This window comes from Streptomyces sp. NPDC004065 (assembly GCF_044903565.1).
Classification (GTDB): domain Bacteria; phylum Actinomycetota; class Actinomycetes; order Streptomycetales; family Streptomycetaceae; genus Streptomyces.
This window is the reverse complement of record NZ_JBJDQT010000017.1, coordinates 1-57671: the sequence shown is the minus strand read 5'-3', so window position 1 is coordinate 57671 and position 57671 is coordinate 1. Positions and strand designations below refer to the sequence as shown.

39 protein-coding genes, 1 tRNA gene and 2 pseudogenes (1 of these 42 running past the window's edge) are annotated in these 57671 nt (G+C 73.3%); 20 read left to right on the top strand and 22 right to left on the bottom strand.

All coding sequences use genetic code 11. From position 1 onward, the window contains the following. Positions 1–69, top strand: the 3' end of a protein-coding gene (locus tag ACI2LW_RS19105) for a thioredoxin domain-containing protein (RefSeq protein ID WP_404732371.1). Its footprint begins 705 nt before the window's first position; only the last 69 of its 774 coding nucleotides appear in the window; its start codon lies beyond the left edge, outside the window; the stop codon is at positions 67–69. A gap of 109 nt (positions 70–178) precedes the next feature. Next, positions 179–1252 carry a prolipoprotein diacylglyceryl transferase gene (gene lgt, locus ACI2LW_RS19100; RefSeq protein ID WP_404732370.1) on the top strand — a complete coding sequence of 358 codons (1074 nt, stop codon included), beginning with the start codon at positions 179–181 and terminating at the stop codon, positions 1250–1252. A 105-nt stretch (positions 1253–1357) separates the two neighbouring features. Here the strand turns inward: lgt and ACI2LW_RS19095 are convergent, their stop codons facing one another. The 6 genes and pseudogenes from ACI2LW_RS19095 to ACI2LW_RS19070 form a co-directional block, all read right to left on the bottom strand. Further along, entirely contained in the window at positions 1358–2245 is an 888-nt protein-coding gene (locus ACI2LW_RS19095) for an HpcH/HpaI aldolase/citrate lyase family protein (protein WP_404732369.1), read from the bottom strand. After that, positions 2242–3549 carry a CaiB/BaiF CoA transferase family protein gene (locus ACI2LW_RS19090; RefSeq protein WP_404732368.1) on the bottom strand — a complete coding sequence of 436 codons (1308 nt, stop codon included), beginning with the start codon at positions 3547–3549 and terminating at the stop codon, positions 2242–2244. Before ACI2LW_RS19090 ends, ACI2LW_RS19095 begins: the two co-directional genes overlap by 4 nt. Beyond that, positions 3546–4988 (bottom strand): ADP-ribosylglycohydrolase family protein, encoded by a 1443-nt coding sequence (locus ACI2LW_RS19085; protein ID WP_404732367.1) that lies wholly within the window; start codon positions 4986–4988, stop codon positions 3546–3548. The genes ACI2LW_RS19090 and ACI2LW_RS19085 overlap by 4 nt, the downstream gene beginning before the upstream one ends. Further along, positions 4976–6151, bottom strand: coding sequence for an ADP-ribosylglycohydrolase family protein (locus tag ACI2LW_RS19080; protein ID WP_404732366.1), 1176 nt, complete (start codon positions 6149–6151; stop codon positions 4976–4978). Before ACI2LW_RS19080 ends, ACI2LW_RS19085 begins: the two co-directional genes overlap by 13 nt. 7 nt (positions 6152–6158) lie before the next feature. Next, positions 6159–7346, bottom strand: coding sequence for an ADP-ribosylglycohydrolase family protein (locus ACI2LW_RS19075; protein ID WP_404732365.1), 1188 nt, complete (start codon positions 7344–7346; stop codon positions 6159–6161). Between the two features lie 500 nt (positions 7347–7846). Then, positions 7847–8821, bottom strand: a pseudogene (locus ACI2LW_RS19070) (ADP-ribosylglycohydrolase family protein); the annotation flags it as partial. A gap of 1264 nt (positions 8822–10085) precedes the next feature. Between ACI2LW_RS19070 and ACI2LW_RS19065 the strand changes: the two are divergent. The 3 genes from ACI2LW_RS19065 to ACI2LW_RS19055 all read left to right on the top strand — a co-directional run bounded on the left by ACI2LW_RS19065 (position 10086) and on the right by ACI2LW_RS19055 (position 17254). Next, positions 10086–10817, top strand: a complete 732-nt coding sequence (locus tag ACI2LW_RS19065; RefSeq protein ID WP_404732364.1) for a VIT1/CCC1 transporter family protein — start codon at positions 10086–10088, stop codon at positions 10815–10817. Between the two features lie 469 nt (positions 10818–11286). Further along, the gene (gltB, locus tag ACI2LW_RS19060) at positions 11287–15798 is read left to right on the top strand and encodes a glutamate synthase large subunit (protein WP_404732363.1); all 4512 of its coding nucleotides are present in this window, start codon (positions 11287–11289) and stop codon (positions 15796–15798) included. Continuing rightward, positions 15791–17254, top strand: coding sequence for a glutamate synthase subunit beta (locus ACI2LW_RS19055; RefSeq protein WP_404732362.1), 1464 nt, complete (start codon positions 15791–15793; stop codon positions 17252–17254). Before gltB ends, ACI2LW_RS19055 begins: the two co-directional genes overlap by 8 nt. A 254-nt stretch (positions 17255–17508) precedes the next feature. Here ACI2LW_RS19055 and ACI2LW_RS19050 read toward each other — a convergent pair whose 3' ends face one another. Then, on the bottom strand, positions 17509–18423 hold the full coding sequence (locus tag ACI2LW_RS19050) for a hypothetical protein (protein ID WP_404732361.1): 915 nt from the start codon (positions 18421–18423) through the stop codon (positions 17509–17511). A 226-nt stretch (positions 18424–18649) separates the two neighbouring features. Between ACI2LW_RS19050 and ACI2LW_RS19045 the strand changes: the two genes are divergently transcribed. The 9 genes and pseudogenes from ACI2LW_RS19045 to ACI2LW_RS19005 all read left to right on the top strand — a co-directional run bounded on the left by ACI2LW_RS19045 (position 18650) and on the right by ACI2LW_RS19005 (position 29535). Then, positions 18650–19063 (top strand): chorismate mutase, encoded by a 414-nt coding sequence (locus ACI2LW_RS19045; RefSeq protein ID WP_404732360.1) that lies wholly within the window; start codon positions 18650–18652, stop codon positions 19061–19063. A 255-nt stretch (positions 19064–19318) separates the two neighbouring features. Further along, complete coding sequence (gene pepN, locus ACI2LW_RS19040) at positions 19319–21820, top strand: aminopeptidase N (RefSeq protein WP_404732359.1); 2502 nt, start codon at positions 19319–19321, stop codon at positions 21818–21820. A 542-nt stretch (positions 21821–22362) separates the two neighbouring features. After that, a pseudogene (locus tag ACI2LW_RS19035) lies at positions 22363–22551 on the top strand (DUF3817 domain-containing protein); the annotation flags it as partial. A 946-nt stretch (positions 22552–23497) separates the two neighbouring features. After that, complete coding sequence (locus ACI2LW_RS19030; RefSeq protein WP_404732358.1) at positions 23498–24883, top strand: pyridoxal phosphate-dependent decarboxylase family protein; 1386 nt, start codon at positions 23498–23500, stop codon at positions 24881–24883. Next, the gene (locus ACI2LW_RS19025; RefSeq protein ID WP_404732357.1) at positions 24880–26289 is read left to right on the top strand and encodes a lysine N(6)-hydroxylase/L-ornithine N(5)-oxygenase family protein; all 1410 of its coding nucleotides are present in this window, start codon (positions 24880–24882) and stop codon (positions 26287–26289) included. The genes ACI2LW_RS19030 and ACI2LW_RS19025 overlap by 4 nt, the downstream gene beginning before the upstream one ends. A gap of 29 nt (positions 26290–26318) precedes the next feature. Continuing rightward, positions 26319–26663, top strand: coding sequence for a hypothetical protein (locus ACI2LW_RS19020; protein ID WP_404732356.1), 345 nt, complete (start codon positions 26319–26321; stop codon positions 26661–26663). A 174-nt stretch (positions 26664–26837) separates the two neighbouring features. Continuing rightward, a complete protein-coding gene (locus ACI2LW_RS19015) occupies positions 26838–28304 on the top strand; it encodes a trypsin-like serine protease (RefSeq protein ID WP_404732355.1) in 1467 nt (488 codons plus the stop codon). 198 nt (positions 28305–28502) lie between these two features. Continuing rightward, positions 28503–29078, top strand: a complete 576-nt coding sequence (locus ACI2LW_RS19010) for an ALF repeat-containing protein (protein ID WP_404732354.1) — start codon at positions 28503–28505, stop codon at positions 29076–29078. A 103-nt stretch (positions 29079–29181) separates the two neighbouring features. Beyond that, on the top strand, positions 29182–29535 hold the full coding sequence (locus tag ACI2LW_RS19005) for a DUF6086 family protein (protein ID WP_404732353.1): 354 nt from the start codon (positions 29182–29184) through the stop codon (positions 29533–29535). Positions 29536–29678: 143 nt separating this feature from the next. Here the strand turns inward: ACI2LW_RS19005 and ACI2LW_RS19000 are convergent, their stop codons facing one another. Continuing rightward, complete coding sequence (locus ACI2LW_RS19000) at positions 29679–31502, bottom strand: bifunctional metallophosphatase/5'-nucleotidase (protein WP_404732352.1); 1824 nt, start codon at positions 31500–31502, stop codon at positions 29679–29681. A gap of 137 nt (positions 31503–31639) precedes the next feature. Here ACI2LW_RS19000 and ACI2LW_RS18995 point away from each other — a divergent pair, with 137 nt between their 5' ends. Then, positions 31640–32353 (top strand): SIMPL domain-containing protein, encoded by a 714-nt coding sequence (locus ACI2LW_RS18995; RefSeq protein WP_404732351.1) that lies wholly within the window; start codon positions 31640–31642, stop codon positions 32351–32353. A 137-nt stretch (positions 32354–32490) separates the two neighbouring features. Next, positions 32491–33927, top strand: a complete 1437-nt coding sequence (gene pyk / locus ACI2LW_RS18990) for a pyruvate kinase (protein WP_404732350.1) — start codon at positions 32491–32493, stop codon at positions 33925–33927. 6 nt (positions 33928–33933) lie between these two features. Here the strand turns inward: pyk and ACI2LW_RS18985 are convergent, their stop codons facing one another. After that, positions 33934–34689 carry a helix-turn-helix domain-containing protein gene (locus tag ACI2LW_RS18985; RefSeq protein WP_404732349.1) on the bottom strand — a complete coding sequence of 252 codons (756 nt, stop codon included), beginning with the start codon at positions 34687–34689 and terminating at the stop codon, positions 33934–33936. Positions 34690–34795: 106 nt separating this feature from the next. Further along, a tRNA-Leu gene (locus tag ACI2LW_RS18980) sits at positions 34796–34870 on the bottom strand. Between the two features lie 105 nt (positions 34871–34975). Here ACI2LW_RS18980 and ACI2LW_RS18975 point away from each other — a divergent pair. Then, positions 34976–35656 (top strand): ANTAR domain-containing response regulator, encoded by a 681-nt coding sequence (locus ACI2LW_RS18975; RefSeq protein WP_404732348.1) that lies wholly within the window; start codon positions 34976–34978, stop codon positions 35654–35656. A gap of 160 nt (positions 35657–35816) precedes the next feature. Here ACI2LW_RS18975 and ACI2LW_RS18970 read toward each other — a convergent pair whose 3' ends face one another. The 9 genes from ACI2LW_RS18970 to ACI2LW_RS18930 all read right to left on the bottom strand — a co-directional run bounded on the left by ACI2LW_RS18970 (position 35817) and on the right by ACI2LW_RS18930 (position 46103). Next, the gene (locus ACI2LW_RS18970; RefSeq protein ID WP_404732347.1) at positions 35817–36533 is read right to left on the bottom strand and encodes an ABC transporter ATP-binding protein; all 717 of its coding nucleotides are present in this window, start codon (positions 36531–36533) and stop codon (positions 35817–35819) included. Beyond that, positions 36530–37441: an ABC transporter ATP-binding protein gene (locus tag ACI2LW_RS18965; protein ID WP_404732346.1), complete on the bottom strand. Its 912-nt coding sequence runs from the start codon at positions 37439–37441 to the stop codon at positions 36530–36532. Before ACI2LW_RS18965 ends, ACI2LW_RS18970 begins: the two co-directional genes overlap by 4 nt. Positions 37442–37445: 4 nt before the next feature. Continuing rightward, positions 37446–39281, bottom strand: a complete 1836-nt coding sequence (locus tag ACI2LW_RS18960; RefSeq protein WP_404732345.1) for a branched-chain amino acid ABC transporter permease — start codon at positions 39279–39281, stop codon at positions 37446–37448. Between the two features lie 5 nt (positions 39282–39286). Continuing rightward, positions 39287–40219 carry a branched-chain amino acid ABC transporter permease gene (locus ACI2LW_RS18955; protein ID WP_404732344.1) on the bottom strand — a complete coding sequence of 311 codons (933 nt, stop codon included), beginning with the start codon at positions 40217–40219 and terminating at the stop codon, positions 39287–39289. Positions 40220–40328: 109 nt separating this feature from the next. Continuing rightward, complete coding sequence (locus ACI2LW_RS18950; RefSeq protein WP_404732343.1) at positions 40329–41558, bottom strand: branched-chain amino acid ABC transporter substrate-binding protein; 1230 nt, start codon at positions 41556–41558, stop codon at positions 40329–40331. Positions 41559–41847: 289 nt separating this feature from the next. Next, positions 41848–42483, bottom strand: a complete 636-nt coding sequence (locus tag ACI2LW_RS18945; RefSeq protein WP_404732342.1) for a Tat pathway signal sequence domain protein — start codon at positions 42481–42483, stop codon at positions 41848–41850. Then, positions 42480–42929 (bottom strand): hypothetical protein, encoded by a 450-nt coding sequence (locus ACI2LW_RS18940; RefSeq protein WP_404732341.1) that lies wholly within the window; start codon positions 42927–42929, stop codon positions 42480–42482. Before ACI2LW_RS18940 ends, ACI2LW_RS18945 begins: the two co-directional genes overlap by 4 nt. A gap of 325 nt (positions 42930–43254) precedes the next feature. Continuing rightward, a complete protein-coding gene (locus ACI2LW_RS18935; protein WP_404732340.1) occupies positions 43255–43743 on the bottom strand; it encodes a hotdog fold thioesterase in 489 nt (162 codons plus the stop codon). Between the two features lie 80 nt (positions 43744–43823). After that, positions 43824–46103 (bottom strand): FdhF/YdeP family oxidoreductase, encoded by a 2280-nt coding sequence (locus tag ACI2LW_RS18930; protein ID WP_404732339.1) that lies wholly within the window; start codon positions 46101–46103, stop codon positions 43824–43826. Between the two features lie 453 nt (positions 46104–46556). Between ACI2LW_RS18930 and polA the strand changes: the two genes are divergently transcribed. Continuing rightward, positions 46557–49283 (top strand): DNA polymerase I, encoded by a 2727-nt coding sequence (gene polA / locus ACI2LW_RS18925; RefSeq protein WP_404732338.1) that lies wholly within the window; start codon positions 46557–46559, stop codon positions 49281–49283. Positions 49284–49500: 217 nt separating this feature from the next. Then, on the top strand, positions 49501–49905 hold the full coding sequence (locus ACI2LW_RS18920) for a hypothetical protein (protein ID WP_404732337.1): 405 nt from the start codon (positions 49501–49503) through the stop codon (positions 49903–49905). 189 nt (positions 49906–50094) lie between these two features. On the opposite strand, the gene ACI2LW_RS18915 is transcribed toward ACI2LW_RS18920, so the two are convergent. Continuing rightward, the gene (locus ACI2LW_RS18915) at positions 50095–51009 is read right to left on the bottom strand and encodes a DUF4184 family protein (protein WP_404732336.1); all 915 of its coding nucleotides are present in this window, start codon (positions 51007–51009) and stop codon (positions 50095–50097) included. Between the two features lie 283 nt (positions 51010–51292). Here ACI2LW_RS18915 and ACI2LW_RS18910 point away from each other — a divergent pair, with 283 nt between their 5' ends. Continuing rightward, positions 51293–53125 (top strand): lytic murein transglycosylase, encoded by a 1833-nt coding sequence (locus tag ACI2LW_RS18910; RefSeq protein ID WP_404732335.1) that lies wholly within the window; start codon positions 51293–51295, stop codon positions 53123–53125. 179 nt (positions 53126–53304) lie between these two features. Here ACI2LW_RS18910 and ACI2LW_RS18905 read toward each other — a convergent pair whose 3' ends face one another. Beyond that, on the bottom strand, positions 53305–56304 hold the full coding sequence (locus ACI2LW_RS18905) for an ATP-dependent RNA helicase (protein WP_404732334.1): 3000 nt from the start codon (positions 56302–56304) through the stop codon (positions 53305–53307). A gap of 4 nt (positions 56305–56308) precedes the next feature. After that, positions 56309–57244, bottom strand: coding sequence for a class I SAM-dependent methyltransferase (locus tag ACI2LW_RS18900; RefSeq protein WP_404732460.1), 936 nt, complete (start codon positions 57242–57244; stop codon positions 56309–56311). Positions 57245–57671: the final 427 nt, after the last annotated feature.

The following is a 57671-nucleotide window of genomic DNA, read 5'->3' as shown; positions in this document are numbered from 1 at the left end:
ATCGTCGAGGACCGGTCCATGACCCCGGCGAAGCTGAAGCAGGAGGTCGAGCAGGCCGACAAGGGCTGAGCGGCCGCGGCGCCGCGGCGCCCCGGCCGTGCGGACGGCCCCCGTTATGGACCCGTAGCCGGGCCGCCCCGCGTGGGGCCGGTCCGGCTGCGGTAGCGTCGACCCTGCCATGGAACTTGCCTACATTCCCAGCCCGTCGCGCGGGGTGCTCTACCTCGGCCCCATCCCGCTGCGCGGCTACGCCTTCTGCATCATCATCGGCGTCTTCGTCGCCGTCTGGCTCGGCAACCGGCGCTGGATCGCGCGCGGCGGGCGGGCCGGCACGGTGGCCGACATCGCGGTCTGGGCCGTGCCGTTCGGCCTCGTCGGCGGCCGGCTCTACCACGTGATCACGGACTACGAGCTGTACTTCAGCGAGGGCCGTGACTGGGTGGACGCCTTCAAGGTGTGGGAGGGCGGTCTCGGCATCTGGGGCGCGATCGCACTCGGCGCGCTCGGCGCCTGGATCGGCGCACGGCGCCGGGGCATCCCGCTGCCCGCCTACGCCGACGCGGTGGCGCCGGGCATCGCCTTCGCGCAGGCCATCGGCCGCTGGGGCAACTGGTTCAACCAGGAGCTCTACGGGCGCGAGACGCATGTTCCGTGGGCGCTGCACATCACCTCCTCCGCCGACGGCCGGATCCCCGGCTACTACCACCCGACGTTCCTGTACGAGTCGCTGTGGTGCGTGGGCGTCGGCCTGCTGGTCATCTGGGCCGACCGCCGCTTCCGGCTGGGGCACGGCCGGGCGTTCGCGCTGTACGTGGCCGCCTACTGCGTGGGCCGCGGCTGGATCGAGTACATGCGCGTCGACGACGCCCACCACGTCCTCGGCCTGCGGCTGAACGACTGGACGGCCCTGGCGGTCTTCCTGCTCGCGGTGGCCTACATGTGGGTGTCCGCGAAGAAGCGGCCGGGCCGGGAGGCCGAGGTCGAGCCCGGCACCGAGCAGGCGCCCTCCGAGCCGGCCGTCCCCGGGAAGTCCGGCTCCGCCGCATCCGCGCCCGAGGAGTCCGGGAAGGCCGGCGCGCCGAAGGACACCGCGGGCCGGGACACCACGGGCGACGCCGGTGCCGGGAACGGGGACGCCGTCGAGGCGCCGGAGAAGACGGACGCCGCCCCGGCGGACGGGAAGGACGCGGACGCCGCGTCCGGGGCGAGCGAGGCGCAGGACGAGACGGCCGAGTCCGCCAAGCGGGGCTGACAAGCGGGTTCCACGACGGCGAGGGCGCCCCGGCCTCCGGGGCGCCCTCGCCGCGTACGGGGGGGCTGGATCTTCGGGGCGCCCTCGCCGTGTGCGATGTCCCGGTCAGTATCTGCGGGCCAGTGCCAGGGTCCGCCGGGCCGCCGCCACCACCGCCGCGTCGACGAAGCGGCCGTCCGGCAGGGCTTGGGCGCCCCGGTCCGCGGTGGCCGCCTTCACGATCGTCTCGGCCTCCTCCAGCTCGCGGTCGGTCGGCAGATAGGCCCGCTCGATGATCGGGAGCTGGCGGGGGTGGATGGCGGCGCGGCCGAGGAAGCCCAGGGTCCGGCCGTGCGCACAGGAGGCGGCCAGCCCCTCCAGATCGCGGATGTCGGGGTGCACGGACTGGGGCGGCGGGGCCAGCCCGGCGGCCCGCGCGGCGACCACGACCCGGGCGCGGCACCAGTCGAGCCCGGAGTCCTGCCGCATGCCCAGATCGGCCCGCAGATCCGCCTCACCGATCGAGACGCCCCGCAGACAGGGGTGCGCGCGGGCGACGGCGAAGGCCTGCTCGATCGCCAGCGCGCTCTCCAGCAGGGCGTGCAGCGGAGGCCCGGCGACCCCGCCCGCCGGCCCCGCCTGCCCGTCCCCTCCGTCCCGCCGCTGCCCCGGGGCGGTCTCCGTCGCCGCGGCGATGCGCACGATCTGCTCCGGTGAGGTGACCTTCGCCAGCCGTAGGCCGGCCAGCCCGGGCCGGAACGCCACCGCGGCCAGGTCCGCGGCGGCCAGCGGTCCGTCGACCGCGTTGATCCGCACCTGGACCGGGACCGGGGGAGGCTCGGTCAGCAGCTCGGCGGTGGCGGCGCGGGCGTACTCCTTGCGGTCCGGGGCGACCGCGTCCTCCAGGTCGACCACCACCACGTCGGCGCCCGACAGCAGCGCCTTCGCCACGATGTGCGGGCGGTCGCCGGGGACGTAGAGCCAGGTCAGCGGGAAGGGGGCGGTGGCCGTCACAGGGCGCCCTCCGCGCGTAGCGCGGCCAGCTCCTTCGGGGTCAGGCCCAGCTCGGTCAGCACCGCGTCCGTGTCCGCGCCGTGCGGCCGGCCCGCCCAGCGGACCGCGCCGGGGCTGGCGGAGAGCCGGAAGAGGACGTTCTGCATGCGCAGCCGGCCCAGCTCCGGGTCGTGCAGCGTGGTGAGGCTGCCCAGGGCCTGGTACTGCGGGTCGGCCATGACGTCCCGGACGTCCTGGACCGGCGCGATCGCCGCCTCCGCCTTCTCGAAGGCCGCCATCACCTCGGTGCGGGTGTGCCGGGCGATCCAGCCGCCCACCGCCTCGTCGAGCACATCGGCGTGGGCGGCCCGCTCCGCGCCGGTCGCGAACCAGGGTTCGTCGATCAGCTCCGGCCGCCCCACCAGCCGCATCACCCGTTCCGCCACCGACTGGGCCGAGGTGGACACGGCCACCCAGGTGCCGTCGCAGGTGCGGTAGGTGTTGCGCGGGGCGTTGTTCTGGGTGCGGTTGCCGGTGCGCGGCTGGACGTAGCCGAGCTGGTCGTACCACAGGGGCTGCGGGCCGAGGACCGTCAGGATCGGCTCGATGATCGCCATGTCGACGATCTGGCCGGCGCCGGTGCGCTCGCGCGCCGCGAGCGCCGTCATCACCGCGTACGCCGTGGCCAGGCCCGCGATCGAGTCGGCGAGCCCGAACGGCGGCAGGGTCGGCGGCGCGTCCGGTTCCCCGGTGATCGCGGCGAAGCCGCTCATCGCCTCGGCCAGGGTGCCGAAGCCGGGGCGGGAGGCGTACGGGCCGAACTGGCCGAAGCCGGTGACCCGGGTGAGGACCAGCCGGGGGTTGGCGGCCGACAGCTCGGGCCAGCCCAGCTCCCACCTCTCCAGGGTGCCCGGGCGGAAGTTCTCGACGATCACGTCGGCGGTGGCGGCCAGCCGCAGCAGGGTGCGGCGGCCACCGGGCTTGGACAGGTCCAGGGTGATGGTCCGCTTGTTGCGGCCGAGGAGCTTCCACCACAGGCCCACGCCGTTCTTCGACGGGCCGTGGCCGCGGGCGGGATCGGGCTTGGCGGGGTGCTCCACCTTGATGACCTCGGCCCCGAAGTCGCCGAGCATCATGGCCGCGATCGGCCCGGCGAACAGGGTGGCGAGATCCAGGACGCGGAGGCCGGCGAGGGGCGCGACGGGCTCGGGGTCGGTGCGGTGGGCGGTGGGCTCGTCGTCGGGGAGGGGGGCGGTGGGCCCGCGGCCCGTGCGGTGCGCGGTGGGCTCGTCGTCGGGCTCGGGGCCGGGCGGGTGCGGCGTCATGGGCGCAGCGCCTCCCGGTGGGTGAGCCGGGCCAGCTGGTCGAAGCCGCTGCCGTCGAAGTCGCCGACGGACGTGGTCAGCCGGTTCTTGAGCGGGGCCGTCCACCGCTCGGGCAGGGCGCCCGGGGAGCCGGCGAGCAGGCCGGCCACGGAGCCCGCGGTGGCGCCGTTGGAGTCCGTGTCCCACCCCCCGGACACCGCGCGGCAGACGGACCCGGCGAAGTCGCCGTCCGCGTGGGTGAGGGCGGCGGCGATCAGCGCGGTGTTGGGGACGGCGTGCACCCAGTGGTAGGTGCCGGCGTGCGCGGCGTGGAGGTGGTCCACCACCGTGTCGAAGTCCTCGTGGGACCGTGCCAGGCGCACCGCGTGGCGGACGGCCCGGGCCAGCCGCGAACCGGGCGGCACCACGGTCAGCCCGGTGGCCAGGCAGGCGTGCACGTCGTGGGCGCCGGTCGCCGCGCAGGCGATGACGGCGGCGGCGAACATCGCGGCGTAGACGCCGTTCGCGGTGTGGGTGAGGACGGCGTCGCGGTGGGCCTGTGCGGCCGCGGCGGCCGGGTCGCCCGGATTGGTCCAGCCGTGCAGGTCGGCACGGATCAGCGCGCCGATCCACTCGCGGAACGGGTTGCGGTACCGCGCGGTGTGCGGGGGCCCGATGCCGAGGAGGAGGTTGCGGTAGGCGACGCGCTCGGCGGTGAAGACCCGCCCGGCGGGAATCTCCTCCAGCCAGAGGCGGGCCACGTCGGTGGTGGTGAACTCCCTGCCGTGGCGGTGCAGCAGGAGCAGGTTGACCAGCGGGAAGTCCAGGTCGTCGTCCGCGGGCATGCCGTCGATGTTCTCGGCGAGACAGGTGGCGGCCGAGCGGCGGTTCCAGGGGTGCCTGGCCAGGAGGTCGTCGGGGACGCCGCGGGCGGTGAACCAGGTGCGCAGCGGCCAGTTGCCGGAGGCGCGGGCGAGTGCGCGGATGCCGTCCAGGGGCAGCTTCTCGACCGGCTTGCCGAGCAGACAGCCCGCGGCCCGGCCGAGCCAGGCGGCTTCGAGACGGGCCTCGAGGGCGGGGGCCGCGCGGGGGGTGACCTCGCGGGAGGACGCGGCAGGGGAAGACGCGGCAGCGGAAGGCGCCGCGGAGGAGGAGGCGGCCGTGGCGATGGGGGCGGCGGGCCAGTCCGGGCACAGGGCCCTGATCGCGGCCAGGTCCGTCGGTTCGGCGTCCGCCAGCCGGCTGGGCAGTTCGGCCAGCTCGTCCAGGAGGTCCTCCGCCAGCAGGCGCAGATACCGCGAGGCACGCTCGGGGGAGGCGCCCGCGCGCGCCGGGGCGTCGGGGCCGCCGGCGGCGCGCCAGCGCGCGGCGACCGCCGAGGGCTCGCGCCCGTCCTGCGCCGCCTGGCGCAGCTCGTGTCCCAGCAGGTCCTCCGGCTGGACCCAGGTCAGTCGGAGCATCCCGGACCTCCCATCTCGGCGAAGGCCCGCTCGTGGGCGCGTCGCCGTCGTACGTCCCTGGCGAAGATCTCCCGGGTCACCCCGGTCAGCGTGCGCGCCGGTTCCCACAGGTCCAGGCGGCTGGCCTCGGCCACCGTCTTCGCCCAGTCCTCCGGCACCGGCGAGCCGAGCGCTCCCGCCAGGGCCCCGGCCATCGTCGCGATGGAGTCGCAGTCGCGGCCGTAGTTCACCGCGCCGAGGACGGCCTGGCGGTAGTCGCCGCGCGCCACCGTGAGCATGCCCAGCGCGACGGGCAGTTCCTCGATCGCGTGCAGCCGGGACGGGCGGCGGGCGCCCAGCGAGGGGTTGCGGTAGTCGGGGCCCACCGTGTCGTACGGCTCCACCGCCTGCCGCAGCGGACCGAGCGCCGACTCGAAGTCCGTGCACCGGCCGGCCGCCTCGCACACCTTCTCGATCGCGGTCCGGGTGCCGTCCTTGGCCAGCGACAGGCACGCCGCGACCACCGAGTCCGCCGTCGCGCCGGGCGCGCACGCCGCCGCCACGGCGGCCGCGAGGACGCCGGCCGCCTCCCGGCCGTACGAGGACTGGTGGGCACCCGCGACGTCCAGCGCCTCGGCGTAGGCGGCGGCCGGGTTCGCCGCGTTGACCAGGCCGACCGGCGCCATGTACATCGCGGCACCGCAGTTGACGATGTTGCCGGTGCCGGCCTCGCGCGGGTCGGCGTGGCCGTAGTGCAGCCGGGCCACCAGCCACTTCTCCGCCAGGAAGATCCGCTGCAGCGGCAGGGCCTCGGCCTCCAGCTCCGGGATCCAGCGCGGCCGCGTCATCAGGTCGGGCACCAGATGACCGGCGATCGCGTAGGCGTCCAGATGGTCGCGGACCCGCGCGTACACCCGTACCAGGGCGTGCGTCATCAAGGTGTCGTCGGTGACGTGGCCGTCCCCCTTGTGGTACGGCGCGAGGGGGCGTGCGGTGCGCCAGTCGTCGCCGGCCCAGGGGCCGACCACGCCGTGCACGCGGCCGCCGTGGCGCTGCAGGATCTGGTCGGGGGAGTACCCCTCGACGGGCCCGCCCAGCGCGTCGCCGACGGCCGCGCCGACGAGTGCACCGGTGATCCGCTCCTCCAGTCCCGCACCGCGACTTCGTTCTCCTTTGGGCGTCATGCCCGAATCATCCTCCTGGGGCGGCCGGTCGCGCGGCTTCCAGGAGACCGGCGAGTTCCACCAGGTCGGTGCCGGTCAGCCGGGGCAGCACACAGCCGGACAGGGTGCGGCAGGCCTCCCGCCAGGACGCCGGGACCGCCTCGCCGCCGCCGAGCGCGCCGGTGAGCGCCCCCGTGAGGGCCGGCGCCGAGTCGGCGACCCGGGACAGGCAGGCCGCGGCCGGCAGCGCCTCGGCGATCCGGCCGTCCGCCGCCGTGGCCAGCGCCAGGGCCACCGGCACGGTCTCGGCGGCGGCGACGCCGTAGCTGTAGACGTGGTCGACGATCCGGTGCTCCAGCAGAGGCACCAGCGCGAACGCCCCTTCACCGCCCCCGCGCCCGCCCCGGCCCCCGGCCGCGCTCCCGTGTTCGCCGTCGGCCCCGTCCCCACCCCCGCTCGCCGCCCCGGCCAGGGCGAGGGCGTGGCGGGCGTTGCGGCCGATCTCCGTCTCCTCGGGCAGCTCGGCCAGCGCGGCCCCGGCGCACTCCCGGACGTCCGCGCCGTCCAGGGCCAGCGCGATCGCCGCGGCCATGGCCCGCGCGCCGTGCACGCCGTCGCCGTCCTGGGTGTAGCGGGCATCGAACTCGGCCAGCCGGGCGGCCCGCCGGGGGGCGCCGGGGTGTGCCACGGCCAGCGCGCACGCCCGGACGCAGGCGGCGTCGTCGAAGTAGTGCGGGTTGTCGTGTCCGGTGGCGGGCGGACGCAGACCGGTGGCGAGGTTGCCCAGCCCGGCCCGCACGGAGATCCGGGCGCGCAGCGGCAGCACCGCCGACTCGATCTCGGGTGCGCGCTCGGCCGCCGCCGCGACCTCGCTCGCCAGCGCGTTCCAGCTCAGGTCGATCGCCGCCCGCATCCGCCGCTCGCGGTCCAGGTCCCCGAGCAGACCGTCGTCCCCGGCGAGCAGTACGGCCTCCGCGGCGAACGCCGCCCACTCGGCGTCGTCGGAGGGGCCCAGGCGCAGCGGCTCCGGCGGCTGGTTGAGGGCGATGGGGACCGGCAGGGTGGTGGTGGCGTTCTGCTCGGCGAAGGTGTCCAGTTCGCGGGTCAGCCGGCGGGTCCACTCGGGCATCCGCGCGGCCCGGTGCCGGGCCGCGGGCCACCCGGCCGCGTCCCCGGCGGCCAGCCCCAGCAGCAGCCCCTCGATCCGCCGGGTCACGGCCGCGCCTCGGTGTCGTCACCGGTCAGCACATAGGCGGCGGGGTCCGCGGCGGGCCGCGCGGCGGTCCTCACGGGGGAGGGGGCGGGGGCGGACGCGGCGGGTGCGGGGGCGTTCGCGGGTTCGGGGTCGTCCGGCTGCCCGCGGGTGCGGGTGGAGTCGGGCCCGGGGGCGTCCGCCTGTGGGGGAGGGGTGGGTTCCGGGTCGTCCGCCCGCAGGGGACCGCGGGCGGCCGCCGGGGCCACGGGCCGTACGGCCGGGGCGGGCCGCGTGGGGGCGCCGGCGGGCGCGGGGGCCGGCTGCCGTACGCGAGCGTCCGGGCGTACGGCGTCGTCGGGGCGTACGGCGTCGTTCGGGCGTACGGCGTCGTCGGGGCCTACCTGGTCGTTCGGGCGTCCCGGGTCGTCCGGGCGTACGGGAGTCCCGGTGGGCGCCGGCGGAAGCGACCGCGCCGGAGTGGTGTCCGGCCGTACCGCCGCCCTCTCCTCCAGGGCTCGCTCGACCAGCAGGTCGGCCAGTTCCAGCACGTGCCGGCCGGCCATGGACGGCAGGCAGCTGCCGCGTGCGGGCCCGATCGCCGCGGCCCATTCCGCGGGGACGGCGGCCACCCCTCGCGTCGCCCCGGCGAGGGCGCCGGCGACCGCCGCCGTGGTGTCGGCGTCGCGGCCCATGTTGACGGCGGTGAGCACCGCGTCGCGGAAGTCGCCGTCGGCGGCGGCGTACGCGCCGAAGGCCAGGGCCACCGCCTCGGGGGCGAGGTCGGTCCAGGGGTAGCCGCCGATGACCACCGCGGAGCGCACCGCGTGGGCCCCGCGCCGCGCCGCGGCGGCGGCCCGGCGCAGTGAGCGGGCGGTCCAGGAGTCGTCCGGGACGACGGCGAGGGCGGAGGCGACGACCGCGACCGGTGACGCGCCCGCCATGGCCGCCGCCACCCCGGCCGCCACCGCCTGTCCGCCGTAGATGCCCTCCCCCTCGTGGCTGACCGAGCCGTCGACGGCCACCAGGCGGGCCGCCTCGGCGGGCCGCCCGGCGGCGAACACCCCGAAGGGCGCCGCGCGCATGGCGAGACCGTCGCTCCAGGCGTGCCGGTGCTGCGCGGTGACCGGGGCGGCCAGGCCCCGGCGCAGGTTCTCCAGGGTGCCCCGCTCGCTGAAGCCGGCGCCGCGGAAGGGGCCCTCGGGCCGGTCGGCGATCCACTCGTGCCAGGCCGCCTCCACCCGCCGCGGGGTGAGCGCCGAACCGTACCGGGCCAGCAGGAGACCCGAGAACAGCGTGTACTCCGTGTCGTCGGTGCCGGCCGGGTGCTCGGTGACATAACCGGTGATCCGGCCCCAGCGGGCGCGGATCTCGGACGGCTTGAGGTTCTCGGCGGGCGCCCCGAGCGCATCCCCGACGGCAAGGCCGAGCAACGCCCCACGCGCCCGCTCACGCCACGCGGCGGCACCCTCACGCGCAGCGGCCGCGCCTCCGCGCACGGGGGCGGCACGCTCGCCCGCCGGGGCGGTGCCTCGCCGCGTCGGGGGGCGGGGTCGGCTGGTGGGGGCTGGGCCCTGGCGCACGGAGAGGGCGGACCCGCCTGTCGGGGCTGGGCCTTCGTGTACGGGGGTCGCGTGCCCGCTCGCCGGGGTGGCGCTTCCTCGCGTCGGGGGGCGGGGCCGGCTGGTGGGGGCTGGGCCCTGGCGCACGGAGACGGCGGACCCGCCTGCCGTGGCCGGGCCTTCGTGTACGGAGGTGGCGCGCCCGCTCGCGGGGTCGGCACCTCTTCGCGCCGAGGCGCTGGGCCGGCCCGTGGGGGCTGCGTCTTCGCGCAGGGGCGCGACTGCTTCGCGGCCCGTGGTGGCGGGCCCGGCGGGAGAAGCGTCGCCTTCGCGTACGGAGGCGGCGCGTCCGCCCGCCGGGTTCGGGCCTTCGCCTACCGGGGCGGCGAGCCGGCCGGCGGGACCCGGGCTTTCGCGCAGCAGGGCGGCATCTTCGTGCGCGGAGGCGGCGCGCCCGCCGGGAGGCGTGGCTCCCTCCGGCGCCAAAGCGGTGCGCCCGCCGGAAGGCGCTGTTCCTTCGCGCGCCGCGGCGCCGTGCTCGCGGGGAGGGGCGGCGCGCCCGCAGGCGAGAGCGGCACCTTCCTCAGAAGCGGCACCGCCACCGGCCGAGGGGATACCACCTCCCCCGGAGGTGGCCGCAGCTTCGCGGCCCGATGTCGTGGCGTGCTCGCGCGGGGCCGTGCCGCCGTCGCGGGGTGCGGCGGCGGAGGACGGGGCTGGGGCCATCGCGGCCCTCCTCTCCGGGCGCCCCGCCCGGACGCGCCCGCGAAGGCCCGGAACCCGTGGGCGCGGGACCGAAGACGCGGGACCGGCAGGTCCCGGAGCCCGGAGCCCAGAGCCCGGAGCCCAGAGCCCGGAGCCCAGAGCCCGGAGCCCCGAGCCCTGGGACCCGGAGATCCGGAGGCGCGGGATCCGTAGCCCCGGGACCCCGACGCGCGGGACCCGGCGGCGGTCGGGACCGGGCGGGAAACCCTTTGCGGAACTGTCCCCGGATCCCGGCACGGTGCAGCCTCGTACGGGCCCGCGTCACCCGTACGACATCTGTGCAAGCACGCTCACGAATGAGCGCCGACGGCATAACCGCAGGTTAGCCGAGCCTTTCCTTGCTGGCGGGAGCGGCGCCCGGGGCGTAGATTTCAAGTTGTCGAAAAGTAGAACTCGTCCAAAAGTAAGCCTTGCCTCATCTCTCAGGGGGAGACCCGTGGCCATCCTCGACACCGAAGCGACGCTCCACGAGGCGCACCGCGACAACCACACGCACCGCGACGTCAACGGCGGCTGGCTGCGCCCGGCGGTCTTCGGCGCGATGGACGGCCTGGTCTCCAACCTCGCCCTGATGACCGGTGTCGCGGGCGGCGACCTGAGCCGGCAGGCCATCGTCCTCACCGGACTCGCCGGGCTGGCCGCCGGCGCCTTCTCGATGGCCGCCGGCGAGTACACCTCGGTCGCCTCCCAGCGCGAGCTGGTCGAGGCCGAGCTGGACGTCGAGCGGCGCGAGCTGCGCAAGCACCCGCAGGACGAGGAGGACGAACTCGCCGCCCTGTACGTGGCGCGGGGCGTCGAGCCGGGGCTGGCCCGCGAGGTCGCCCGGCAGCTGTCGAAGGACCCGGAGCAGGCCCTGGAGATACACGCCCGCGAGGAACTCGGCATCGACCCGCAGGACCTGCCCTCGCCACTGGTGGCCGCCGTGTCCTCCTTCGGCTCCTTCGCCCTGGGCGCGCTGCTTCCCGTGCTCCCCTATCTGCTCGGCGCCACCGTCCTGTGGCCGGCCGTGCTGCTCGCGCTCGTCGGGCTGTTCGCCTGCGGTGCCGTGGTGGCCAGGGTGACCGCCCGCACCTGGTGGTACAGCGGCCTGCGCCAGCTCGCCCTCGGTGGCGCGGCGGCCGGTGTGACGTATGCCCTGGGCTCCCTGTTCGGAACGGCCGTAGGATAGGGCGCAGGGCACTTATGCCAGGGACCGCATAAGTAACCGTTACCCGCTGGTTTCGACGGCATGACCACCGGGCATGAGCCGTAAGCGCTGTGGGCAATGAGGCCTGCCGCGCACTCCCGGGACGGGCGGACACCGCTCTTCCCGCCCCCTCGTCGACCGGCGCACAGGGATCCGACCGATCCCGCCCGCGCCGGCCACCCACAGCCTCCACCGCCGGGCGCGGAACCCCCGCCGACGACCCCGCGGTGTCCGCATGCTGGAACGGAGTATCCGGTTCCCGATCCCCGTTCCATCATGTAACCTGCACGAAATTTCGCACTTACGCAGAGGGCCAACGTCGTCCCTCGGCACCAGCACATGCCAGATGACGACGACGGGAGAGCCGATGCGTACGCCGCGCCAGCCGTCCCAGCACTCCACGAATGACCGGAACTGGTCGTTCATGGATGCTCGCCCTGCTGCGCAGGGTATGTACGACCCCCGCGACGAGCACGACGCCTGCGGCGTCGGCTTCGTGGCCACCCTCACCGGCGAGGCGAGCCACGCGCTGGTCGAGCAGGCGCTCACGGTTCTGCGCAACCTCGAGCACCGCGGCGCCACCGGCTCCGAGCCGGACTCCGGCGACGGCGCGGGGCTGCTCTCCCAGGTGCCCGACGCGTTCCTGCGGGAGGTGGCCGGATTCGAGCTGCCGCGGGCCGGTGCCTACGCCGTCGGCATCGCCTTCCTGCCCGAGGACGGAACCGAGGACACCGTCTCGCATATCGAGACGATCGCCGCCGACGAGGGCCTGACCGTCCTCGGCTGGCGCGAGGTCCCGGTCGCCCCCGAGCTGCTCGGCGCGACCGCCCGCTCGACCATGCCGGTCTTCCGCCAGCTCTTCGTCACCGACGGGGCCAGCGAGGGCATCGCCCTGGACCGCAAGGCGTTCCTGCTGCGCAAGCGCGCCGAGCGCGAGGCGGGCGTCTACTTCCCGTCGCTGTCCGCCCGCACCCTCGTCTACAAGGGCATGCTCACCACCGGGCAGCTGGAGCCCTTCTTCCCGGACCTGTCCGACCGCCGCTTCGCCTCCGCGATCGCGCTCGTCCACTCCCGCTTCTCGACGAACACCTTCCCGAGCTGGCCGCTCGCCCACCCCTACCGCTTCGTCGCGCACAACGGTGAGATCAACACCGTCAAGGGCAACCGCAACTGGATGGTCGCCCGCGAGTCCCAGCTCGCCTCCGACCTCTTCGGCGGCAAGGACAAGCTGGAGCGGATCTTCCCCGTCTGCACCCCGGACGCCTCCGACTCCGCCTCCTTCGACGAGGTGCTGGAGCTGCTCCACCTCGGCGGCCGCTCGCTGCCCCACTCCGTGCTGATGATGATCCCGGAGGCGTGGGAGAACCACGACTCCATGGACCCGGCCCGGCGCGCCTTCTACCAGTTCCACTCCACGATGATGGAGCCCTGGGACGGCCCCGCCTGCGTCACCTTCACCGACGGCACCCAGGTCGGCGCCGTACTCGACCGCAACGGCCTGCGCCCCGGCCGCTACTGGGTCACCGACGACGGCCTCGTCGTCCTCGGCTCCGAGGTCGGCGTCCTCGACATCGACCCGGCCCGCGTCGTCCGCAAGGGCCGGCTGCAGCCCGGCCGCATGTTCCTCGTCGACACCGCCGAGCACCGCATCATCGAGGACGACGAGATCAAGGCGAGCCTCGCCGCCGAGCAGCCCTACGCCGAGTGGCTCGAGGCCGGCGAGATCGAGCTGGGCGACCTGCCCGAGCGTGAGCACATCGTCCACACCCACGCCTCGGTCACCCGACGCCAGCAGACCTTCGGCTACACCGAGGAGGAGCTGCGCGTCATCCTGGCGCCGATGGCCAAGGCCGGCGCCGAACCGATCGGCTCCATGGGCACCGACTCGCCCATCGCCGCGCTCTCCGAGCGCCCCCGCCTGCTCTTCGACTACTTCACCCAGCTGTTCGCGCAGGTCACCAACCCGCCGCTGGACGCCATCCGCGAGGAACTGGTCACCTCCCTGCGCAGCTCCCTGGGCCCCCAGGGCAACCTGCTCGAGCCGACCGCCGCCTCCTGCCGGTCCGTCGCGCTGCCCTTCCCGGTCATCGACAACGACGAGCTGGCCAAGCTCATCCACATCAACGCCGACGGCGACATGCCCGGCTTCAAGGCCGCCACCCTCTCCGGCCTGTACCGCGTCTCCGGCGGCGGCCAGGCCCTCGCCGCCCGCATCGAGGAGATCTGCGCCGAGGCCGACGCCGCCATCGGCAACGGCGCCCGGCTGATCGTCCTGTCGGACCGCCACTCCGACGCCGAGCACGCGCCGATCCCCTCCCTGCTGCTCACCGCGGCCGTCCACCACCACCTCATCCGCACCAAGCAGCGCACCCACGTGGGCCTGCTGGTCGAGGCCGGCGACGTCCGCGAGGTCCACCACGTCGCCCTGCTCATCGGCTACGGCGCCGCCGCCGTCAACCCGTACCTGGCGATGGAGTCCGTCGAGGACCTGGTCCGCGCCGGCACCTTCCTGCCCGGCATGGAGGCCGAGAAGGCCATCCGCAACCTCATCCACGCCCTCGGCAAGGGCGTGCTGAAGGTCATGTCCAAGATGGGCATCTCCACCGTCGCCTCCTACCGCGGCGCCCAGGTCTTCGAGGCCGTCGGCCTGGACGAGGGCTTCGTCGAGAAGTACTTCAACGGCACCGCCACCAAGATCGGCGGCGTCGGCATCGACGTCATCGCCGAGGAGGTCGCGGCCCGCCACGCCAAGGCCTACCCCGCCAGCGGCATCGCGCCCGCCCACCGCGCCCTCGACATCGGCGGCGAGTACCAGTGGCGCCGCGAGGGCGAGCCGCACCTGTTCGACCCGGAGACGGTCTTCCGCCTCCAGCACTCCACCCGCACCGGCCGCTACGACGTCTTCAAGCAGTACACCTCCCGGGTCAACGAGCAGTCCGAGCGGCTGATGACCCTGCGCGGCCTGTTCGGCTTCAAGTCCGACCGCGCGCCGATCCCCCTCGAGGAGGTCGAGCCGGTCTCCGCGATCGTCAAGCGCTTCTCCACCGGCGCCATGTCGTACGGCTCCATCTCCAAGGAGGCGCACGAGACCCTCGCCATCGCCATGAACCAGCTGGGCGGCAAGTCCAACACCGGTGAGGGCGGCGAGGACCCCGAGCGCCTGTACGACCCGGCGCGCCGCTCGGCGATCAAGCAGGTCGCCTCCGGCCGCTTCGGCGTCACCAGCGAGTACCTGGTCAACGCCGACGACATCCAGATCAAGATGGCCCAGGGCGCCAAGCCCGGCGAGGGCGGCCAGCTGCCCGGCCACAAGGTCTACCCGTGGGTGGCCAGGACCCGGCACTCCACGCCCGGCGTGGGCCTCATCTCCCCGCCGCCGCACCACGACATCTACTCCATCGAGGACCTGGCCCAGCTGATCCACGACCTGAAGAACGCCAACCCGGCCGCCCGCATCCACGTGAAGCTGGTCTCCGAGGTCGGCGTCGGCACGGTCGCGGCCGGCGTGTCCAAGGCCCACGCCGACGTCGTGCTCATCTCCGGCCACGACGGCGGCACCGGCGCCTCCCCGCTGACCTCGCTCAAGCACGCGGGCGGCCCCTGGGAGCTCGGCCTGGCCGAGACCCAGCAGACCCTGCTCCTCAACGGGCTGCGCGACCGCATCGTCGTCCAGACCGACGGCCAGCTCAAGACCGGCCGCGACGTGGTCATCGCCGCCCTGCTCGGCGCCGAGGAGTTCGGCTTCGCCACCGCGCCGCTCGTCGTCTCCGGCTGCGTCATGATGCGCGTCTGCCACCTGGACACCTGCCCGGTCGGCATCGCCACCCAGAACCCGGTGCTGCGCGAACGGTTCGCCGGCAAGGCCGAGTTCGTCGTGAACTTCTTCCAGTTCATCGCCGAGGAAGTCCGCGAGCTGCTGGCCGAACTGGGCTTCCGCTCCATCGACGAGGCCGTCGGCCACGCCGAGGTCCTCGACGTCACCCGCGCGGTCAACCACTGGAAGGCCCAGGGCCTCGACCTCGAGCCGCTGTTCCACGTGCCCGAACTGCCCGAGGGCGCGGTGCGCCACCAGGTCGTCGCCCAGGACCACGGCCTGGAGAAGGCGCTCGACAACGAGCTGATCCGGCTCGCCGCCGACGCCCTGGCCGCACCCGGCGCCGCCGACGCCCAGCCGGTGCGCGCCCAGGTCGCCATCCGCAACATCAACCGCACCGTCGGCACCATGCTCGGCCACGAGGTGACGAAGAAGTTCGGCGGCGCCGGCCTGCCCGACGACACCATCGACATCACCTTCACCGGCTCCGCCGGCCAGTCCTTCGGCGCCTTCCTCCCGCGCGGCATCACGCTGCGCCTGGAGGGCGACGCCAACGACTACGTCGGCAAGGGCCTGTCCGGCGGCCGGATCATCGTCCGCCCGGACCGCGCGGCCGACCACCTCGCCGAGTACAGCGTCATCGCGGGCAACACCCTCGCCTACGGCGCCACCGGCGGCGAGATGTTCCTGCGCGGCAAGGTCGGCGAGCGGTTCTGCGTCCGCAACTCCGGCGCGCTGGTCGTCTCCGAGGGCGTGGGCGACCACGGCTGCGAGTACATGACCGGCGGCCGCGCGGTGGTCCTCGGCGAGACGGGCCGCAACTTCGCGGCCGGCATGTCCGGCGGCATCGCCTACGTGATCGACCTCGACCGCGACAACGTCAACGCCGGCAACCTCGCCTCGGTCGAGGCGCTGGACGACGCCGACAAGCAGTGGCTGCACGACGTGGTGCGCCGGCACCAGCAGGAGACGGGCTCCACCGTCGCCGAGAAGCTGCTGGCCGAGTGGGACACCGCCGTGGACCGCTTCAGCAAGATCATCCCCAGCACGTACAAGGCAGTGCTCGCCGCCAAGGACGCCGCCGAGCGAGCCGGTCTGTCCGAGACCGAGATCACCGAGAAGATGATGGAGGCGGCGATCAATGGCTGACCCGAAGGGCTTTCTGAACCACGGCCGCGAGGTCGCCAGGACCCGCCCCGTCGGCGAGCGCGTCAAGGACTGGAACGAGGTCTACGTCCCCGGCTCGCTGCTGCCCATCATCAGCACGCAGGCCAGCCGGTGCATGGACTGCGGCATCCCGTTCTGCCACAACGGCTGTCCGCTCGGGAACCTGATCCCGGAGTGGAACGACTACGCCTACCGCGAGGACTGGGCGGCGGCCTCCGAGCGGCTGCACGCCACGAACAACTTCCCGGAGTTCACCGGCCGCCTGTGCCCGGCGCCCTGCGAGTCCGCGTGCGTCCTCGGCATCAACCAGGCCCCGGTCACCATCAAGAACGTCGAGGTCTCCATCATCGACAAGGCGTGGGAGACCGGGGACGTCGCCCCGCGCATCCCCGAGCGCCTGTCCGGCAAGACCGTCGCCGTCGTCGGCTCCGGCCCGGCGGGCCTGGCCGCCGCCCAGCAGCTGACCCGGGCCGGCCACACCGTCGCCGTCTACGAGCGCGCGGACCGGGTCGGGGGCCTGCTCCGGTACGGCATCCCCGAGTTCAAGATGGAGAAGCGGCACATCAACCGCCGTATCGAGCAGATGCGCGCGGAGGGCACCCGGTTCCGCACCGGCGTGGAGATCGGCCGCGACCTGAAGGCCACGGACCTGAAGAAGCGGTACGACGCCGTGGTGCTGGCCGTCGGCGCCACCACCGCGCGCGACCTGCCCGTGCCCGGCCGCGAGCTCAAGGGCATCCACCAGGCGATGGAGTACCTCCCGCTGGCCAACAAGGTGCAGGAGGGCGACTACGTCTCCCCGCCGATCACGGCCGAGGGCAAGCACGTCGTCGTCATCGGCGGCGGTGACACCGGCGCGGACTGCGTGGGCACCGCCCACCGCCAGGGCGCCGCCTCCGTCACCCAGCTGGAGATCATGCCCCGCCCGAACGAGGAGCGGGACGCGGTGCGCCAGCCCTGGCCGACCTTCCCGATGCTCTACAAGGTCACCAGCGCCCACGAGGAGGGCGGTGAGCGGGTCTACTCCGTCTCCACCACCCACTTCGAGGGCGACGAGGACGGCAACGTCCAGTGGCTGCACATGACCGAGGTCGAGTTCGTCGACGGCAAGCTGGTCCAGAAGCCGGGCACCGAGCGCAGGATCCCGGCCCAGCTGGTCACCCTGGCCATGGGCTTCACCGGCACCGACCGGGACAACGGCCTGGTCGAGCAGTTCGGCCTGGAACTCGACGAGCGCGGCAACATCGCCCGCGACGCCGACTTCCAGACCAACGTGCCGGGCGTGTTCGTCGCCGGCGACGCCGGACGCGGCCAGTCGCTCATCGTGTGGGCGATCGCCGAGGGCCGCTCGGCCGCCCGCGGCGTCGACCGCTTCCTCACCGGCGCCAGCGACCTGCCGGCCCCGATCCGCCCGACGGACCGCGCGCTGATGGTCTGACGCGCGCACCGCAGAACGTCCCGCACAACGGCGTGCGGAACACCTGACGGCGCCTGCCCATCGTCCCCGACCGGACACCAGGGCAGGCGCCGTCGCATGCCTGCCCGCCGGCCGATGCCATGGCCTCCGCGGGAGCCGGGGATCGTACGGCCCGGCCGGCTCGCCCACCCCGCCCGGGGCCGGTGAGGTGCTTGTCGCCTGCACCCGGCCGGTGAGGTGCCGCACCCGGCCGGTGGTGTGCCCCGCCCGGCCGGCTACGTGTCGCACTCCAGCACCGTCCGGCACAGCGCGCACCGCGCCCGGATCCGCCCGCGCACCGGCACCCTGATCCGCTGGTGGCAGGTCGGGCAGGGGAACGACACGCGCAACGGCTCGTGCCCGGCGGGTACGGCCGGGCTGAACACGTACGGCACGCCGGACGCCGCCGTCCCCTCCGGCGCACGGCCGTGCTCCTGGGCATGCCGGCGGTCGCGGGCGTAACGGCGGCGGCCCGCCCAGCCGGCCGCCGTCAGCGGCGGCTGCCGCCCGTCGCGGCGGGCCAGCATCATCCCCTCGGTGTACGCCTCGTAGGCCTGCGGGCTGGTGAACCAGACCGACGGATCCTCGCCGAACGCCAGCGCCCGCTTGGCCAGCACATAGCCGAACTCCTCCGGGGTGAGGTAACCGAGCTTCTGCGACGACTCGCCGAACTCCCGGAAGGCGTCCAGCAGCAGCCAGCCCGCGCCCAGGTACGCCGCCACCGTGTCGGTGAGGATCTCGTTCTCCCGCAGACCGGGGAAGGACAGGCCGAGCCGGTGCAGATACACGTGCGCCACCTCGTGCGCGAGGGCCGCGCCGATGTCCTCGCGGTGGGTGCGGAAACGGTCGTTGAGCTCGATGAAGTACTCCGGCCCCGCCGTCAGCTCCACGTTCGCCGCATGCGTCATCTCGCGGAAGCTGACGATCAGCCGGGCGTCCGGCAGCCGGTAGTGGCGCACCATCTCACGGGCCACCCGCTGGGCGCCCAGATGCAGGTCGTCGGTGTCGGCGAAGGCCACGTCGGCCGGGGCCACACTGGTCGAGAAGGTCCGCACGGTCTCGTACGTCAGCCTCCTGTAGAGCGCCGTGACCGCGGCCCGCACCGTGTGAAGATGCGGGAACCCGTGCTCGACCGGTCCGTCGTTCGCCACGTCCGCACCCCCGAAGACGCCCAGAACTGTCTCCCACTGTAGGCGCACCCCCGGCAGCCGACGGGGGAGCGGCGCACCGGGCTGCTCCCCGTGGGCCGGGCGGGTGCGCCGGTGTGCCGGACGGCTCCGGGTGCGCCGGGCGGGTGCGCCGGTGTGCCGGACGGGGGGCGTCCAGACGTCGGACGGGGCGTCACGGAAACGGCGCACCGCCGTAGGGTAGGCGCCCATGACCACCAGTGACACCGGTACCGGTGACGTCGATCCCGCCGTCCTGGCGGAGCTCACGCGGCTGCGCGCCAGCATCGACAACATCGACGCGGCCGTCGTGCACATGCTCGCCGAGCGGTTCAAGGCGACCCAGCAGGTCGGGCACCTCAAGGCCGCCCACCATCTGCCGCCCGCCGACCCGGCCCGCGAGGCCCGCCAGATCGCCCGTCTGCGCGCCCTCGCCGAGGACGCCAGACTGGACCCGGGGTTCGCCGAGAAGTTCCTCAATTTCATCATCGCCGAGGTGATCCACCACCACGAGCGCATCGCCGAGAACTCCGCCGAGAACTCCGCCGAGAACTCGGCCGAGGACTCCGTCCGCGACTCCGTCGAGGACTCCGCCGAGGGCAGCCCGTCCCGATCCGCCGGCTGACGAGCCCACCCCCCGGGGCGGACACCCCACCCCCCTGGGGCGGACACCCCGCCCCGGGGCGTCCGCCCGCGCGGAGCGCGTGCCGCGTCCACCGGCGCACGCCGTACAGGCCGGCGCGATCCGGCAGGTGAGCGTGCGCCGGAGCGGGCGGAAAGGGCGCGGGGCGTGGCGCGGGTCACGGGCAGGCCGGCGATGGATCATCTGTCGGTGAAACCCCCTCGTGCCCTGTCGGTCGCATCAGGCAGCATGGCGTCCATGTCCGTACTCACGCGCGACGAAGCGCAGACCCGTGCCCAGCTCCTCGACGTCCACCGCTACACCGTCGGCCTCGACCTGACCGGCGGGGACGACACCTTCGGCTCCGTGACCGTCATCCGGTTCGCCGTACGCGCCGGCCAGGACGTCACGGACACGTTCGTCGAGCTCAAGCCCGCTCAGCTGCGTTCGGCCACCCTGGACGGACAGCCCCTCGACCCCGGCGCCCTCGCCGAGAACCGGCTGCCGCTGAAGAACCTCACCCCCGGCGAGCACGAGCTGCGCGTCGACGCCATCATGCGCTACTCCCGCACCGGCGAGGGCATGCACCGCTTCACCGACCCCTCCGACGGCGAGACGTACGTCTACACCCAGCTGTTCATGGAGGACGTCCAGCGCGTCTTCGCCGCCTTCGACCAGCCCGACCTCAAGGCCGTCTTCGACGTCACCGTCAAGGCCCCCGCCGGCTGGACCGTCCTCGCCAACGGCGTCACCGAGCACACCGGCGACGGCGTCTGGAAGGCCGCGCCCACCCCCCGCGTCTCCACCTACCTGGTCGCCGTCGCCGCCGGCCCCTGGCACTCCGTGCGCACCGAGCACCGCGGCCTGCCCTTCGGCATCCACTGCCGCCGCTCCCTCGCCCCCCACCTCGACGCCGACGCCGACGAGATCCTCGACATCACGCGCGCCTGCTTCGACCGCTACCACGAGAAGTTCGACGAGCCGTACCCCTTCGACTCCTACGACCAGGCGTTCGTCCCCGAGTTCAACGCCGGCGCCATGGAGAACCCCGGCCTGGTCACCTTCCGCGACGAGTTCGTCTACCGCTCCGCCGTCACCGACACCGAACGCCAGACCCGTGCCATGGTCATCGCCCACGAGATGGCCCACATGTGGTTCGGCGACCTCGTCACCCTCAAGTGGTGGGACGACATCTGGCTGAACGAGTCCTTCGCCGAGTACATGGGCTACCAGACCATCACCGAGGCCACCCGCTTCACCGACACCTGGACCGACTTCGGCATCGGCCGCAAACCCTGGGGCTACGACGCCGACCAGCGCCCCTCCACCCACCCCGTCGCCCCCGACGCCGTCGACGACACCGCCGCCGCCCTGCTCAACTTCGACGGCATCTCCTACGCCAAGGGCGCCTCCGCACTGCGCCAGCTCGTCGCCTGGCTCGGCGAGAAGGACTTCCTCGCCGGCATCAACACCCACTTCACCCGGCACCGGTTCGCCAACGCCACCCTCGCCGACTTCATCGACTCCCTCGCCTCCGCCACCGACCGCGACGTGCACGCCTGGGCCGAGGCATGGCTGCGCACCACCGGCGTCGACACCCTCACCCCGCACATCACCCCCGCCGCCGACGGCACCTGCGCCCTCACCGTCGAGCACCGCGGCAGCCGCCCGCACCGCGTCTCGGCCGGCCTGTACGACCAGGACCTCACCGACGAGGGCCGCCTCACCCTGCGCGCCCGCCTCGACCTCGACGTACCGCAGTCCGAGCCCCACCCCATCGGCAAGCGCCCCGCACTGCTCGTGCTCAACGACGGCGACCTCACCTACGCCAAGATCCGCTTCGACGCCGACTCCTTCCGGACCGTCCGCGCACACCTGTCCGGCCTGCCCGAGCCGCTGACCCGCGCGGTGGTGTGGAACGCGCTGCGCGACGCGGTCCGCGACGGCGACCTGCCCGCCACCGACTACCTGGAGACCGCCCGGACCCACCTGCCGTACGAGACCGACCTCGCCCTGGTCGAGACCGTCCTCGCCTTCGCCCGCGCCCAGATCGCCGACCGCTACCTCACCCCCGAGGCCCGGCCCGCCGCCCTGGCCACCCTCGCCGGCCTGTGCCGCGACCTCATCCGCCGCACCGAGGACGGGGACAACCCCGGCCTGCGGCTGATCGCCGTACGCCAGTTCATCGACGTCGCCGCCCACCCCGACACCATCGCCGCCTGGCTCGCCGACGGCACCGTGCCCGGCGGGCCCGAACTCGACCCCGAGCTGCGCTGGCGCGTGCTGTCCCGGCTCGCCGTACTCGGCGCAACCGACGAGGCCGCCATCGCCGCCGAACTGGAACGCGACCCGTCCGCCACCGGCCGGGAGGGTGCCGCCCGCTGCCGCGCCGCGCTGCCCGACCCCGAGGCCAAGCGGCGCGCCTGGGAGGCGATGTTCGCCGCCGAGGAGAGCGAGGACCTGTCGAACTACCTGTTCACGGCCACCGCCCAGGGCTTCTGGCAGCCCGAGCAGGCCGACCTCGTGGCCGACTACGTGCCGCGCTTCTACCAGGACGCGGTCGCCGTCGCCGCCCGCCGCGGCCCCGCCATCGCCGACGCCGCCGGCCGCTGGGCCTTCCCCGCCCACGCCGTCGACGCCGAGCACCTGCGCCTGGGCGAGGCGTGCCTGCGCGACGGCGACCCGATCCCGGCCCTGCGCCGCAAGCTCGTCGACCAACTCGACGACCTGGCCCGCGCACTGCGCGTCCGCGAGGCGTAACGCCACGGCTGGGCCGGTGTCCGGGCGGGGCGGCGGCTGGGCGGCGGCCCGGCCACGGCCCCGGCCGTTGACCACGGCCCCGGCCGTTGACCACGGCCCCGGCCGTTGGCCGCTGACCCGGCCGGCTGCCGGGCAGGGGCAGCAGCGGGGCGGACGTAGCAGCTGGGCGGGGTGGCAGCCGGCGGGGGTGGCAGCGAGGCCGGGCGGGTGTCCGGCGCGCCCTGCCTGACGGCCGGCAGTCGGCGGCCGCCCGTCGCGCGCCGGGTGCCGGCGGTTCCCGCGTGCGTGTCGTGGCCGCGTCCGCCGGCGGTTGCCGCGTGCCGGCGGTGGCTGCCACCTGCCGGTGGGGCCGCGACCTGCCGCCGACGTCTGCCGACAGCATCCGCCCCGACGGCCGCTGCCTGTCCGCCGACGGCCGCTGCCCATCCGCTGCCGGTGGCCGCCGGCCGACGTTGCCGGTAGGTGCCGCATACCGCTCGGCGGCTACGACCCGCCGCCAGTTGCCGCCAGCCCGCCGAAGGCCGCCGACGGCATCGCCCCAACTCCTGTTCCTCCGCTACGTCCTCTTCTGGGCCGACGCCTGGAGCCGCGCCAAGTGGTTGCCGCAGACCGCCGCGCTCCACTTCGCCCTCTCGGTCCTGCCCACCGGCGGCTTCTTCGCGCAGCGCAGGCGCAAGCGGGAGGCCGAGGACGCGGTGATCGCCTCCCGCGCCCGCCGCGAGGGGTCCTGAACGCCGCTGCCTGCCCGCCGAAGGCTGCTGCCCACTCGCTGCCGGTGGCCGCCGGTCGGCGTTGCCGGTAGGTGCCGCATTACCGCTCGGCGGCTGCCACCCGCCGCCGGTCGCCGTCCGCCCGCCGAAGGCCGCCGACGGCCGCGGCCCAGCGTCGCCACCCACCCGCCGTCGCCCTCCGCCCGCCGCGCCGCCAGCGGTTGCCGCCCGCCCCGCCACCGGCGGCTGCCGTCCGCGCTCGGCCCGGGCGGCCTCGTGACCCCACGGGCCTGCGCGGCCCGAAGACCCCCCGGCGGCCGGCGGGCCCCACCGCTCAGCGGCCGGGCGGCCCCGTGGCCGTCCTGAGGCCGCGCGACCCGAGGGTCACCCGGCCCGTGGGCGCTTCCGCTCACCGGCCGGGCGGTCCCGCGGCCGCCATGCGGCTGCACGACCCGATGTCACCGGGCCGGTGGGGCCTTTCACCCACCGGTCGGTGGACCCGTGAGCGCGAGGCCCTGCGCGGCCGGAAGGGCCTGCGCGGCCAGTTACGCGGCCCCCGGGGGCCCGTGCCGGCGCCCCCCCGGGGCCCGTGCCGACGCCCCCCCGGGGCCCGTGCCGACGCCCCCCCGGGGCCTGTGCCGGCGCCCCCCCGGGGCCTGTGCCGGCGCCCCCCCGGGGCCTGTGCCGGCGCCCCCCGGGGCCTGTCCGGCGCCCCCCGGGGCCTGTGCGGCGGCGCCCCCGGGGCCCGTGCCGACGCCCCGCCCGTGCCGGACCCCCGGCCCCTGGCACCGCACCCCTGTCCGCCGGACGCGGCTCGCGGCGCGCGTCTCACCCGACCCCCGCCCCAACATGTTTTCCCCGCACGGCAGTACCCACTTTCGGGTTCCGATCGCCACGCACCCGGGCGCGCCGCGGCACCTTGCGTCCAAGCTGGAAGTCCCTGCCCCCGCGCCACGGAGGACAGCCCATGAGCACTCCGCCCCCGGCCGACCCCGCCCGTCTCGCCTCGGGAACCGAAGGCCCCCACGCCCTGAGGCCCCTCCTCGACACCGTGCTCGACGCGCTCGACACCGGCCGGCGCGCCCGCGGCGGGCCGCTGCCCGCGGGCGGCCCGGAAGCCGTCGCCGCCCGCATGCGCGACGCCGCCGGGGAGATCCTGCCCGACCGGGGCGACCCGGACGCCCTGCGCGCCCTCGTCCACGCCCTCGCCGAAGGCGCCGCCGACCCCGCCGACCCGCTGTGCGCCGCCCACCTGCACTGCCCGCCACTCGCCGCCGCGGCCGCCGCCGACCTCGCCGTCAGCATCCTCAACCCCTCCCTGGACTCCTGGGACCAGGCCCCCGCCGCCTCCGAACTCGAAGCCCTCGTCACCCGCGAACTCGCCCACGCCGCCGGCCTCGCCGACGCCGTCGTCACCACCGGCGGCACCGAGTCCAACCAACTCGCCCTGCTCCTCGCCCGGGAGAACCACGGCGGCGGCATCCGCCTGGTGCACGGCGCCAACGCCCACCACTCCCTGCCCCGCGCCGCCTGGCTGCTCGGCCTGCCCGAACCCGTGGTCGTACCCGCCCCCTCCGGCACCATCGACCTCGCCGCCCTGCACAGCGCCCTCACCGACCTCGCCGGCCCCCGCGGCTCCCTGCTCGTCGCCGCCACCGCCGGCACCACCGACGCCGGACTCGTCGACCCGCTCCCCGAGATCGCCGGACTGTGCGCCGCCCACGGCGCCCGCCTGCACATCGACGCCGCCCACGGCGGAGGCCTGCTGTTCAGCGACCGCCACCGCGACAAGCTCACCGGGATCGAGGCAGCCCACACCGTCACCCTCGACCTGCACAAACTCGGCTGGCAGCCCGTCGCCGCCGGCCTCCTCGCGGTCCGCCACCCCCGCGACCTCGCCGTCCTGCACCAGCGCGCCGACTACCTCAACGCCGACGACGACACCGAAGCCGGCCTGCCCGACCTCCTCGGCCGCTCCCTGCGCACCACCCGCCGCCCCGACATCCTCAAGATCGCCGTCACCCTCAAGGCCCTCGGCCGCAGCGGCCTCGGCGCCCTCGTCGACACCGTCTGCGCCCGCGCCCGCGAACTCGCCGACCTCATCCACGCCCACCCCGGCTTCGAGCTCTACGACCGGCCCACCATCAGCACGGTCCTGTTCCGCCCCACCGGCGCCACCGACGAGGCCGTCGCCGCCGTCCGCCGCAGACTCCTCAGCGAGGGCCGCGCCGTCCTCGGCCGCGCCCGCCTCGACGACCGCCTCTGGCTCAAGGCCACCCTGCTCAACCCCGAAACGCGGCCCGACGACCTGGCCGCCCTGCTGAAACTGGTGGAAGGAAGCACCCCCCAATGAGCCACGCCCCCGACACCCCCCACGACCTCGTCGGCATCGGCATCGGACCGTTCAACCTCTCCCTGGCCGCCCTCGCCCACCCCCTCACCGGCCTCGACACCGTCTTCTACGACAGACGCCCCGAGTTCACCTGGCACCCCGGCCAGCTCATCGAAGGCGCCCGCATCCAGGTCCCCTTCCTCGCCGACCTCGTCACCCTCGCCGACCCCACCAGCCCCTGGACCTTCCTCAACTACCTCAGATCCGGCGAGAGACTCTTCCCGTTCTATTTCGCCGAACGCTTCCACGTCCACCGCGCCGAATACGACGCCTACTGCCGCTGGGTCTCCCGCAACCTGCCCGCACTGCGCTTCGGCCACCAGGTCGACGCCGTCCGCTGGAACCCCGAACGCAGCCTCTTCGAAATCGACTTCACCGAACTCGACGCCACCGGAGAGGCACTGGCCCTCGGCCGCACCCACACCCGCAACATCGTCCTCGGCATCGGCACCGAACCCCACGTCCCCGACCCCCTCAAACCCCTCGTCCACGCCCCCGGCGCCCCCGTCGTCCACGCCGCCGACTACCTCCACCACCGCGACACCCTCCTCGCCGCCGGCCACATCACCGTCGTCGGCTCCGGGCAGTCCGGCGCGGAGATCTTCCTCGACCTGCTCCGCCGCCGGCCCCCCGGCCGTGAACGGCTGCACTGGCTCGGCCGCACCGAGGCCCTCGCCCCCATGGAGTACTCCAAACTCGGCCTGGAGCACTTCACCCCCGACTACACCCGCTACTTCCACGCCCTGCCCGAAGCCGTCCGCGACCGGCTCCTGCCCACCCAGTGGCAACTCCACAAAGGCATCGACGGCAACACCCTGGGCGCCATCCACGACGAGCTCTACCAGCGCAGCCTGCACGGCGGCTGGCCCGACGCCGTCCTCACCCCCGGCGTCCACGTCCGCACCGCCGGCCGCCTCGCCACCGCCAAGATCGAACTCCACCTGGAACACATCCGGCAGGGCACCCGCACCCGCCACACCACCGACGCCGTCGTCCTCGCCACCGGCTACCGCGAACGCCCCCTCACCCCCCTCCTCACCGGCCTCGACCCCTACCTGCGCCGCGACAGCGCCCAACGCCCCCGCATCGACGACCGGTTCCGCCTCCTCCTCGACCCCCGGGTCACCGCAACCGGCTGCCACGTCTACGTCCAGAACGCCGGCCTGCACGCCCACGGCGTCGGCACCCCCGACCTCGGCCTCGCCGCCTGGCGCAGCGCCCACATCCTCAACTCGGTCACCGGCGCCCAGACCTACCCCCTGCCCACCCGCACCGCCTTCACCACCTTCGGCCTGGACCACCAACGCCCCCACATCCCACCCACCCGCCACATCAAAACCCTGACCCCACTGACGGACGGAATCTGAGACGACACGCGGATCAGATCCAGCACGACATGGGCATCAAACTGATCAGGGGCGACGGGCACATCACGCTCGCCGCGTGCGACGACTCCGCGCAGCAGATCAAGGTGCTCACCGTGCAGGGTCCCAGCGGCAATCCGCAGGGCGCGTACTGCTTCACGGCGACCGCGAAAAGCGGCTACCTCTCCCTCGAACTCCCGCGGGTGTTCGCCCTGGAGACCGCCGACCATCCCATCAGTGCCGATCTGCGGCCGCAGGCCGATCCCTCGGCGCCGGTGAAGACGGTGACGGTGGCCAGGAACGGCTACCAGAGCGTGGGCGAGGGCGCGGCCGGTGGCGCACCGAGCGTGCTGCTGGAGCTGCGGGTCACCGGCTGACCGGCCCACCCGCCACCACCTGCCCCATCCTCCCTTTTCCCACCGCCTTTTCTCGCATGACAAGCAAGGAATTCTCCATGTCTGCCTCTCGTCCGCGCAGGGCGTGGACCGACCGGCGGCCTGATCGCCGCCGCTTCCCTGGCCGTCTCCCTGACCGCCACCCCCGCCACCGCCGTGTCCGGCCCGCAGGCCCCCGATTCCGTCTCGGCCGCCACCGCACGGCTCGACATCGGTGGCCGGCGGGGCTGTTCGGCCACGCTGGTGGCCCCGCAGTGGCTGCTGACGGCCGCCGGCTGCTTCACCGAGATCCCCGGCGGCACCCTGCCGCAGGGTGCGCCGAAGCTGAAGACCACGGCCACCGTCGCGGGCACCGCCCAGCAGGTGGTGAACCTGGTCCCGCACACGGACCGCGACGTGGTGCCGGCCCAGCTGGCCAAGCCGGTCACCGGTGTGACCGCGATCCCGGTGGCGAGCGCCGCGCCCGCGGCCGGGGACGAGGTGCAGGCTGCCGGGTTCGGGCGTACGCACACCGAGTGGGTGCCCGACCAGGTCCACACGGCAGCGTTCACCGTCCAGAGCACCGCCACCACGACCGTCGACCTGGCCGGCCGGTCCGAGAGCGCGGCGATCTGCAAGGGCGACACCGGCGGCCCGGTGCTGACCACGGCCGGCGGGCGTACCGCGGTCGTGGGGGTGAGCAGCCTGTCCTGGCAGGGCGGTTGCCTGGGCACCGATGCGTCCGAGACCCGCACCGGGGCGGTCGCCGCCCGGGTCGACGACCTGGCCGCCTGGATCGGGCAGGTCGTCTACGCCCCCGTCCTCGCGGCCGCGCCGTGGAAGCACACGGTGCAGATGACGGCCGGCTACTGCACCGGGCCGGCCGGCGGCAGCCGCCGTATGGATGTCATCGTCGTCCGGGACGACGGCGAGGTCACCCTCTACCAGGGCGGCGACGGCGCCGATCCCGCCCGCCCGTTCTCCGCCGAGCACCGGCTCCAGCCCGCCAAGAGCGTGTGGACCCACGCCGTCAACGTGACCGGCGTGAACACCGGCGGCACCACGGACGGCGTCGTGGTGCGCTGGGACGACGGTGAGATGACCCTCTACACCACCGTCGACGCCAAGGGCTTCCATGGCGAGAAGCAGCTCGCCGCGCCGAAGAACACGACCTGGAGGGACGACGCCCGACTGCTGACCGGCGGCCGCTTCGCCACGGGCGCTCACCGTGACGACCTGCTGGTGGACTGGAAGGACGGGCACGTCTCCCTCTTCCGCGACCTGGCCGTCAACGGGCTGAAGAAGCAGACCCAGGTCGTGGCCAAGAACACCACCTGGACCTACGCCACCCAGCTGGCCACCGGCTCCTTCACCGGCAAGAACGCCGACGATCTGCTGGTGCGCTGGATCGACGGCGAGACCACGGTCTATCCCGGCATGACCGCCAAGCTGCCCGCCGAGATCAAGATCCGGCCCGCGAAGTCGTACTGGGCCAACGCCGGCGCCCTCACCGCCGGCGCCCTCACCGGCGACACCACCGCCGACGACATCCTCGTCCGCTGGAAGGACGGCCACGTCAGCTACTTCACCGGCGTCGACGCCAAGGGCCTGCACACCGAGATCCAGCTCGCACCCGCCAACTGACGCACCCGCCGACCGACACACCCGGACACGGCCCTCTCGGTGCGGCTCGCGCACGACCGCGCGAGCCGCCCGCTGGCACCGCGCCGCCCGCGTGTCCACGGCGCGGCCCCCCAGCCGACCACGAAACGGATTGAGAGACAGGTGAAGACGAGGAAATCGGCGAGCACCGCGGTGAGAAGCACCGTGCGAGTGGCACGCATGCTCTGTCTGTGTCTGCTGCCCCTGGCGCTCCTGTGCGGCCTGCTCACAGGCGCTGCCTCCCGCGCGGTGGCCGACGGCACCCCGACCGGTGACGGCAGCGCTGTCGCGGACGAGGTGACCGACCGCGCCCGGGTGCTCGCCCTGTGGTCGACGGGCGGGCCAGAGCTGCGGGCCGCCGCGGAAGTCGCCCTGACCGGCAGCGACGACGACGTACACCGTTTCCTCAGCACGGCGAACGATGTACGGCTCCAGGACGAGCGCGTTGCCGTGGCCCAGATCGCCAGTGTGGGTGGGCTGAATCTGCAGGAGGCCGCCCGCAAGGCTCTGGACGGAACGCAGGACGACCTCGAGGACTTCCTGTACGAGGACTGGCGGGATCCGTATTTCCAGGATCAGCGGGTCCGGGTCGCACAGGTCGTCGATGCGGGTGGTCCGGAGGTCCGGAAGGCGGGGCAGGCCGCGCTGGATGGGACGCCGGAGGACGTCAAGGCCTTCCTGGCGACGGGTCAGTACGAGCGGCGGGCGCAGGACGAGCGGGTCGAGGTCGCGCAGATCATCAGTGCCGGCGGCTGACCAATCCCGCGATTGATCCTCGCTTCCGAACTGCGCTTGAATCGCACATCGACAAGCTGAGGCAGGCGAATCCTGGCGTCGATATCAGGCTGGAGTTTGCTCAATGAGCTACTATTTCGAGGTCGCGGGCGAGACTGTATGGGATCCATCTCTCCGGATCGGAAAGTGGTACCTCTCCTTCGCGGAGAGTGCGGCAGAACTGGTCCAGCGCCCAACTGGCCTGACACCGTCGGACGACGATACGTGCGCTGTGGACGTGCAAGTATTTCGACAGTTCGTCGAGGGCCTGCTCGACTGCTACGGCTCGACGCGACACCCGGTTCAGCACGGCCTCATGCGAGGCGTGCTACTCGCTTCTCTCGTGATGTTGGAGCGCGCGGGGGTCGTGCTTGAGCCGAAAACCGGGAGGGAAGCAGCCCTGCTGGAGGAAGTGGAAGCCTTCGCGCACGCGATGTAGGCGATGATCGGACAGCTCGCCGGCACTGCCCATCCCACCAAACGGCCTTAGCCGACACGAGAAGACCGCCGCCTCACACGAGGCGGCGGTCACGCTCGCTCATTCGCGCACCGCACCGGGCAGGACCCGTCCGAAGGCGGGCCCTAGAACACCGGCGTGCCGTCCCGCGTCAGGCGCCAGTCGGCCGACGCGAAGTCCTTCGGGTCCAGCACGCCCTTCGCCGTCACCCACTCCGCGATCCGGGTACGGATCTCCGTCGACTCCGACCACAGCTCCTTCGCCGACGCCACGTACGGGAACGCGCCGCCGCCGTTGGCCCGGTAGTTGTTCACCGCCAGCACGAACTGCTGGGAGTCGTCCAGCGGCGCCCCGCCGAACGTCAGATTCCTGATCCGCGACCCGGCCGGCTGCGCGATGTCGATGTCGTACGCCAGCCCGGACACATAGTCGTAGTTGTAGTCCGGACGGTTGTTCGCGTTCGTCAGTTTCTCCACGTCCACCGGCGCGCCCGCCGCCGTCTGCACGAAGTACTCCGCCGAGTACTCCAGGTACGCCCGCACCTGCGCACCCGTCATCAGCTTGGCGACCAGCGTGTTGTCGTACACGTACAGGCCCGACAGATCCCGGATGGTCACCTCGCCCGCCGGGATCTCGGAGGTCCGCGAGAAGGGGGAGGCCTGCGCGATGACCGGCAGCGAGGCGTACTCCGTGCCCGCCAGCGCGGCCTTCACCACATCCTCCTGCACCTTGGTGATCAGGTCGATGATCGGGGCGTCCTTGTAGCGGGCCTCCACCGTCGTCAGCGTCTCGGTCGCCCGGCCGACGACCTGGTTGACGTAGGCCACGACCTTCGCGTGCTCGTCCGCCAGCAGCCGGGTGATCCTCGGGTCGTCGGCGACCGAGTTGGAGTTGCGCAGCGAGGCCGACACCGACTCCACCTCCCACCGGCCCTTGGCGAACACCAGCTCGAAGTCGAACAGGGTGAGCCGCTCGGCGAAGCACAGCGGCTCCGACAGCACGACCGTCCTGCCCGTCCGCTCGTTCGTCACCCGCAGCTCCGGAATCTCCAGGTGCGCGTGACCCACCAGGATCGCGTCGATGCCCGGCACCTGCCGCGCCACGTTCGCCGCCGCGTCCTCCACCCACGGCAACTGGTCGCCGTACGAGGACTTGCCCGACGTACCCGAGTGCGCCGACACCACCACCACGTCCGCACCCATCGAACGCAGCTTCGGCACCCACTTCGCCGCCTGCTCCTCCAGCCCCGGGAACGTCAACTTCCCCTGCACATACGCCTTGTCCCAGATCGCGATGCCCGGGTTCGTCAGACCCAGCACGGCCACCTTCACCGGCGGAGCACCCGGCACATGGAACTTCTTCATCACGTACGGGGCGAACGCCGGCCGCTGCGTCCGCGCGTCCAGCGCGTTGGCGCCCAGCAGCGGGAAGTGCAGCTGCTGCTCGAACTTCCGCAGCGTCTCGATGCCGTAGTTGAACTCGTGGTTGCCCAGCGCCGCCGCGTCGTACCCGATCGCGTTCATCGCCTGCGCCATCGGATGCACCGGACCGCCCTTGGCGGTGATCGGGTCCACCTTCGCGTAGTAGTACGTCAGCGGGGTGCCCTGGATGGTGTCACCCGCGTCCAGCAGCAGCGTGTTGCACCGGCCCTTCTCCTCGCGGACCTGGTTCACCAGCGTGGAGACGCGCGCCAGGCCCTGGGCGTTGCCCGCGCTGTCGGAGTACGCGGCGTCCTTGAAGTAGTCCCAGTTGAACACATGTCCGTGCAGGTCGGTCGTGCCCATGACGGTGAGCGAGTACCGCTTCGCCGCACCCCCGTGACGACCGGCCGCCCCGGCCCCCGCGGGCTCGGCGGCCCGGGCCGCCGGAGCCGCCACCGCACCGGCCAGCGCGGCCCCCGCCCCCGTCACGGCGGACTGCTTCAAGAACTTCCGGCGGTTCAACGGCATCTCTCGTTCTCCTCGGGCAGAGACAACAACGCGCGTAGATTCTGACCCGCACATGACCACCAGCAACAGCCCCCACAGGTTGCGATCCGGTGACCGGCAGGCGCCCCGCACCCCCGGCCGATGCCACAGTGGGACGTATGACCTCCCCCGCCGCGCCCCAGCCCGCCCTCCCCTACGGAACCCCCGACGCCCCCCGCATCGCCGTCCGCGGCGAGGCCCACCTCGAAGTCGACCCCGAGACAGCCCGCATCGGCATCACCGTCACCGCCCGCGGCAAGGACCGCCGCACCACCCTCGACGACCTCGCCCGCCGCAACGCCCACATCATCGACCTCGTCAAAAGCCACGGCCAGGCCGTCGAACACCTCGAAACCGGCGCCCTCACCCTCACCCCCGAACTCACCCGCCACGGCCGCGGCGAACGCGTTCGCACCTACCAGGGCACCGTCCACCTCACCGCCGAACTCTCCGACTTCACCGCCCTCGGTGAACTGACCACCCAACTGGCCGACTTGGAACTCACCCGGGTGGACGGACCCTGGTGGGGCCTGCGCCCCGACTCGCCCGCCCACCGGCAGGCCCGCCGGCAAGCCGTCCAGGACGCCCTCCAGCGCGCCAGGGAATACGCCGAGGCACTCGGCGCCACCCTCGCCGCCCTCGTCGAAATAGCCGACATCGGCGCCGAGAACGCCCCGCACCAGCCCCCGCACCCCACCCGCACCCGCGCCATGACGGCCTACGGCGCACCCGCCCCCGAGGACACCGCCACACCCCTCGACCTCGAACCGCAACGGCAGCACGTATACGCGCAACTCAACGCGCGATTCACGATGACACCGCCCAGACTGTGAGTACGCGGAACACCGCGACGCTCATCGGAGCGGCGCCCCGCACAATTCAACAGTTGTCAATACCCCTTCATTCAAAGGTTGTTGAGCAGTCACACGGCACCAAATCCCTACCGACCGGTAAGGCCTAGGCTCCCCTTATGCGCCGAGCAAAGATCGTCTGCACTCTGGGTCCCGCGACCGACACATACGACCAGATCAAGGCCCTGGTCGACGCCGGAATGGACGTCGCCCGCTTCAACCTCAGCCATGGCACCTACGCCGAACACGAGGAGCGGTACCAGCGGGTCCGCAAGGCCGCCGACGAAACCGGCCGCAGCGTCGGAATCCTCGCCGACCTTCAGGGCCCGAAGATCCGCCTCGGCCGATTCGGCGAAGGCCCCGTACTCCTCGAACGCGGCGACACCTTCACCATCACCGTCGAGGACGGCGCCGAAGGCGACCGCCACATGTGCGGCACCACCTACGCCGGCCTCGCCGACGACGTCACCCCCGGCGAACGCATCCTCGTCGACGACGGAAAGGTCGCCCTCGAAGTCACCGCCGTCGACGGCCCCCGGGTGCGCACCACGGTCCTCGAAGGCGGCATGATCTCCGACCACAAGGGCCTCAACCTCCCCGGCGTCGCCGTCTCCGTCCCCGCCCTGTCCAAGAAGGACGAGGCCGATCTGCGCTGGGCCCTGCACACCGGCTTCGACGTCGTCGCACTGTCGTTCGTGCGCTCCGGACGCGACGTCCTCGACGTCCAGCGCATCATGGACGACGAGGGCCGCCGGCTCCCCGTCATCGCCAAGATCGAGAAGCCCCAGGCGGTGGAGAACCTCGACGACATCGTCGCCGCCTTCGACGGCATCATGGTCGCCCGCGGGGACCTCGGCGTCGAGATGCCCCTGGAGCAGGTCCCCCTCGTCCAGAAGCGCGCCGTCAAACTGGCCAAGCGCAACGCCAAACCGGTGATCGTCGCCACCCAGATGCTCGACTCGATGATCGACAACTCGCGCCCGACCCGGGCCGAGGCGAGCGACGTCGCCAACGCCGTCATCGACGGCACCGACGCCGTGATGCTCTCTGGCGAGACCAGTGTCGGCAAGTACCCCGTCCAGACCGTCCGCACCATGGCCCGCATCGTCGCCGCGGCCGAGGAGGACATCCTCGCCAAGGGGCTGCCGCCGCTCACCGACCGCAACAAGCCCCGTACCCAGGGCGGCGCCGTCGCCCGCGCCGCGGCGGAGATCGGCGACTTCCTCGGTGCGAAGTTCCTCGTCGCCTTCACCCAGTCCGGCGACACCGCCCGCCGCCTCTCCCGCTACCGCTCGCCCATCCCCCTGCTGGCCTTCACCCCCGAGCCCGCCACCCGCTCCCAGCTCAGCGCCACCTGGGGCGTGGAGACCTTCCTCGGCCCCCGGGTGAACTCCACCGACGCCATGGTCGCCCAGGTGGACGAACTCCTCCTGCGTTACGGTCGCTGCCGCAAGGGCGACGTGGTCGTCATCACGGCGGGCTCCCCGCCGTCCGTGGCCGGCTCCACGAACATGGTCCGCGTCCACCACATCGGCGAGGACGACTGCCCGAGGTAGGACCCCTCAGTACTTGGGGCCGACGTGGGCGTCCATGAGGGCGACGGAGGCCCGGCGGGCGACGGAGATGTTGTACGCGTCGCCGTCGCGGGCGCAGTGGGCCCACTCCACGCCGAGTTTGTCGAGGGTGTCCGTGTAGAGCCGCCGGATGTCGGCGGAGACATTGGTGAAGAAATAGCGGGGGTATTCGTACCGCTTGCGCTCGCCGCCGACGAGGCGGGTCGTCCAATTGGTGATCCGGCAGCCGTCGGAGTGAATCAGGCCGCGGACGAATTCCCAGGGATGCGCGTCGACGATCCCCTGCTGCCAGGGCTCGAGCACGATCCGCCGCTCGTGCTTCCGGCCGGGGGCGTGCTGGGGGAAGAGGTGCGGCCAGTGCGGCGAGTAGCTGGTCACCATCGCGCAGCCCTGTTTCCGGACCGCGTACACACTGACGCCGGGGGACACGCGCATGATGGCCTCGCGGCACAAGCGCATGAGGCCGGGCCAGGCGTCGGCGCAGGCGATCCTGAGGTAATAGCCGCTGCGCGGGTGGGCGCTGATGCAGCCGTCACCCAGATAGAGACCCAGAAGATACGCGTAGGCGCGATCGTCGGAAGGGGGACCGGGGGCGCGCGGCGCCATGCGGGGCAGTGGCTCGAGGCGGTTCTGCCAGGAACGGATCGCGGCGCGTGAGATTCCGGTCTGCTTGCTGACGGAATTGAGGCTGCGCCCCTGCGCCACCAGGGACAGGACTCGCATACGGGTGCTGACGTCGTACATGCGGACACTTTCCGGAAGTCGTCCGCGCGACACGCAGCGAAAAGCGGATGTTCACGAGAACGTGGACATCCGCTCGGAATAGGTGACCTTCGATTTGAAGGAAAAGTGCCCCGGGTCGGACTCGAACCGACACTGTATGGGTTTTGAATCCATTGCCTGCTGCCAATTGGGCTACCGGGGCCCAACGAATCCAAGGTTCCCCCTGACCCGTTGCCTGACCACCTTACCGCAGCTGGGTAGGCTCTTGGGAGCACTACCTGCCCGCCCCGGAACGAGGAGCGCCCCCGTGACCGCCGAGTCGCCACAGCCCGTTGACGTGTCCGACGACGACAAGTCGCATGTGCCTCCGCTGACGACCCGAGTCGTCATCGCGGAGGACGAGGCGCTGATCCGGCTTGATCTCAAGGAGATGCTGGAGGAGGAGGGGTACTCCGTCGTCGGTGAGGCCGGGGACGGTGAGCGGGCGGTGGAGCTCGCCCGGGAGCACCGGCCTGACCTGGTGATCCTGGATGTGAAGATGCCGAAGCTGGACGGCATCTCGGCGGCGGAGCGGATCGCCGAGGAGCGGATCGCCCCGGTGCTGATGCTGACCGCGTTCTCGCAGCGTGATCTGGTGGAGCGGGCGCGGGACGCGGGTGCGATGGCGTACCTGGTGAAGCCGTTCAGCAAGAGTGACGTGGTGCCGGCGATCGAGATGGCCGTCTCGCGGTTCACGGAGCTGAAGGAGCTGGAGAAGGAGGTCGCGGACCTCTCCCAGCGGCTGGAGACGCGGAAGCTGGTGGACCGGGCGAAGTCGATCCTGCAGACGGAGTACGGGCTGTCGGAGCCGGCGGCGTTCCGCTGGATCCAGAAGACGTCGATGGACCGCCGGATGTCGATGCAGCAGGTGGCGGAGGCGGTCATTCAGGACAGCGAGGAGAAGAAGGCGGCCAAGGGCGGCGGCGGGGGGAAGTCCGACAAGGACTGAGGACCGCAGGCCGGCGTGCGGCACGCCGGTACCGCCGCTCACCGCCCGCCGATGACGGCAGTGGTTCGCCGGTACGCGCCGTGATCGCGACAGGGCCCGCACCCTCCGGGGTGCGGGCCCTGTCGCGTGGTGCCGGCCGTCCTGGCGGACCGCGGTGGGGTCAGTCCTCGCCGAGGTACGCCTTGCGGACGGATTCGTCGTGCAGGAGGTCCTGTCCGGTGCCGGAGAGGACGATGTTGCCGACCTCCATGACGTGTCCGTGATCGGCGAGGGAGAGCGCGGCCTGGGCGTTCTGCTCGACGAGCAGGATGGTGGTGCCCTGGGCCTTGAGTTCCGCGATGGTCGCCATGATCTTCTGCATCATGATCGGGGACAGGCCCATGGAGGGCTCGTCGAGCATGAGCAGTTTGGGCTGGGACATCAGGGCGCGGCCCATGGCGAGCATCTGCTGTTCGCCGCCGGAGAGGGTGCCCGCGGCCTGCTTCCTGCGTTCGCCGAGGATGGGGAAGAGGTCGTAGGCGCGCTGGATGTCCTTCTCGATGCCGTCCCTGTCCTTGCGGAGGAAGGCGCCGAGGCGGAGGTTGTCCTCGATCGTCATGCGGGGGAAGATGTGCCGCCCCTCGGGGGAGTGGGCGAGTCCGAGGGAGACGATCTGGTGGGCGGGGATCTTCTTCAGTGATCGGCCCATGAACTTGATCTGGCCGCCGACCGGCTTGAGGAGGCCGGAGAGGGTGCGCAGGGTGGTGGTCTTCCCGGCGCCGTTGGTTCCGATGAGGGTGACGACCTCGCCGGCGTCGACCTTGAAGGAGATGCCCTTGACGGCTTCGATCTTGCCGTAGGCGACGCGGAGGTCCTCGACCTCGAGGAGTGCGGTCATCGGTCGTTCTCCTTGCCGGGCGCGGCGTCCGTGGCGGTGTCGGCGTGTGCCTCGGCGTTCTGCACCTCGGCGGCTTCCTCACCGCCGGGTGCGCCTTCGAAGGGTTCGCCGAGGTAGGCGGCTACGACGCGTTCGTCGCCCTGGACGGTGGCGCTGTCGCCTTCGACGAGTTTCTCGCCCTGGACGAGTACGGCGACGCGGTCGCAGAGGTTGAAGATGAACCGCATGTCGTGCTCGATGACGAGGACGGCGATGCCCATGTCGCGGATGGCGAAGACGAGTTCTTCGGTGGCGCGGGTTTCCTGGGGGTTCATGCCGGCGGTGGGCTCGTCGAGGAGGAGCAGGCCGGGTTCGCTGGCGAGGGCGCGGGCGATCTCGAGTTTGCGCTGTTCGCCGTAGGGGAGGTTGCGGGCGAGGTGGTCGGTCTTGTTGTCGAGGCCGACGAACTCGAGCAGTTCCATGGCGCGTTCGCGGGAGGCGGCTTCGGCCTTGTGGAAGCCGGGGCCGCGCAGGACGGCGGACCAGAAGCCTTCCTTGGTGCGGGTGTGGCGGCCGACGAGCACGTTCTCCAGGACGGTCATGTTGGCGAAGAGCCGGATGTTCTGGAAGGTGCGGGCGATGCCGGCGGCGGTGACCTTGAAGGATTTGGGCGGCAGGACGTTGCCCTTGTAGCGGACTTCTCCCTCGGTGGGGATGTAGAGCCCGGTGAGGCAGTTGAAGAAGGTGGTCTTGCCGGCGCCGTTGGGGCCGATGAGTCCGACGATCTCGCCGCTGTTGACGGTGAGGTCGACATTTCGTACGGCGGTGAGGCCGCCGAAGCGCATGGTGACGCCGCGTGCGTCGAGGACGGTCTGGCCGGGGGTGTGCGCGGCCGGTGCGGTGTCCTTGGTGGTGGTGTCGGTGGTCATGTGGTCAGGCCCCTGTCTTGCCGAGGACCGTGGGCGCTTCGGCCTCTTCGTGGAATTCGAGCTGGCGGCGCCGGTTGGGGATGAGGCCCTCGGGGCGGAACCGCATCAGCAGGATGAGGGCGACGCCGAAGGCGAAGAGCTGGTAGTCGCCGAGGAACTGGAGTTTGTTGGGGATGAGGAAGAGCAGTGCGGCGCCGATGAGGGGGCCGGCGATGGTGCCCATGCCGCCGAGGACGACCGCGGCGAGCAGGAAGGCGGAGTTGGGCGGGATGGCACCGGCGAACAGGTACTGCTCGGGGGTGACGGTGTAGGTGACGTGTGCCTGGACGGTGCCGGCGAGTCCGGCGAGGGAGGCGCCGACGGCGAAGGCGATGAGTTTGACGCGGAAGCCGTTGATGCCCATGGCGAGGGCGGCGGTCTCGTCCTCGCGGATGGCGACCCAGGCGCGTCCGATGCGGGAGTTGCCGCTGCGCCGGAAGACGAGGACGACGACGGCGGTGATGAGGAGCATCAGGAAGAAGTAGTTGGCGAAGCGTCCGATGGTGAATCCGCCGACGTCGTGGGTGGCGCCGAAGTCGAAGCCGGCGATGTCGAGGTTGGGGATGGACGCGATGCCGTTGGAGCCGTTGGTGAGGTCGGGTCCGCTGGTGCCGTCGAGGTTGTTGGCGGTGATGCGGAAGATCTCACCGAAGCCGAGGGTGACGATGGCGAGGTAGTCGCCGCGCAGGCGCAGGGTGGGTGCGCCGATGAGGACGCCGAAGACGAGCGAGGCGAGGGCGCCGATGATGACGGCGGCCCAGAAGGGGAAGTGCACGTCGAAGGGCGAGTTGGGGGAGCCGCTGACGAGTGAGGCGGCGTAGGCGCCGACGCCGAGGAAGGCGACGTAGCCGAGGTCGAGGAGGCCGGCGAGGCCGACGACGATGTTCAGGCCCAGGGCGACGGTGGCGAAGATGAGGATGTAGACGCCGAGGGTGGCGTACTGGTCGTCGGTCTGGGTGAAGGGGAAGAGGGCGGCCGCGATGAAGGCGCCGAAGACGGTGATGTTCTGGTGCCGGGCGGTGAGCTGGGAGACGTGGGCGATCAGGCCGGACTTGTTGAGGGCGGCGAAGCCGAGGCCGGCGAGCATGAGGAAGCCGACGAAGAGTTCGTCGTACTCGGTGCCGATGCCGTAGGTGAAGACGGCGAGTCCGACGGCGAGCGCCGCGACGATGACGAGGATCTCGGCGTACGAGGGGAGCTTGCCGAGCGGCTTGGGGCTGTCGGTGTGGAAGGCGGCCTTGGTGGTGTTCCAGGCGTGGCCGAGGCTGTGCCGGAACTTCTCGGAGCCGGTGCTGTCGGGGTCGATGGGGTCGGGCTCGGGCCGTTCGAAGGGCAGGGCCAGGGCGCCGACGAGGGTGACGAGGCTGGTGGCGGCGACGATGTAGCCGCCGGGTTCGAGGTTGACGACGCCGCCGAGTTCGCTGCTGATGGCGATGACCGTGTACCAGGCGGTGGCGAAGGTGGCGAGGGCGGCGAGTTTGACGGCCGCGTCGGCGCCGGCGGGGACGAGCCAGTTGAGGCCCTTGACGCCGTAGGAGGCGACGGCGAGCACGGTGGTGAGGGCCGCGCCGATGAGGACGAGGACCTGCAGGCCGCCGGGGTAGCCGTACACGGTGAGGTCGCCGGGGAAGGCGGAGGTCCAGGTCCAGGCGAGGAAGGTGGCGGCGGCGGTGAGGGCGCCGCCCGTGGTGGCGAGGGCGCGGCCGGCGGGCGCCGGGATGCCGAAGAGGCCGGAGGGCGCGGCGCCGGTGGGGGCGCTCGGGGTCTCGGGGGTCTCGGGTGCGGTGGTCTGTGTGGTCATCGGTGTCACGCCCTGTCGGCCACGCGCTCGCCGAGCAGGCCCTGGGGCCGGAACAGGAGCACGAGGATGAGGAGTACGAACGCCCAGACGTCTGCCCAGGACTGGCTGCCGAACTTGTCCATGCCGGGGAGGTCGGCGATGTAGGCGGTGGCCAGGGTTTCGGCGATGCCGAGGACGACGCCGCCGATCATGGCTCCGTAGATGTTGCCGATGCCGCCGAGGACGGCCGCGGTGAAGGCCTTCAGTCCGAGGATGAAGCCCATGCGGAAGTCGATCTGGCCGTACTTGAGGCCGTAGGCGACGCCGCCGATGGCGGCGAACGCGGCGCCGAGGGCGAAGGCGACCACGATGATGCGGTCGGTGTTGATGCCCATGAGCTTGGCGGTGTCGGGGTCCTGGGCGGTGGCCTGCATGCCGCGTCCGGTGCGGGTCTTCATGACGAAGTAGGCGAGGACGGCCATGCTGATGGGGGCGGCGATGAGCAGGAAGATGTCACCGGTCTGGATGGTGACGTCGCCGAGGTGGAAGGGGCCGCCGGGGATCTGGGGGAAGGTGCGGGCCGACTTGGCCTCGGGGTACCAGGCCCAGACGGCCTGCTGCAGGGCGAGGGAGAGGCCGATGGCGGTGATGAGCGGCGCGAGGCGTGGGGCGGTGCGCAGCGGCCGGTAGGCGAACCGTTCCGCTCCCACGGCGACGAGTACGGCGACGATGACGGCGCCGATGAGCATGAGGGGCAGGGCCACCCACATGCTGGTGCCGTCGGGGAGTACGTACACGTAGACCGTGAGGGCGCCGAAGGCGCCGGTCATGAAGATCTCGCCGTGGGCGAAGTTGATGAGCTGGACGATGCCGTAGACCATTGTGTAGCCGATGGCGACCAGCCCGTACATGGATCCTAGTAGCAGGCCGTTGACCAGCTGCTGCGGCAGTTCGTTCACCGCATGTCCTCCGATGATTTCGGACGTTCGACGGATGTGACCGGATGTGAGTCCGCGCGGGGCGCCAGTGGTACAGCGCCCCGCGCGGCCTGGGGTGGTGCGGGTGGGGTCAGCCGGTGTAGGTGCCGGACTTCTCCGCCGCCCAGGCACCGTTCTTCACGGCGTAGACGGTGAGCTGCTTGTTGGTGGCGTCACCGAACTCGTCGAAGGCGACCTTGCCGGTCACACCGTCGAAGGAGACGTTCTGCATGGCCTCGGTGACCTTGGCGCGGGCGTCCGAGGGGAGCTTGCCGCCGTTGTCGTCGACGACCTTCTTGACGGCCTCGATGATCGCCCAGGCGGAGTCGTAGGAGTAGCCGCCGTAGGCCGCGTAGCCGTCCTTGTAGCCGGCCGCCTTGTAGTCGGCGACGAACTGCTTGGCGGAGGGCAGCGTCTCGACGGGCGCGCCGACGGAGGTGGCGAGGTCGCCGGTGGAGTCGGCGCCGGCCAGCTTGATGAAGGTCGGGTCGTAGATGCCGTCGCCGCCGACCAGCGGGATCTTGGCGCCGGCGGCCTTGATCTGCTTGCTGAGCGGGCCGGCCTGCGGGTACTCGCCGCCGTAGTAGACGACGTCGGCGCCGGAGTTCTTCACCTTGGTGGCGACCGCGGAGAAGTCCTTGGTGTCGGGGTTGATGTGCTCGGTGCCGACGACCTTGCCGCCGAGCTTCTTGAACTCCGCCGTGAAGGTGCCGGCGAGGCCGGCGCCGTAGGTCTTCTTGTCGTCGATGACGAAGACCTTCTTCTTCTTGCCGTCGTTGTAGAGGTACTGCGCGGCGAACGGGCCCTGGATGGCGTCCGTGGTCGCGGTGCGGAAGTACGACTTGAACTGGCGGACCTTCTTCTTCTGCCAGTCGGCGCCCTGGGTGAGGGAGGGGCCCGTGTTGGCGGGGGAGACCTCGACCAGTTTGGCGTCGTCGAAGACCTTCTGCATGGACTCGGCGACGGAGGAGTTCAGCGGGCCGACGACGCCGAGGACGCTCTTGTCGGCGACGAGGGCGGTGGCGTTCTGCTGGCCGGAGGACGGCTGCGCCTGGTCGTCGCGGGCCTCGATCTTGAAGGTGACGCCCTTGACGTAGTTCTTCTTGTTGGCCGTCTTGGCGGCGAGGTCGGCGGAGTTCTTGATGCCGAGGCCGAGCGCGGACAGGTCGCCGGTCAGCGGGGCGTCGACGCCGATGGTGACGGTGGTGCCACCGCTGCCGGAGTCGGAGCCCTTGTCGTCGCCTCGCGAGCCGCAGGCGGTGAGGGTGAGCGCTCCCGCCGCCAGAGCGGCGGTGATGGCGATGAGCGAACGTTGACGCACGATCAGTCCTTTCCCTGGCACGGCCCTCCCCCCTGGAAGTGGCCGAGTCGAGCGCAAGGCCGAGGTGACTTGTCGACCGGGCGCCGTGACTGGCGGTGACTCTAGGCGCGTGCGGGGAACGTGGAGGAGGGTCTGACCAAGGCTGTGACGCTCTTGTTATGACACGACGTATTGCAGAGCGGTACTGGGAGGGTGGAACAGCGGAATTCAGGCCGATTCGCCCTGTCCGCATATTGAGAACCCGCAGGACGGGCCACGCCGCGTTCAGGCGTCTCAGGTGTTTTGCTGATTACCGGAAATCGTTGCCACAGGCTACGTACAGGGCTTCGGAGAGGGCGTGCGCATAGCGGGGGCCGAGGATGTAACTGTGAAGTTCGATTGCACGCGTATTACTCAGCGTTACATCCAGGAAAGGAAGTCCGGCGTCCACCGGGACCCGCCCGCATTTCGTCACCCGCATGGTGATCAGGACCTTCCGTGCGGAGCCCGCCCTGACGCGGAACGGCGTGGGGGGCGTGGAGGTCAGCGCGACCCCGTCGTAGGGCTGGGTGATCTCGGTGAGGGCGACCGGCGGTCCGGACGCCACGCTGACCAGCACGGTCAGGGCGAAGCTCCGGGGTCCGGCGCCGCGCGGCGCGGGGGCGGGCTCCAGGTAGGAGATGTCCACCACTTGGGACGGGTACGGCGGGTCGGGGGCCGGCCGGGGGGCCGGGGGCGCCGGCGGCTGCGGCCGGGTGGCGACGAGGTAGCCGCCGCCCGCGAGCAGGAGGGCCGCCGCGGCGGCGCCGAGGACGGCGCGCCGGTGCCGGGCGAGGAACCGGGCCGGCCGCCAGGCGCGCGGCCGGGGAAGGGGCGGGGCGGCGGGGTCGGGGGCGTCCCACGCGCGCGTGCCCTCGCCCGGCTCGACGGGGCCGACGCCGCTCAACTCCACGGCCCCTTGCCGGGACCGCCCGAGCGGTACCAGTCGGCGCAGCCCTCGCGCGCCCGACGGTCGATCAACTCGTCGGCTGCGCGGGCACCCTGACGCCTCTTCATCTCGCGGGCCGCGTCCACGACCGCGCGCAGGATCTCGTACTGCCCGTTGGACAGCCCCATCGACTGGTAGTCCCCGTAGGTGCGGTCGTCGAGCACCTCGCGCGACCAGTGGCCCACGACACGGGCGCACAGCACCTCGGGGGGCGTGGCCCGCGGCGAGGGCGCGGGGGAGGCGGGCGCGCCGGCCGTGGCGCCGTGGCCGGCGCTCGCGGGGGTGCCGGGTGCGGTGGCCGGAGGGGTGCCGCAGGCGCTCGCCGGCCCACCCGTCAGGAGGGCCAGCGCGAGCCAGGGCACGAGCGCCCTCACCCCCGGCCGCGGGGCCCCTTCGCTTCCCATGCCCCGACGCTAGGGCGTGGCGTGCTCCGGGGGCAACGGCCCGGCGGCCGCCGCCCGAAGCCCGGCCGCCGACGTGCGTGCGGTCGCCGTCGCCGCCACCGTCGCCGGGCCGGACGTCGGCATGCGCGCGTAGACGCCGTCACCGTCGCCGGGCCGGACGTCGGCGTGCGCGCGTAGACGCCGTCACCGTCGCCGGGCCGGACGTCGGCGTGCGCGTGGCCGCCGCCCTGAGGCCGGCCGCCGGTGCGCGCGTGGCCGCCGTCGGACCTCGGCCGCCGGCGCGCTCGTGGTGGCCGCCGGCGGGCTCGTGGCCGCCGCCCGGTGCTCAGCCGTCGGCGCGCACGTGGTCCCCGTCGCCGGGCCGTACGTCGCGCAGCAGGCAGGTCAGGCGCGCGGTGCACACCCGCCGGCCCTCCTCGTCGCTGATCACGATCTCGTACGTCGCGGTGGAGCGGCCCCGGTGCACCGGGGTGGCCACGCCGGTGACCAGGCCGGAGCGCACCCCGCGGTGGTGCGTGCAGTTCAGGTCCACACCGACGGCGATCTTGGAGCTGCCGCCGTGCAGCATGGAGCCCACGGAGCCGAGGGTCTCGGCGAGGACGGCGGAGGCGCCGCCGTGCAGCAGCCCGTAGGGCTGGGTGTTGCCCTCCACCGGCATGGTGCCCACGACGCGGTCGGCGGACGCCTCGAGGATCTGCACGCCCATCCGGGTGCCGAGGTGCCCGGCGGAGAACAGGGCGGGCAGGTCGACGCCGAGCGCGGCGTACTCGTCGAGGACCTCCTGCGGGAACTTCACGTGCTGCTGCTCGCCCATGGGGTCGTGCTCCGTTCGTCTTCGAATCGGCTCGCCGTCGGCCGGCCACGGGGACCGGCCGCTGTCGGCTGAGCAAACGCTCAGTCGGTCGCCGATTGTTCCAGACGCACCACCACGGACTTGCTGGCCGGGGTGTTGCTGGTGTCCGCGGTGGCGTCCAGCGGCACCAGGACGTTGGTCTCCGGGTAGTACGAGGCGGCGCAGCCGCGGGCCGTCGGATAGTGCACCACGCGGAAGCCCGGCGCCCGCCGCTCCACCCCGTCCGTCCACTCGCCGACCAGATCGACGTAGGAGCCGTCGGCGACACCGAGCCGGCGGGCGTCCTCCGGGTTGACCAGCACCACCCGCCGGCCGTTGCGGATGCCCCGGTAGCGGTCGTCGAGGCCGTAGATCGTGGTGTTGTACTGGTCGTGGGAGCGCAGCGTCTGCAGCAGCAGCCGGCCCTCGGGCAGCTCGGGGTACTCCACGGGAGCGGCGGTGAAGTTGGCCCTGCCGGTGGCGGTCGGGAAGCGGCGCTCGTCGCGCGGGGCGTGCGGCAGGGCGAAGCCGCCGGGGCGGGCCACGCGCGCGTTGAAGTCCCCGAAGCCCGGGACGACCCGGGCGATCCGGTCGCGGACCGCGGCGTAGTCGCGCTCGAACTCCTCCCACGGCACCACGCTGTCCTCGCCCAGCACCCGGCGGGCCAGCCGGCAGACGATGGCCGGCTCCGACAGCAGGTGCGGGCTCGCGGGCTCCAGCCGGCCGCGTGAGGCGTGCACCATGCCCATGGAGTCCTCCACGGTGACGAACTGCTCGCCGCCCGCCTGAAGGTCGCGCTCGGTGCGGCCGAGGGTGGGCAGGATCAGGGCACGGGAGCCCGTGACGACGTGCGAGCGGTTGAGCTTCGTCGACACGTGCACGGTCAGCCGGGCCCGCCGCATGGCCGCCTCGGTGACCCGGGTGTCGGGGGAGGCGGCCACGAAGTTGCCGCCCATCGCGAAGAACACCTTGGCCTCGCCGTCGCGCAGGGCACGGATGGCCCGCACGACGTCGTAGCCGTGCTCGCGCGGCGGGGCGAAGCCGAACTCCTTCTCCAGGGCGTCCAGGAACGCCGGAGCGGGACGCTCGACGATGCCCATGGTGCGGTCGCCCTGCACATTGGAGTGACCGCGCACCGGGCACACGCCCGCGCCGGGGCGGCCGATGTTGCCGCGCAGCAGCAGGAAGTTGACGACCTCGCGGATGGTGGGCACGGAGTGCTTGTGCTGGGTCAGGCCCATCGCCCAGCACACGATGGTCCGCTTCGAGTCGAGGACCATCCTCAGGGCCCGGTCGATCTCCTCACGCGTCAGGCCTGTCGCGGTGAGCGTCGCGTCCCAGTCGGCGGCGCGGGCGGCGGACGCGAACTCCTCGAAGCCGTGGGTGTGGTCGCGGACGAACTCCTCGTCGACCGCGCCCGGCGTCTCGAGGACCAGCTTGTTGAGGAGGCGGAACAGGGCCTGGTCGCCGCCGATGCGGATCTGCAGGAACAGGTCGGTCAGCGCCGCGCCGGTGGCCAGGCCCCTGACCGTCTGCGGGTTCTTGAAGCGCTCCAGGCCCGCCTCGGGCAGCGGGTTGACGGTGATGATCCGCGCGCCGGCCGCCTTCGCCTTCTCCAGCGCGGTGAGCATGCGCGGATGGTTCGTGCCGGGGTTCTGGCCGGCCACGATGATCAGATCGGCCCGGTGGAGGTCCTCCAGCAGGACGCTGCCCTTGCCGACGCCGATGGTCTCCGACAGGGCCGAGCCGGAGGACTCGTGGCACATGTTGGAGCAGTCCGGCAGGTTGTTCGTGCCCAGCTCGCGGGCGAACAGCTGGTAGAGGAACGCGGCCTCGTTGCTGGTGCGGCCGGAGGTGTAGAAGACGGCCTGGTCGGGGGAGGCGAGCGCGGCGATCTCCTCCGCGACGATGCCGAAGGCCCGCTCCCAGGTGACCGGCTCGTAGTGCTCGGCGCCCTCGGGCAGGTACATGGGGTGGGTGAGCCGTCCCTGCTGGCCCAGCCAGTAGCCGCTGCGGGTGGCGAGGTCGGCCACCGGGTGCGCGGCGAAGAACTCCGGCGTGACCCGGCGCAGGGTGGCCTCCTCGGCGACCGCCTTCGCGCCGTTCTCGCAGAACTCGGCCCGGTGCCGGTGGTCCCCCTCCGGCCAGGCGCAGCCCGGGCAGTCGAAGCCGTCCTTCTGGTTGACCCGCAGCAGGGTCAGCGCGGTGCGCCGCACGCCCATCTGCCGCTGGGCCGCGCGCAGCGTGTGCCCGATGGCCGGCAGCCCCGCCGCCGCGTGCTGGGGCTCGGCGACCTCCGGCGCGTCCTGAACCGGATCCCCCTTGGGCGGCTTCGTGGCCATGGCACGGTCCCCTTCGACTGCGTGTGTGCTGTGCGCTGTGCTGTGCGCTCCGCGCGCCGGGGCGGACCCCGGACGTCAACGATCCTCGCACGAGGTACCGACAATGATTCCCGCCGGGGAAGGGGGCCGGAAGGGGGCCGGGGCGGGGCTCGGGGAGGGCCCCGGAATGCTCCCGGGGAGGGTCCGGGAGAGCGGCGGCGGGACTTGGGGCGCCCGGAGCGGGGCGGGCGGGGCCCGGCGTGCCGGGAGCCGGGCGGGCCGGGGCCGGCGTGCCGGGCGGGCGGGAGACGCGGGGTGCCGGGGGCGGCGGAAGACGCGGGTGCCGGAGACCGGTGGCGGCCCGCGCCGTCCGGGGCGGGAAGGGGCGGGGGCGGCGCGCGCGAGGCCCGGAGCCGGGCCGGGGCGGGCCGCGGACGGTCCCGGCTGTCAGTGGTACGTGGCAGGATCGGGGACGTGGCAGAGACAGCATCGAAGAAGACCGACAACGCCTCCGGCGGCACCCGTCCCCGGCTGATGCTCATGGACGGGCACTCGCTGGCCTACCGCGCGTTCTTCGCGCTGCCCGCGGAGAACTTCACCACCGCGACGGGCCAGCCCACCAACGCCATCTACGGCTTCGCGTCGATGCTGGCCAACACGCTGCGTGACGAGCAGCCCACGCACTTCGCCGTCGCGTTCGACGTCTCCCGCAAGACCTGGCGCTCGGAGGAGTTCACCGAGTACAAGGCGAACCGGTCCAAGACCCCGGACGAGTTCAAGGGCCAGGTCGAGCTGATCTGCGAGCTGCTCGACGCCATGCACGCCGCCCGCTTCGCCGTCGAGGGCTACGAGGCGGACGACGTCATCGCCACCCTCGCCACCCGGGCCGAGGCCGAGGGCTTCGAGGTGCTGATCGTCACCGGCGACCGCGACTCCTTCCAGCTGGTCTCCGAGCACACCACCGTGCTGTACCCCACCCGGGGCGTCTCCGAGCTGACCCGGTTCACCCCGGAGAAGGTCGTCGAGAAGTACGGGCTGACGCCGGCCCAGTACCCCGACTTCGCGGCGCTGCGCGGCGACCCCTCCGACAACCTGCCCGGCATCCCGGGCGTCGGTGAGAAGACCGCCGCCAAGTGGATCAACCAGTTCGGTTCCTTCGCCGAGCTGGTCGAGCGCGCCGACGAGGTCAAGGGCAAGGCCGGGCAGAACCTGCGCGACCACCTGGAGGCCGTCAGGCTCAACCGCCGGCTCACCGAGCTGGAGCGCGACGTCGACCTGCCCAGGACGGTCGCCGATCTCCGGCGCACGGCCTACGACCGCAAGGCCGTCGCGATGGTCCTGGACACCCTGGAGATCCGCAACCCGTCGCTGCGGGAGCGGCTTTTCGCCGTCGACCCGGGCGCCGAGGAGGCCGAGACCACACCGGTCGCCGCGGACGGCGTGGAGCTGGACGGCTCCGTGCTGGGCACCGGCGAGCTGGCCGGCTGGCTGCAGGAGCACGGCGGGGACGTCCTCGGCGTCGCCACGGTCGCCGCCTGGGCGCTGGGCGCCGGCTCGGTCGCCGAGATCGCGCTCGCCGCGCCCGGCGGCGCCGCCGCCTGGTTCGACCCGTCCGAGCTGGACGAGGCCGACGAGCGCGCCTTCGCCGGGTGGCTGGCCGACGCCGGCCGGCCCAAGGTGTTCCACGACGCCAAGTCGGCGATGCGGGTCTTCGCCGAGCACGGCTGGTCCGTCGAGGGCGTGACCATGGACACCGCGCTCGCCGCCTATCTGGTCAAGCCGGGCCGCCGCTCCTTCGACCTGGACGCGCTGTCCCTGGAATACCTCCACCGGGAGCTGACCCCCGCCGCCACCGCCGACGGCCAGCTCGCCTTCGGCGCGGACGAGGGCGCCGAGGCAGAGGCCCTGATGATCCAGGCCCGCGCCGTCCTGGACCTCGGCCGGCACTTCGAGGACCGGCTGGCGGAGGTCGGCGCCGCGGAGCTGCTGCGCGACGTGGAACTGCCCACCTCCGCGCTGCTGGCCCGCATGGAGCGGCACGGCATCGCGGCGGACCGGGCCCATCTGGAGGCGATGGAGCAGACCTTCGCGGGCGCGGTGCAGCAGGCCGTGAAGGAGGCGCACGCGGCGGCCGGGCACGAGTTCAACCTCGGCTCGCCCAAGCAGCTTCAGGAGGTGCTCTTCGGCGAGCTCGCCCTGCCGAAGACCAAGAAGACCAAGACGGGCTACACCACCGATGCCGACGCCCTGGCCTGGCTCGCCGGCCAGACGGACAACGAACTGCCGGTGATCATGCTCCGGCACCGTGAGCAGGCCAAGCTCCGCGTCACCGTGGAGGGCCTGATCAAGACGATCGCGGCGGACGGCCGTATCCACACCACGTTCAACCAGACGGTCGCCGCTACCGGCCGGCTGTCGTCCACCGATCCCAACCTGCAGAACATCCCGGTGCGCACCGACGAGGGCCGGGCCATCCGGCGCGGCTTCGTCGTCGGCGAGGGCTTCGAGTCGCTGATGACCGCCGACTACAGCCAGATCGAGCTGCGCGTGATGGCGCACCTGTCCGAGGACGCGGGGCTGATCGAGGCGTTCACCTCCGGCGAGGACCTGCACACCACGGCGGCCTCCCAGGTCTTCGGGGTCGAGCGGTCCGCGGTCGACGCCGAGATGCGCCGCAAGATCAAGGCCATGTCCTACGGCCTGGCGTACGGGCTGTCGGCCTTCGGCCTGTCCCAGCAGCTGAACATCGAGGCGGCCGAGGCCCGCGCCCTGATGGACGCCTACTTCGAGCGCTTCGGCGGGGTGCGCGACTATCTGCGCAAGGTCGTCGACGAGGCCCGTGCGACCGGCTACACGGCGACGCTCTTCGGCCGCCGCCGGTATCTGCCCGACCTCAACAGCGACAACCGCCAGCGCCGTGAGGCGGCCGAGCGGATGGCGCTGAACGCGCCGATCCAGGGCACGGCCGCCGACATCGTCAAGATCGCCATGCTGAACGTGGACCGGGCGCTGCGCGAGGCCGGCCTCACCTCCCGGATACTCCTCCAGGTCCATGACGAGATCGTCCTGGAGATCGCCCCCGGCGAGCGGGCCGCCGTGGAGGAGATCGTCCGCCGCGAGATGTCCGGCGCGGTCCGGCTCAGGGCTCCGCTGGACGTCTCGGTGGGCGTGGGCCCGGACTGGGAGTCGGCGGCCCACTGACCCACGGCGCCCCACGGCCTGGGGATGCGTTTCCCCAGGCCGTGGGGCGGGCCGGGCCGGGATGCCCAGGTGAGTGGCGGGGCGGGAACGTCCGCGTGTGACGGCCGGGAGCGTCCACGCCCGAGGGCGCCGCGGACGCGGCCGCGGCCCCTTCGGCCGTCACTCACGTGGCCCCCGCGAAGGCGCATCCGGCATGCGCGGCCGCCAGGATGCGGGCATGGGTATACGCATGCTCAATCACCGGCCGGCGGTGTCCCCCACAGCCGTCGGCGCGGCGCCCGCCGCGCCGCCCCCGCCGGTCCCGGCCCTCGCGGCCGGCGCAAGCACCGCCCGCATCCCCGCCGACCTCGCGACCGCTGTCCGGCGCGTCGCGTCCGGCCTCCGCGGACGCCTGGTCCGGGGCGCGGCGGGCCCCGGCGAGACACCGCCCTGGTGCCTGTGGGCCGACCTGGCCCGCGGCTACCTCGCCCTGCTCGTCGCCCGCCTCCCGCGCCCCGCCCCGGCACCCACCGTCACCGTGTTCGTCGCCACCGCGAGCCCCACCGGCGACCGGCCGGACGGCCCCTCCCCGCACCCCTCCCGCCGGCGTCCCCACGACGCGCCGCCGCGGTACGACGACTAGCACGGCCGACGCCGGCGGCGCCACGCTCCGGTATGCCTGCCGGTACCGCCGTCGGCGTGTCCCGGCCGCGCCCCGAGCGCGCCGGCCGGCACGGCGGTCGGCGGTCATAGGTCAGTGGTCAGTGGTCAGTGGTCAGTGGTCAGTGGTCAAGGTCCTGGTCCCGTCCGGGAGCGACGGACCTCACGTCGTTCAGCGGTGCCCGACCGTGTCGCCCTCGCTGGGGCGGTGGCCCGTACCGCCGCGCTCCGACGGGGCTCCGTCGCCGACGGGGCCCGTGCCCGTCGCGCCCCGGCCGGGGACCCGTACCGCCGGACGCCACGCCCGCACCCCCAGGGCCCACAGCGGCAGTCCCAGCACCAGGCCCGCCCCCGCCCCGAAACACAGCGTCGGCACCAGGTCCCAGAACCCGGCCCGGGCTCCCCGTACGGTCGCCCAGTCCTGAGCGGTCCGCTGCACCGCGCCCACCGCCGCACAGCCCGCGATCACCGCACCGGCCCACCACCGGTCCCGTACCGACAGCGCCGGCACGCCCACGGGCGCGCCCGCCGGGACCCGCCGCAGCGCCCGCACCAGGAAGCCGGCGAGCACGACCGCGGCCAGCGCCGAGCTGCCGTACTGGAGGTACCAGTACACCGGCGCGCCCGCCAGCTGCTGCCCGAGGACCGGGAACACGCGCGTGCCCCACCGGCCGGGGTGGGTGAAGGCGTCCCACACCACGTGCGTCAGGGAGCCCAGCGCGGCGCAGACGTACCACCACAGCACCGAGGAGGCGCGCAGGGGCGCGCCGGCCGCCCCGCACCGCGTCAGCGCCGCCCAGAGACCCTGGCGGGACCGCGGCAGCAGCGCCACCAGCGGCTCGCGCACCAGCAGCCACAGTGCCACCAGCGCCCAGGCGACCAGCACATCGAGGCCGAACACCCCGGTCAGGGAGTGCGTGACCGCGCCGAACTCCATGCCGCCGGAGACGGCGCTCGCCGCGTAGTACGTCATGTCGGGGGAGAAGGAGCCCGCCACCAGCACCGCCGGCACCAGCCGGCCCCGGCCCGAGCCGTCACCGCGCACCGCGGGCAGGACGGCCGCCGCGTGACTGAGTGTGAACGGCAACGGCAGTCCTCCTGGGCGGTGTTGAGGGGTTGCGCCGAACCGGGGCTCCGGCGGGGTCCAGTATGCGTGAGCCGCGCCGCGGAACCCGGGCAACAGTACGTGGCCAACCGGTGAAAACCGGACGTGAACGGGTCCCGGCGCCAAGGAAGTTGTCGTAGGGTCACCTGGGTCGCACAACTGAATGACTTCACGAGGGCAACCAGCACCACCGGTCAACCGTCACAACAGGGCGAACGGACGTACACAGACGGACGCTCGGGCGTCCACGGGAGGGGTTCACTCGATGGCGGCGCATTTCGGCAGGAGGCTGCGCAAGGGAGCGGCAACCACGGCCGTGGCCGCGGCGGCGGTCGCGGCCCTTTCCGCCTCCCAGGCCCCGGACGTGACGGCCGACGAGCACGGCAGACAGACGGCGGCGGGCACGGCGCCCGTTCCGGACGCGCCCGCCGACGACAGCGCCACCGGCAACTCGCCCTACTACACCGACCTGCCGCCGCTGCACAGCCCCAACCCGTCCCCGGGCACGGGCGCCCCGGCGGCCACCCCGAGCCTCTCCGAGGCGGGCATACCCGCCACTGTCCTCGACGCCTACAAGAAGGCCGAGGCCGAACTGCGCGGCTCCAAACCGGGCTGCAACCTGCCCTGGCAACTGCTCGCCGCCATCGGCAAGGTCGAGTCCGGCCAGGCCCGCGGCGGCCGGGTCACCGCCGACGGCACCACGCTCTCCCCGATCCTCGGCCCGGTCCTCAACGGCGTCGGCTTCGCCCACATCCGCGACACCGACCACGGCGCCTACGACGGCGACAGCCGCTACGACCGGGCCGTCGGCCCCATGCAGTTCATCCCCTCCACCTGGGCGTGGGCGGGCCGCGACGGCAACGGCGACGGCGAGAAGAACCCCAACAACGTCTACGACGCCGCCCTCGCCGCCGGCCACTACCTGTGCCGCAACGGCTGGGACCTGTCCACCGATGCCGACCTGAGGCGGGCGATCCTCAGCTACAACGCCTCCGAGGACTACCTCCACACCGTCCTGACGTGGCTGGAGTACTACCGCAAGGGCACCCACTCGGTTCCCGACGGCACCGGCTCGCTGCCCTCGAACCGCAGCGACGGCGGCACCGGCTCGGGGGCGCCGTCCGTCCCGCCGGACCACTCCGGGACGTCCGGACCCCGCGGACCCCGCGAACCCTCCACGCCGTCCAGGCCCACCGGGCCGGGCCACGCGGGCAAGCCGTCCAAGCCCGCCGAGCCGGGCGGCGGCGGCACGACCCCGCCGTCCGCACCGGGCAAGCCCACCCCGCCGTCCACCCCCACCGACACGGTGGACCACCTGAAGGACGCGGACACGGGCACGCTCACCGCCATGGCCGGTGACCCGTTCGCGCACAGGGTCAGCACCCGCGCCGAGACCAAGGCCGGCAAGGCGGTCGCCAAGGTGCGGATCAGGTTCATGATCATCGGTGACACCGACGCGACCTTCGCGGGCGGCGAGACGGTCGCCACGACCGTCACCGACAGCTCCGGCACGGCCGTCGCGCCCGTGCTCCAGGCGGGCGGGAAGACCGGCGCGTTCACCGTCCGCGCCCTGGTCGTGGGCCGCACGGTCACCGCGCTCGACTACAAGGCCGCCGTCACCGCGCGCGCCGCCGACACCCTCGTCCGCACCGGTGACACGGCACCGACCTGCACCCCCGGCGGCGAGTTCGCCGAGCAGGTCCAGGTCAAGGCCACCTACAAGGGCGCCGTCGCCGACGGGGTCGCGGCCACGGCCACCCTCGTCAAGTCGGCCGACGACGCCACCGAGAACGACAAGGGCCCCTACTTCAAGGACGCCGACGGCAAGCCGGTGCGCACCCTGAAGGACCTGCGGACCGACGCCAAGGGCCTGCTGAAGCTGCCGAAGCTGTACGCGGACGACACCACCGGCACCTTCCTGCTCCGCATCACCACCACCGGCGGCGCCACCCTGACGGTGGAACTGAAGGTGGCGGCGGACGACACCCCGGCCACTCCGTCCCCCGGCACCGGCACCGGCACCGGCACCGAGTCCAGCCCGAGCCCGAGCGGCGCTCCCGGTCCCAGCGCCGATGCCGGCGCCGGCGCGTCCTCGTAAGGCCGGCGCGTCCTCGTAAGGCCGGACGGCGGCAGCCGCCCGCACGGGCCGGCCGACAGCGGGCCCCGCGCCGGGCCGGACGGCGCGGGCGCGTCCGGTCGGCGGGGCCGGCCCGGTCGGCGCCCGCCCGGTGAGCGCCCCGGCCGGTCAGTACCCGAGCCGGCGAGCGCCCGGGCCGGTCAGCGCCCGAGGCGGGCGTTGGTGTGCCGGGTCGGCCGGGCCGTGGCCGGGTCCTCGGGCCAGGGGTGCTTCGGATACCGACCGCGCAGTTCCGCCCGCACGGCCCGGTAGCCCTCCCGCCAGAAGGAGGCGAGGTCGGCCGTGACCGCGGCCGGCCGGCCAGCGGGGGAGAGCAGGTGCACCAGCACCGGTACGCCCGCGACCACGGGCGACCGGTCCAGCCCGAACATCTCCTGAAGCTTCACCGCGAGCACCGGCCGGTCCGGGTCCGCGTAGTCGACACGGATCCTCGACCCGCTGGGCACGGTGATCCGCTCCGGGGCCAGCTCGTCCAGCCGGGCGGCCTCGCCGGAGGCCCAGGGCAGCAGCCGGGCCAGGGCCTGCCCCGCGTCGATGCGCGCCAGGTCGCCGCGCCGCCGCGCCCGGCCCAGCTCCGGCTCCAGCCACTCGTCCACGCGCGCGTGCAGCGCGCCGTCGGAGACGTCGGGCCAGGGCGTACCGAGACGCCGGTGCAGGAAGGCGAGCCGCTGCCGCAGCACGGTGGCGTCCGGCGACCACCGCAGCAGCCCGAACCCCTCCTGCCGCAGCCCCTCCAGGAGCGCCTCCCGCACCAGGGCGGGGTCGGCGTCCGGCAGGGACCGCACCGTCAGCTCGACCGCGCCGAGGCGCTCCACGCGCCGCGCGACGACGTCCCCGTCGGCCCAGCGGACCTCCTCCCGCTCCTCGAGCAGGGCGCCCGCCGCCCACCGGGCCACGTCCTCGTCCACGGCCGCGGCGAGCCGCACGCGCGCGTGCCCCCGGCCCACCGGCCGGTCGGCCACGGCGACGGCGATCCACGGCGTCCCGCTCAGCGGCGACCCCTCCGGCAGCTCGGCGCGGGTCCCGGAGACCATGAGGTACGACCCGCCGTCGAGCCGCGCGACCCGCTCGGGAAAGGCCAGCGCGGCCACCCGGCCGGCAAGGCCCTCCGTCCGCTCGAACCCCACCCCGCCGGCACCCGACCGGCCCCCGGCACGACCGGGCCCGTTTCCGTCTGCGTCCGGCCTGGCCCGGGTGCTGTCGGATCCGTTCCCGGCACGACCGGGCCCGTTTCCGTCTGCGTCCGGCCTGACCCGGGTGCTGCCGGATCCGTTCCCGGCACCGCCGGGCCCGTTCCCGCCGGCACCCGGCCTGCTGCGGGTGTCGCCCGGTCCGTCCCCCGCACGACTCCGCCCATTTCCGCCGGCGTCCGGCGCGCCCGCGGCGCTGACCGTCCCGCCCGCCGCGCTGCCCGTCCTGTCCCCGGCGCCGTCCGGCCCGCCCGCGGCGGCGCCCGACCCGCCCCTCGCACCGTCGGGCCCGCCCACGCCGATGCCCGACGCGCCGCTCCCACCGTCGGGCCCGCCCGCGCCGATGCCCGGCCCGTCACCGGACCCACCCCCGGGCCCGCGTCCGGCGACCGGCTGCGCGCCGGGGGCCGCCGGGCCGTGCGGGCCGGCCGCCGGGGGACGGGAGACGTCCCGGGCGGCGGCCCGCAGCCGTCGTGCCTCGGCGCGCCAGCGCGCGGCATAGGCGTCGCCCCCGCGCCGGGCGGCGCGCAGGGCGGCGGCGAGGTCGTCCCCGTACTCCCGCGGCGCCTCCTCGCTCAGCAGCGCCACCACCTCGGCCGCGCCCGCCGACCCGCCGCAGGCGAGCAGCGCCCGGCCCAGGCGCGGATGCACGCCCAGCCGTGCCAGCCGCGCCCCGAGCTCCGTGGCCCGGCCCGACGCGTCCACCGCGCCCAGGGCGGTGAGCACGTCCCGGGCCGCCGCCATCGCCCCGGCCGGCGGCGCGTCCAGCAGCGCCAGCCCGGAGGCGCCGGGATCGCCCCAGCACGCCGCCTGGAGGGCGAACGCCGTCAGATCGGCCACCTTGATCTCCGGTGACGGGAAGCGCGGCAGTCGCGCGTCCTCGGCTCCGTCCCAGCACCGGTACACCACGCCCGGGGCCTCGCGCCCGGCACGCCCGGCCCGCTGCCGCCCCGCCGCCCGCGAGGCCCGTACCGTCGTCAGCGCGCTCAGCCCGCGGGCGTGGTCCACCCGCGGCTCGCGGGCGAGCCCCGAGTCGACCACCACCCGCACCCCCGGCACCGTCAGCGACGACTCGGCCACCGCGGTCGCCAGCACCACGCGGCGTCGCCGCCCGGGCGCCAGCACGGCCTCCTGCACGGCCGCCGGCGCCCGCCCGTGCACCTGGAGCACGTCCACACCGCCCAGACCGTCGTCGCCGCCCAGGAGCGCGGCGACCCGGCCGATCTCGCCGACACCCGGCAGGAAGCACAGCACGTCCCCGGTCCGCTCGGCGAGCGCCCGGCGCACCACCGAGGCCACATGGGCCAGCAGCGCCGGGTCCACCCACATGCCGTGCGGCGGCCGTACCGCGCGCGGCGGGGGCGCGTGCACGACGTCGACCGGGTGCGTGTCGCCCCGGGCCTCGACGACGGGCGCCCCGCCCAGCAGCCGCGCCCACTCCTCCCAGTCCGTGGTCGCCGACGCGGCCACCAGCCCCAGATCCGGCCGCAGCGTCTGCCGGACGTCCCACAGGAAGGCGGCCACCGTGTCGGCGTCCAGATGGCGCTCGTGGCACTCGTCGAGCAGCACCACGTCGACCCCGGTCAGCTCCTGGTCCCGTTGCAGCCGCTGCAGCAGCACGCCGGTCGTGACGACCTCCACGCGCGCGTGCCGGCCCACGACCCGCTCGCCGCGCACCGTGTAGCCGACGCGGCCGCCCGCCTCCTCGCCCAGCAGCCAGGCCATCCGCCGCGCGGCGGCCCGTGCCGCGATCCGGCGCGGCTCGGCCACGACCACCCGCCGCGCGGGTCCCTCCCCGAGCAGCCCGGCCAGCGCGAGCGGCACCAGCGTCGTCTTGCCGGTGCCGGGCGGCGCCCCGAGGACGGCGGTGCCGTGCTCCTCCAGAGCGGCGTGCAGCGCGGGCAGGGCGGTGCGTACGGGCAGGGCGTCCAGCGCCTCCTGACGGATCACACGATCAGTCCCGTACGCACACGAAGACCGCCGTGCCCGGGATCAGCCTCCCGCGCAGCGGCGACCAGCCGCCCCACTCGGAGCTGTTCCAGGCCGGCCACTCCGGCTCCACCAGGTCCACCAGGCGGAAGCCGGCCGACACGATGTCCCGGACCCGGTCGCCGAGGGTGCGGTGGTGCTCGACGTACACCGCCCGGCCTTCCTCGTCCTGCTCCACGTAGGGGGTGCGGTCGAAGTAGGACCCGGACACCGACAGCCCCTCCGGCCCGGGCTCGTCGGGGAACGCCCAGCGGACCGGATGGGTCACCGAGAAGACGAACCGCCCGCCCGGCCGCAGCACCCGGCGCACCTCCCGCAGCACCAGCCGCGGGTCCGCGACGAACGGCAGCGCCCCGTAGGCCGAGCACGCCAGGTCGAAGGAGGCGTCCGCGAAGGGCAGCGCGCCCGCGTCCGCGCACACCAGCGGGAACGACCCGCCGATGCGCAGCGCGTGCTGGAGCTGGCGGTGGGAGAGGTCCAGTGCCACCGGGCGGGCGCCCTGCGCGGCCAGCCAGCGCGAGCACTGCGCCGCGCCGGCGCCGACCTCGAGGACGTCCTTGCCCTTCAGCTCCCCGGGCGGGCCGAGCAGCTCGGCCTCCGTCTCGTCCAGGCCCTCGGGGCACCAGACGAAGCGGTCGTCGCCGAGGAACGTGCCGTGCTCGTTCTGGTACTCGTCGGCGTTGCGGTCCCACCAGCCCCGGTTGGCCCGGGCGCTCTCGGCGGTGCCGGCCTCGCGCCGGGTGGCCTCGGGCTCCTCCGGTTCCCGCGGTTCCTGCGGTTCCCGCGGCCGGAACGGTTCGGGCTCTTGGATGATCGGCTCCCTCGTCGTACTCTTCCGTCCAACCCGCCTCGGTGGTGTCGCGCCGGGGTGTCCCGGGGCACGTGTGGCCTCGGGGGACAGGTATTTGTGCCGGTTATGGGGTGATCTGCCCCGGGTGTGCGGCTTCGCGCATTGACCCTGCCCGGCTGCCCCCGTATGCTACAAGTTGCGCTGCGGGCCTGCGCACCTCAGACGTAGCAGGCTGCGCTCGCATCTGTTGTATGTCCCCTCGGTTGTCGAGGCGTCGGCCCCGCGGTGTCCTGATGGACACGATTCCGGTTCCGGCGCTTCCTTGGCTGTCCGGCTTCTGCAGAGCGAAACGGGCTCCCGGCGTAAGCAGTACCTACGACTTCAATGTCCGTACCGGAGCCCTTTCCCACATGACGAGCAGCACCGAGACCACCGCCACCACCCCGCAGGTAGCGGTCAACGACATCGGTAACGAGGAAGCCTTCCTCGCAGCGATCGACGAGACGATCAAGTACTTCAACGACGGCGACATCGTCGA

Coding starts and splice junctions, on each gene's coding strand:
- lgt (WP_404732370.1), top strand. CDS start 179: ATGGAACTTGCCTACATTCCCAGCCCGTCGCGCGGGGTGCTCTACCTC.
- ACI2LW_RS19090 (WP_404732368.1), bottom strand. CDS start 3,549: ATGACGCCGCACCCGCCCGGCCCCGAGCCCGACGACGAGCCCACCGCG.
- ACI2LW_RS19085 (WP_404732367.1), bottom strand. CDS start 4,988: ATGCTCCGACTGACCTGGGTCCAGCCGGAGGACCTGCTGGGACACGAG.
- ACI2LW_RS19080 (WP_404732366.1), bottom strand. CDS start 6,151: ATGACGCCCAAAGGAGAACGAAGTCGCGGTGCGGGACTGGAGGAGCGG.
- gltB (WP_404732363.1), top strand. CDS start 11,287: ATGTACGACCCCCGCGACGAGCACGACGCCTGCGGCGTCGGCTTCGTG.
- ACI2LW_RS19055 (WP_404732362.1), top strand. CDS start 15,791: ATGGCTGACCCGAAGGGCTTTCTGAACCACGGCCGCGAGGTCGCCAGG.
- ACI2LW_RS19045 (WP_404732360.1), top strand. CDS start 18,650: ATGACCACCAGTGACACCGGTACCGGTGACGTCGATCCCGCCGTCCTG.
- pepN (WP_404732359.1), top strand. CDS start 19,319: ATGTCCGTACTCACGCGCGACGAAGCGCAGACCCGTGCCCAGCTCCTC.
- ACI2LW_RS19030 (WP_404732358.1), top strand. CDS start 23,498: ATGAGCACTCCGCCCCCGGCCGACCCCGCCCGTCTCGCCTCGGGAACC.
- ACI2LW_RS19025 (WP_404732357.1), top strand. CDS start 24,880: ATGAGCCACGCCCCCGACACCCCCCACGACCTCGTCGGCATCGGCATC.
- ACI2LW_RS19020 (WP_404732356.1), top strand. CDS start 26,319: ATGGGCATCAAACTGATCAGGGGCGACGGGCACATCACGCTCGCCGCG.
- ACI2LW_RS19010 (WP_404732354.1), top strand. CDS start 28,503: ATGCTCTGTCTGTGTCTGCTGCCCCTGGCGCTCCTGTGCGGCCTGCTC.
- ACI2LW_RS19005 (WP_404732353.1), top strand. CDS start 29,182: ATGAGCTACTATTTCGAGGTCGCGGGCGAGACTGTATGGGATCCATCT.
- ACI2LW_RS19000 (WP_404732352.1), bottom strand. CDS start 31,502: ATGCCGTTGAACCGCCGGAAGTTCTTGAAGCAGTCCGCCGTGACGGGG.
- ACI2LW_RS18995 (WP_404732351.1), top strand. CDS start 31,640: ATGACCTCCCCCGCCGCGCCCCAGCCCGCCCTCCCCTACGGAACCCCC.
- pyk (WP_404732350.1), top strand. CDS start 32,491: ATGCGCCGAGCAAAGATCGTCTGCACTCTGGGTCCCGCGACCGACACA.
- ACI2LW_RS18985 (WP_404732349.1), bottom strand. CDS start 34,689: ATGTACGACGTCAGCACCCGTATGCGAGTCCTGTCCCTGGTGGCGCAG.
- ACI2LW_RS18970 (WP_404732347.1), bottom strand. CDS start 36,533: ATGACCGCACTCCTCGAGGTCGAGGACCTCCGCGTCGCCTACGGCAAG.
- ACI2LW_RS18965 (WP_404732346.1), bottom strand. CDS start 37,441: ATGACCACCGACACCACCACCAAGGACACCGCACCGGCCGCGCACACC.
- ACI2LW_RS18960 (WP_404732345.1), bottom strand. CDS start 39,281: ATGACCACACAGACCACCGCACCCGAGACCCCCGAGACCCCGAGCGCC.
- ACI2LW_RS18940 (WP_404732341.1), bottom strand. CDS start 42,929: ATGGGAAGCGAAGGGGCCCCGCGGCCGGGGGTGAGGGCGCTCGTGCCC.
- ACI2LW_RS18935 (WP_404732340.1), bottom strand. CDS start 43,743: ATGGGCGAGCAGCAGCACGTGAAGTTCCCGCAGGAGGTCCTCGACGAG.
- ACI2LW_RS18930 (WP_404732339.1), bottom strand. CDS start 46,103: ATGGCCACGAAGCCGCCCAAGGGGGATCCGGTTCAGGACGCGCCGGAG.
- ACI2LW_RS18920 (WP_404732337.1), top strand. CDS start 49,501: ATGGGTATACGCATGCTCAATCACCGGCCGGCGGTGTCCCCCACAGCC.
- ACI2LW_RS18910 (WP_404732335.1), top strand. CDS start 51,293: ATGGCGGCGCATTTCGGCAGGAGGCTGCGCAAGGGAGCGGCAACCACG.